The organism is Buttiauxella agrestis (assembly GCF_900446255.1).
Classification (GTDB): Bacteria; Pseudomonadota; Gammaproteobacteria; order Enterobacterales; family Enterobacteriaceae; genus Buttiauxella; species Buttiauxella agrestis.
Map to the genome: position 1 here is coordinate 2,013,533 of NZ_UIGI01000001.1, position 53,954 is coordinate 2,067,486.

Sequence of the window (53,954 nt, forward strand, 5' to 3'; positions counted from 1 at the left end):
TCTGGCGCAAGGCACCACACGCTGGCCTTGCTGCTCAAGCTCAACCAGCATATCGGTGGCAATCGCTTCAATTTCGGGAACGATGTAATCAGGCATTTCACTGGCGACCAGCTTTTTAAGCTCTGCACCATCCAGCATATTAATGACATGGCTGCGGTGCGCGACATGCATCGCAGGCGCATCGGCGTAGCGGTCTACGGCTATCACTTCCAGCCCCAGACGCTGACACTCAATCGCCACTTCTTTTCCTAATTCACCTGATCCTAACAACATCACACGAGTAGCTGAAGGACGAAGCGCTGTTCCCAACATTGACATAATCTGTATACCCGAACGGAGAAAAATAGACCGGCGGATTATAAACGAAAACGTTTGCGTACGCAGTTTTTTTCCCCGCTTGCGATACAGGGTTAATATCATTACACTGTTTAAATAAACAGTTAAACGGAGCTGCAAAATGGCGGTTGAAATCAAATACGTTGTGGTACGAGAGGGGCAAGAAAAAATGTCTTTTGCCAGTAAAAAAGATGCAGACGCCTATGACAAAATGCTCGATCTTGCTGAAGTTCTGGGTGAATGGCTCACACATAGCCCGGTTGCGCTTGAAGAAGGGCAAGGTGATGTGCTGGCGATGTGGATGGCAGAAAATAAAGATGTGCTCTCTACAGTGCTGAGAAGCGGCAAATTGCCAGAGCTTGAAACGACCGATGCGGCTGACGAAACATCTGACGACGAAGCAATTTCTGAGGAAGCTGCTCCTGACGATAAGGTGGCTGAACATCCTCGCAAGCGCACCAGGGCAGCCTGAGTTGGCACGCGTCGGGCTACCGGCGCGGTTCTTTTCTCATCTTTAGCCTTATCAGACACTTCTTGACAGCCTTTCGCTTAACCTCAGATGTTAAGTTCCTAATAAAGGGTGTCTCTTATGAGCAACTGGTTACAGCAGCTTCAGTCAATGCTGGGGCAAGCTACACAATCCGTACAAAATCATACAGGCCAGAATCAATCCTCTGGTCATCCTCAGGGAAATGGCTCGCAGGGGCTAAGTAAATTACTGGTACCGGGCGCTCTGGGTGGTTTGGCGGGTTTATTACTGGCAAGCAAATCATCGCGTAAATTACTGACTAAATACGGCACCAGCGCCTTACTGGCAGGTGGTGGTGCGGTTGCCGGAAGCGTGTTGTGGAATAAATACAAAGACCGCGTTCGTGAAGCCCATCAGGGTGAACCACAATTCGGGCAGCAACAATCTCCGGTTGATGTGCGCACGCAGCGCCTGGTCATGGCGCTGGTTTTTGCCGCTAAAAGTGACGGGCACATAGACGATAAAGAACGTCAGATTATCGATCAGCAACTGCGTGATGCAGGCATTGAAGGCCAGGGCCGCAACCTGATTCAACAGGCTATCGATCAACCGCTTGATCCTCAGCGGCTGGTGCAAGGCGTTAATAACGAAGAAGAAGCATTAGAACTTTACTTCCTTAGCTGCGCGGCAATCGACATCGACCACTTTATGGAGCGCAGTTATCTGAATGCTTTAGGCGATGCGTTAAAAATCCCGCAAGATGTACGCGAAGGTATCGAACAAGATATTAAGCAACAGAAACTCAACCTGCCGGGATAATCCCGGCATTTTCCGCAAAATCCCACGTTACGCTTGCAAGGCTGTCTGAATTTGCCACCCTTACAGGGTGTTAACTCAAAAAGAAAAATGACATGCCACCAAAAGCAAAAAAAATTCCGCACACCCTGTCCATGCATGGTGATACCCGCATCGATAACTATTACTGGTTGCGCGACGACGAGCGCGCTGATGCGCAGGTACTTGATTATCTTCATCAGGAAAATGATTACGGTCATCAGGTGATGAGCACCCAACAGGCATTACAGGAACGCCTGCTCAAAGAGATGATTGACCGTATCCCGCAGCGAGATGTCTCCGCACCCTATACGCAAAATGGCTATCGCTATCGTCAGATTTTTGAAACCGGCAATGAATACGCCATTTATCAGCGCCAGTCTGCGGTTTCTGCCGAGTGGGATGAGTGGAGTACGCTGGTTGATGGCAATCGCCGCGCCGCCCACAGTGAATTTTACACCATGGGTGGAATGAGCATTACACCTGACAATACGGTGATGGCGCTGGCGGAAGATTTCCTGTCCCGCCGCCAGTACGGATTGCGTTTCCGCAATCTTGAAACCGGGAACTGGTACCCGGAGGTGCTGGAAAACGTCTCCAGCAGCTTTGTCTGGGCTAATGACTCCGCAACGCTTTACTACGTGCGCAAACATCCCAAAACGCTGTTGCCGTATCAGGTCTGGCGGCACACCGTTGGGCATCCGTCTTCTGAGGATCAATTGGTCTACGAAGAAAAAGACGAGATGTTTTATGTCAGCGTTCACAAAACCACCTCGAAGCATTTCATCCTCATTTACCTGGGAAGCGCCACGACCAGTGAAGTGCTGCTGTTGGATGCCGAACTGGTGGATGCACTGCCTCTAAGTTTTGCCCCGCGCCGTAAAGATCATGAGTACACGCTTGATCACTTCCAACATAACTTCTATTTGCGCTCCAATCGTGAGGGTAAAAACTTTGGTTTGTATCGCAGTAAAGTGCGTGATGAAAGCCAGTGGGAAGTTCTGATCCCCCCGCGTGAAAACGTCATGCTGGAAGGGTTCACATTATTTACCGACTGGCTGGTGGTTGAGGAGCGCCAACAAGGGCTGACCAGCCTGCGGCAAATCAATCGCAAAACGCGTGAAGTAACCGGTATTGCTTTTGACGATCCAGCTTACGTGACCTGGCTTGGGCATAATCCCGAGCCGGAATCTTCACGGCTACGCTACGGTTATTCGTCGATGACAACGCCTGATACCCTGTTTGAACTCGATATGGATACGGGCGAACGGCGGGTAATAAAACAGACCGACGTCGCCGGGTTTGAGTCCAGCCGTTACAAAAGCGAACATTTGTGGGTAACGGTGCGTGATGGCGTGCAGGTGCCGGTCTCCCTGGTTTACCATCGCGAACATTTCCAGCGCGGTAAAAACCCGTTGCTGGTTTACGGCTATGGTTCATACGGCAGCAGTATGGACGCTGATTTCAGTAGCAGTCGTCTGAGCCTGTTAGATCGCGGCTTTGTGTTTGCGATCGCCCATGTGCGTGGTGGCGGTGAACTGGGTCAACAGTGGTACGAAGATGGCAAGTACCTGAAAAAAATGAACACCTTTAACGATTATCTCGACGTCTGCGATGCGTTATTGAAGTTGGGATATGGCGATGAAAACTTGCTCTATTCGATGGGAGGAAGCGCAGGTGGCCTGTTAGTCGGCGCGGCAATCAATATGCGCCCTGAGTTGTTCCATGGCGTTGTGGCGCAGGTGCCATTTGTTGATGTGCTCACCACCATGTTGGACGAGTCGATTCCTTTGACTACCGGGGAGTTTGAAGAGTGGGGGAATCCTCAGGATGCGGAATATTATCACTACATCAAACAATACAGCCCATACGATCAAATCACCGCTCAAGCCTATCCGCATATGTTAGTCACCACCGGCCTGCATGATTCGCAAGTGCAATATTGGGAGCCTGCAAAGTGGGTGGCAAAGCTGCGCGAAATGCGCACCGATGATAATTTGCTGTTGTTATGTACCGATATGGACTCGGGGCATGGCGGGAAATCGGGGCGATTTAAATCTTATGAAGGTGTTGCGTTGGAGTATGCGTTCCTGATTGCCCTGGCGCAGGGGACGCTGCCAGGGTAACGGTGTTTAGTTTTCGAGATAATGTTTGAGCGTCATTCTGAGGTCCGGGGCTAATTCCTTGATGTTATTTAACATCCAGCGTAAATAGCCCGGGTCTTGCTCGGCGATTTCTGAAATCGGCTTGCCACGATACTTGCCAAACGCCATGGTGGAAACCAATGCCGGGCGGCCCGTAATCGTCACCATTTGCTCAGGCTCCCAGCCGGATTCATCCATAATCCGCAGCAGCAACGCGGCGGTTATATAGCAATCAAACAGTGCCCGGTGATGATAAAGTCCGGCCGGGGTTTCCACTTCAAGTTTGAGTGATTTGTATAAACCCATGTTGCTGTATTTAATTCCCGGCCATAAACGGCGCGCGAGTTTCACAGTACAAATCCACTCGCTATTGGGCAATTCAGGCAACATTCGCTGGTCGAAACTGGCGTTATGCGCAACGTAATAGGGGCTGCCGTAGTAACGGGGGATCACATCTTCAATCCACGGTTTATCCGCCACCATTTCTTCAGTAATTCTATGGATTGCCATGGCCTGATGGCTGATCGGGCGATCCGGACGCACCAGATCGCTCATCGGATTCACTATCTCGCCGTTGACGATATCGACGGATGCTACTTCTACCACGCCGCCCTGCAAGCCACAGGTTTCCGTATCAATAATGCGCAGCATACTGACTCCATCACATCTTTGCTGATTTCATTAATACGCTAGCGTAATGGAATGATTTCTCCATGCCAACCTTTTGCGTCACGACGACCGACAGCTAACAATTCACCATGGTCGGCACGAACCACTAATTCGCCGCGATCGTCCCAACATGCGCTACGCCCGGCTGAACGATATTTCCCATCCGACCAGGCATGATTGGCTAGTAATACCGGCAAATTGTACTTATGCGCCCAACGCTGCAAATACATTTCGTCTTGTTGGTAGCTGATTTCGTTAATGAATTTCCCGGTGGCATAAAGACTCGCCCCCATTTCAGCCGCACTGCGCGGCCAGGTTTCTTCATCACTGCCGGTGCTAAAGCCCATCGCCACACTACGGTTATGTAAGCCGACTAAGGGTGTGTGTTGTCCGGGAAGGTCCATATCGTTGCTGGTAGGTTTACAACATGCAACGCGGGAACCATCGGGCAAAAAGCCAACCGAACCAGGCGTAACGCCATTTTCGCACCGCAAAGGTAAACCCACCACGATGGTCATTTGGTGTTCTACGGCTGCATTTTGCAAGGGGTTGAGGCGCTCGTCAGTAAAGGGAAGGGAGCAAGCGTGGTGATTTTCTATATTGAATCCGGTGAGAGAAAGCTCGGGGAAAATCAGAAGGTCAATTTGTTCGCGTACAGCACACCGGATAAATTCTAAATGATGTGAAATATTCGAGTCGAGGTCATCGAGGGTGGCGCCATACTGCGCCGCTGCAACATTCCAGACAGGCATACGTTCTTCCTTAATCAATCTACCCAACGGCCATCATCCTATGGCCTAAACAGGTAATTCCTGTGTTTCTCAGTCTTTTACCGAGAAAAATCTTAACACCATTTTTGTCAGGAAGTTTAAGGCAGCGGATTTTTATTTCACTTTAGGTTCGTATGGAAGTCGTGACAGATTAACGGACGCCAGACGGTGCGCAATCAAACGTTCCCGGAACCAATCTCGCAAATGTGCAGGCTGTTCGCGCTCAACAACTTCGGCAATAACTGGCATGTTATAGCGCTCTTTAAATGCAACGCCTGCAGCAGCAAGATCAACATTGATCTTATCCATTTCGTCCTGGGGTAATTCAGCAAGATTGTGGTTCATATCGGCCTCCTGTTTTGTGCCGCAAAGGTACTGGTTGCTGCCGTGGATGACAACCCTTTACGGCAATATTCAATCATTGATAGCTGTTCTCATCTCGACTTAGCCAGCACTCAAGGTTATCCTTTTGCCGTCTCGAATAATAAAAAGGAATAGTTGATATGGCTTTCACTCGAACTCGTCTCTTAACCATCGCTACATTGTTTACCGCACTCACCGCTTCCGGCTCTGCCTTGGCGCACGCGCATTTAAAACATCAATATCCTGCGGCAGATGCTGTGGTAACGGCTTCGCCACAGGCGATTACCCTCAATTTCTCTGAAGGTGTTGAGGCGAATTTTAGCGGACTCACGTTGACCGGGCCACAGCAAGCTGCGGTAAAAACGGGCACTGCGAAGCGCAATGAAAAAGATGAGAAGCAACTGATTGTTCCTGTTGAAGAAGCGCTGAAGCCGGGTGACTATCAGGTCGACTGGCATGTCGTATCGGTCGATGGACATAAGACAAAAGGGAATTACCACTTCTCGGTGAAATAAACCGGATGTTGCCCTCTCTTTATATCGCGCTGCGATTCATTCATTTCACCGCCTTAATGGTACTGCTGGGCAGTACCATCTCATGCTCATTACTGGCCCCTCAGGCATTCAAGCCGGTTCTCATCCGCAGGCTGAAATGGCTGTGGCAATCCGCTGTATGGATGACAATGCTGAGTGCAATGATGCTGCTATGTGCGCAGGCGGGGATGATGGGAAGCGGTTGGCGAGATGCGATTAATCCGCAAGTCTGGCTGGCGGTTTTGGGCACGCGCTTTGGCTCTGTCTGGCTATGGCAAATCCTGCTCGGCGTGGTGGCGGTTGCTGTGCTGTTAATTAAACCGCGCACCTTGCAGGCCATGTTACTTATTCTGGCGGCAGCGCAACTTATTTTACTGGCGGGCGTCGGCCATGCGGCGATGCGTGAAGGTTTCCTCGGTGGCCTGCAACGCCTGAATCATGCTGTGCATTTACTGAGCGCGGGCTGGTGGGCTGGTGGTTTACTGCCGCTGCTGATGTGTATGCGTATGGCGAAAAAACCGCGCTGGCGAGGTGCGGCGATCACCGCAATGATGCGTTTTTCTCGTTACGGGCATTTAGCGGTCGCAGCGGTATTGCTCAGTGGCGTCGTCAACAGTCTGATGATTTTAGGTTGGTCGTTGCCACTGGATAGCGACTACGTGCGCTTCTTGCTGATGAAAGTTGTCTTTGTTGCCGTGATGGTTATCATCGCGCTATATAACCGCTATTTTTTGGTGCCGCGCTTTAATCGCGCTCATGCGGCAACAAAACAGTTTATTCAATTAACCTGGCTGGAAGTCATTTTATCCGTGGCGGTGATCCTTGCGGTTAGTATTTTCGCAACCTGGGAACCGTACTGATGGCGTTATTAGCTCAAGAGAGAATCATGAAAAAAAGTATTTTGACGATGCTGCTGCTGGCTTGCACCAGCAGTGCTTTTGCAGCACCACAAATTATAACCGTTAGCCGTTTTGAAATGGGTAAAGATAACTGGGCGTTTAACCGTGAAGAGGTGATGCTCAGTTGCCGTCCGGGGCATGCCTTGTTTGCAATCAACCCAAGCACATTAATGCAATACCCGCTAAATGACATTGCACAACAGCAAGTTACCAGTGGTAAAACCACCGGGCAGCCGATTTCAGTGATTCAAATTGACGACCCTAAACAACCAGGGCAAAAAAAGAGTCTTGCACCATTTATTGAACGCGCCGAAAAATTGTGTAACTAAGCCTGCCTAACATCTTCATCTATAATAAAAAACCGCAATATCCGGAACCCGGTTATTGCGGTTTTAATCTAAAACGTCACCTGTAACACAGTTTTTTTCCGAACACTTTTGCGCCGGACTGGAAAAGCTGCGCCGGTAATCTATTCTTAGAAGGCAAGGCGAAGTCTGCCTGCATTAATGCCAACTTTTAGCGCACGGCTCTCTCCCAAGAGCCATTTCCCTGGACCGAATATAGGAATCGTATTCGGTCTTTTTTTATCTATATGATTTATAAAGGTTTTTTGTGGTCAGTCCCGAAATATCCCGAAATTTTCCCGAAAACTCAATATTCAGTCTAAACCATAACATACTCAGCCCCGCGCGAATCAAGGTATTTTTTAGTCATTGTTAAATTTTTGTGTCCTAACAATCGCTGTGCAAAATCCTCGCTATATTCCTTTTCATACTCACGACTCGCCAGGCTTCGCATTTCATGGAACGCCGGAGGGTTTGCCCCGAAACTTATTCCACTGGCATTACGAACTTCTGCAAATGCTTGTGTTAATCCATCAGGTGTCAGCGGACCAGGTTTCCTACCGCCTCGACGAACAGCTGAATAAAGCATAAAGTCAGAAGGGTTATTCTTCCTGCAATTATCTATAACATCCCCCAGAACTAGCCCGGCAGAATTAAGTTTCAAATCCAGTGGTAGGGCTAATTTGTGTCCTGTCTTTTGCTGCTCGATAAAGAGGCGATCATCGCGCACATCACTGAAACGAAACAGGGAGATGTCTTCGCGCCGCTGACCCGTTACAAGTGCAAGCTCAAATGCGCGCTGCACCCATTCTCCAAAATTTTCTGCAGTAGAATGCAGCAATTGGTACTGTTCAAGGATCAGACGCTCGCGTTTAACTTTTGGCGTCGGTGCCCTGGTCGGTTCCACTGGGTTTAAACTAATATGCCCCTCTACTATTGCCTCTCTGAAGATATCAGATAGAACCGAGCGCAACGCAACGGCCATGCTTTTCTTATCACACTCGATATATCCTTCCAGGAAGGTCGCAATATCGCGAGTAGTGATCGCATTCAGTGGCATGTTTCCAAATTCATCTTCAAGGGTTGCCAACTGGTTTCGACGAACCTTCATAGTGTTCGGTTTTAGTTCCCTTCGCTCCAGGATAACAGAGTACCGCTCCAGCCATTTTGAGACTGTAAAATCAGGTGTTTCCATAATTCGTTCTAAAAGACTGGATGGCAGGTAGTTCTGGTCGAGATAGTTATTTGCTTCTATGGCCTGGGCTACAGCATCCTTGCGCGCAATCTTACCAAGAGAAATTTCTTGTCCAGTGATCGGATTGCGCCAGGAGTAGATTTGCTTTGTTTTGCGAAAGGTCAGATTACGCGGCAGATTAGCGTCGTAACGTACTGGCCTTTTCGTCATGTCTCAGTCTCTCAAGTAGTGTTCCGGTCGCAGGTATTTTCCGATGCTTAGGTTTTAAGCGAAGGTTCTTTTTGCGCGGGTCAACGTAAATTGAGTCCGGCATTAATTTGTACTCTTTACCGTGGAGTTCAGGTGCAGGATAAATGCGACCCTCACGAACCCAGCGGCGCAAGGTTGAAAGCGACGGGGGAGTGGAGTAAATCGTATTGGCCCATTCCTGCAAATTGAGAAGTTTTGGCATGATTGCTCTCCAACGGTCTGCCCTACTCATTATATGAAAGCAGACCGTGATTAATTGATATATCGAAATCAAACGGTTTTCGGCTGTACCTGATCGAGTTATTGGCGCATCTTCTCGCGCAACTCTTCAGCGCCCTTGCAGCTCGCGCAGAGCTGGCAGCCCGGAATTGCTTTGCGGCGTGCTTCTGGAAGCTCATCACCGCATGTCTGGCAATGAGTCGCTGATATGGCATGCACATTCAATCTGGCACGGCTCAGTGCCGCGGTACGATGCAGTTCTTCTAGTTCGCTCGCGTTATCAATGATGTCCATTACTTACTCCTTGAGCGGGAGGGATAACCTCCCGGCAATGGTCAACTCTAAAAGGGAATGTCATCGTCGAACTGTGGAGCCTGGGTTTGTACGTTATGCTGGTGGGCGGCTTGCTGTAGACGTGACTGTTGCACTCCACCGTTCTGAGCATATGGATTAGCTCCGTGCGTACCACTGCGGTTCCCAGAGAATTGCTGACCGCCATTGTTCGTGCGCTCATCCTTGTCTTTCATAGATGCTTCAAGTGCGGCAATAGCTTCTGCTGGAGCGTTTTCGCTGTGCTCGGCATAAGTCTTGCGCGTACCGACCTGGAATACATGACGCAGCTCGAAGCGGTAGGTATCAGAGCCATCATCTTTGGTGCGCAGAACCTTTTGCAGGAACAGGCCAACTTTCGTGCCTACCAACGCAGGGCATTGCCACTCGGTTCCCTCTAGCGTTTGAACCTGCTGAGGTTGTGCCTGCTTAATTTTTGCAGCCCACATAATCGCGGAGACCAATCCCATCCCGAAGGTTTGCTGGCCTTCCTTGCCCTGATAGTTAATGCGGATGTAATTGGCTTTTGCGCCATTACTTTCGAAGTTAAGTTCCAGCGCTTGTGACTGGCTGCCATCTTTGCCGAACGTGTAGACCGCTGAAGTAATCACGCCTTCATAAGCGCCTGTTTCATTAATGCCATTCGATGCGCCAGCCTTCTTCGCAAGCTCAGCTGATTCTGCGTTCCAGTTAAAAGTCATTGGTGAGTTCATCTTAAAATCCTTAAAAGTTATAAATCTGTCATGAATTCAGTGATTGCCACGTCGACCGCTTTGAGGTCGTTTTCCATTTCCGTCTGGTCGGGAAACAGGTCTGGCGGCGCTTTGGCGGTGTCGTTGTCATCGCCTTTAATCAGGAATACGTGCTTCCCATCCTTCTTGATGGCGCGCAGAACGATTGAGAAATACCCTTCCGGCGTAAGCTTTTCGTTCAGCATTTTCCCGGTGGTTTTCATCCGGATCTTTCCTTCGGCTTCTTCGGTGTGAGCCAGAAAGTAAATCCGGAAGTCGTCAGGCAAATGAGTGGCCGCCATGATGATTTGCCAGATGTGGTCCGCCATTTCGGTGAACTTGCCGTAACCGGTCTGGTATGCGCGCTTCATGTTTTCGTGCTGCATCACCACCTGAAAATCATCGATAATCAGCACGCGCCGGGTTTTGGAAAGGACCATGCGGTTAATGGTATCCAGCACTGTTTCCCAGTCGTCCGAGCGCAGGACGTTGCCGCGCTGGATACTGCCGTCTGGCAGCTCCTTGCCGTTAAGCTTCCAGCCGGTTGATTTAAACGGCAGCATTTTCGGAATGCATTGCAGAAGCACTACATCTTCTGGCTTGAAGTTACGAAGGCCGTATGACTTGCCCGCGCCAGAATCACCGAGGATCAGTACTGGAGTTCCCATCAGATACCCCCGTTCAGCCAGTGCCTGGCAGTAAACAGAATGTCTTCATCTTCATTGTTACCGACTAACCAGCGCAGGTATCCGGGGTCGATCTTTGCAATTTCTGCGAACGTCAGACCTTTATGCTTGCCGAAGCGAATCGCATTAATCAGCGACGGGTTACTGGAAATCTCGCGCATCTCGCGAATGGTCCACTTAGCCAGGCGGCCCATGTAAATCAGCAGCTCAGCCGTGACGTAGCAGTCATACAGCGCGCGGTGAGCATACAAACCTTCAGGTAACTCAGGTTTCAGGCCCAGGCTATAACGCAGGTACTGATTGCTGTGACTCTTGTGTTCAGGGAGAAGGGCGCGGGCCAGTTTCGCTGTGCAAATCCATGGCGCATCGATTTGCGGGAGCTTTGAGCGGTCAAACTTCGCGTTATGTGCAACGTAGACCTCTGCACCCAGGTAACGGCCAATCACTTCACCGAGAAGCGGGGCACCTTCCACCATATCTTCGGTAATGTGGTGAATGGCCATTGCTTCAAAGCCAATCGGCTCCAGTGGCTTAACGAAGTCGCTCATCGGATTGCAGATCACACCGTCGACAATATCGACGCTGGCTATTTCAACTACGGTTTCTGGCCCACCTTCTAGTCCAGTGGTTTCGGTATCAATGATTCGCAACATTATTTACTCCCTGAGTTCTGTAATCACATACAGCATCAAAGTGCGCGAGCTGGTGGGCGATTTCTTCGAGGTCAGCTGGCGTTAAGTGGTAAGTCAGGCACAACATCGCGATGAGCGTCATAGCCTGCTGGCGACGGATATCCTGGTTCATGCCATCCTCCGGCGGCTATGTGAGCGCTGCGGATGCGATGCGAAATAGCTGTCTGCGCATTTCTTGTCGGAACAAAACACCAGGTTACGGATGCCTGTATAAAAGCGGACTGGGCGTTTAACCAGGTCTTCATCTTCACGCAGTACCAGGCATTGCGAGCAGTAACGGCTCATCAGGCCACCTCCGCAGTAGTGAATACAGAACCCAGTGCTGCAAGTGCTGATTCAAGGCGTTCAATGCGCTGCGTGAGGTTCTGGATTTGCTGAGCTGAACTTTCTTCTTCTGCTTCAGTTAATTCCGGTACTTCTACGGCAGCTGCTTGCGGATCATTTGCATCAGTACCTTCGCCTGCTGAAACCTCAGCACTACCCGCGATTTCGTTACTGTCAGTCGCTTCCATCTGCTCATCGCTGGTGTTCTCCGCTGGCTGAATTGCTTCTTTTTCAACTTCGTTTGAGGTGGATTTGCTAAGGTCTTCGTGTACCCACTGCGGATCACTCGGGTCACTGATTCCCTCTACAAACTCACCTCGCGCTGCCGCCAGTTGTTTGTTTACTTCTTCGACGGATGGTTGATTTGTTTCTACAGCCATCGGCATTGGTAAAGAGGAACGTCCGCATGCGATGTCGACAAGCAGCTGATCAGGGTGAGCATGATCCGTTTCGGTCATGACCCGATTCAGATACTCAAGGTGTTTAGCCGGTGTTTTCCACAGGTCTAATGGTGTGGTTTTAACCGTTGCGACATTGCAGGCGCGTGAGAAATCAAAACCGCCAGGCATGGAAATGAAAATATCGCGAGTCGCAAGAAACTCTTCGTTCTCATATTTATTCATTATGCTGTTAGCCATAATGTCGGTTTCCAGCGGGGGGTTATAAATATCAAACTCCCTGGCACGAGCTAAGATTCCCAGTGCAATTTCATACTCCAGTCCGAGGGCGGTTTGAGGTGTCAGTCGGTCGGTATTATTCAAACCGCCAGCAATCGCACCTGATGGCGTCCGGGGAACTGAAGTTATGTAATTACCGGCGGCCCACTCACGCACCAGAATTCCGCGATCAATGTGTTCTGTGGTCAGCCATAAATTAGTGAATTGAATGACGCGGGCCAGTTCGTGACGCTTTTCCATTGGGAAAACAGTCTTGATGGCATGAGTGTATTTCCACAGTTGCGCGGTGCTGAGGTCTTCAATTCCAGGCGCGTGTCTGGCTGCCAGTAAAAGGTTCTGGACGTAACTGTTATCGGTATCTAGCGACATCTCCATAATTTGAACGCGCTGTGCGTGCTTAATATGATGAGCGGTAACGGTACTGATAAGCTGAGAAAGCAGTCTTCTGCCGAATGCCATTTCCGCCACTGGGTATTCTGTGAGGTCATTGTCATTAGCATCAACAACCAGGTCTTTATCCATTTGAGTGCTGTCAGATGTAGCAGCTGATTCCGTCGAAGTTTCCTCGGGTGCTGGATTCTCCGGAACAACAGCATTTGTAACGACTGGAGCTTCTGGTACTTCATCAACTACAGCGGCAACCTTCTGCCAGGTCTTACCATCTTCAGACAGTTCATAGCGGTCGCACCATGCCTCATCCAGCTGGCATTCTTCTGGTAAATCATCGAACACTGGCACGTTAGTGCGAACCGGCAGCATGTAATCAGCGCCGCGGCCTGTCTCGATATCGTTATCTTCCAGGATGTTCATGATTTCACGATCGGCACGAGAGTCAGATTTGCAATCGAACCAGGTGAACAAATTAGGCTTGCCCGCTTTAGGCCGCGCCTTAATCAGATATGCGTACATCATTGCGTTTACGCTCCTTTGGGTTATAGAATCCCCGAGCCATTGATAGCGCCCATTGGGTTGTTACTTTGGATAGTTAGTTTTCCAGCGCACTTTGCCGGTACCGCTGGACGTAGAGCCCGCCTTGCGCGGGTTTTTGCGTTACTGCGACTTCGTTTTTGTAGGGTCGCCTTTCTGGGCGAGCACATAACAAACCTTGCGAACTATCACCATCACTACTGGCAGCCTGACTGCCTGCTGCTTCACTGGCTTACGCATTAAATCGAACATCTCAATCCCCTTTGCCCTTATCGCCAGGCTGGCGGAACGTTTCTTTAACCTGACAACGCTGCGCTTGTTGTCGATGAAGTAACATTACAAGCAAATATTGTATTATGCAAGTTCAATTTAAAGCAATACTTGTAATTAATGATGCGACAATGCGCAGCAATGTTGCCGCGCTTGTTTAAGAAGGGATTTTACTTATTTTCTAATGTTCTTGATGATGCTACTCACGTCATCCTTCAGCAGATCTAACTCTTTAAGCGTAGTTTTAGCATGAACGATAAGGCGATTTTTCTCAGCTTCCGGCATTTGATTGAAGAGAGCGAGCAAAGCTATCTCTTTATCATCCAGTTTATCTTTTGAAACTGTATACGTCGTGGAAGGCTCGACTTCATTTGGAGCCATAAAGAACCAGTGCTCAGGTTTCCCCGCAGCAGATGCAAGTCGTTTAAGCCTCTCACCACTAGGAGCAGTATCACCTTTTGCCCACTGCTGCACCGCCTGTGGCGACACCATTGCGCGCCTGGCAATCTCTGACAAATTCCAACCTGTCTCATCACGAAGCAGTTGGATTCTGTATGACAAATTCTGATGTTGTCCTGTTTTCATGACTTCCATTCTACAAGGCCTCCTTGTAGAAGGCATTGCAAGAGATATACAAGAATTGCTTGTAATATTTTATTTTGTCTTGTAATGTTTGCTTGTATCTCATAAGGGGAATCCATGGACACGAATTTAAAAGAAAAAGTTTGCTCAATTATGAGTCAGACCGAGATCGCGAAGAAAATGGGGATAGCTCCTCAGGCTGTAAGTCTTTGGCTGAACGGTGAGGTACCAGCCCATCGAGTTATTCCATTTTGCGAAGCATTGTGTTGGCAGATAACTCCGCATGAAATTCGCAACGACATCTACCCAAACCCAACCGATGGTTTACCGCAGCAGGAGGCATAACCATGCAAACACTAACGTTTCAAGATGATAGCAAGCTGAACCTCGTGCCAATGATAAATCGCTATCAGCCAAAGCAGCATGATGAGCATGAAGTGATCCGCGACGCTGTCCGTTCCTGGGCAGCTGCAATCGACAATCAGGACGTTGTTTCAGCACTGATTATTGAGCAATGGAATGCCAGCGGCGGCGAGGGAATTGATTTTCCCGATGATATTAGCCGTGGGCGCCAGAAGCTGTTTCGGTACCTGGACAACAAATTCAACTCTGAGAAATACCGGGAGAACATCCAGAAGCTCACACCATCAATTCTTGCAGTTCTGCCGCTGGAGTTTCGCGGCCGGTTAGTTCCTGCGGACAACATCATGATGCGCCTGGCACGCCTGGAGAAAGAAACCAGCGAAGCCAAGGTGGCAGTTGCGCTTGATGCGCCAACTCATCAGAAGCTGAAAGAGCTGAGCGAGGGAATTGTGGAGATGTTTCGGGTAGACCCGGCACTGACAGGCCCATTGATGGAGATCGTGACGAGCATGTTGGGAGTTATATGACAGGTTCAAAAATGGCGAAAGCCGCGGTGCGCGAACACCAACGGCTTTCAGTTGCACATACGTCAGTAAATGCAGGAGGAATAATGGCAAAAAAACCGCGCCATTACCAGACAGCTGTACATAAAAACAATACTCGCGCCCGTCTTGAGCATTTTGTTCATCCAACGGTGGCAGAGAAGCTACGTGCCATTCTGGAAGAACTGAAGCGCAAGGAGCAGGGGCATGAGTAACCTCGCAACAGTAACACCAATCAGACCGACACTGGCGGTCGTGGAGCGTCAGGTGGCAGATCTGGATGATGGTTTCATCATGATTGCTATGCGGCTTTACGAGGAGCTTATCGGTGCCAATCTGACACGCAATCAGGCCAAAGTCGCGCATGCAGTTTGCCGTAAAACTTACGGCTTCAAGAAGAAAATGGACCGCATTGCAGACAGCCAGTTAGCTGAGATAGCCCGTATCAGCCGCTCAAAAGCAAACATAGCGAAGAACGAATTGATTTCTATGAAGGTTCTCATCTCTGAAGCCGGGAAGATTGGACCAAATAAGAACATCGATGAGTGGGTAATTCCTGAGTGTTCCCAAATAGGTAACTTTGTATCCAAGTCGGGAACAAAAAATGTATCCAAACCGGATACACAAGATGTTCCCGCTTTGGGAGCACACAAAAGAAATACTTTAAATATAAAAGATAATACCCCCTTACCCCCACAGGGGGAGGGCGCTGTACCGGAAATTAAACCGGTTCAGAAAAAATCCCCAGTACTGGACTACCAGGCGGTGATGTCGGCATACAACTCCACCCTGGGAGACCGCCTTCCTCAGGCAGAGGCTCTGAACGAAAAGCGTCGCCGGTCTATCAAGCGCCTGTTGAGCGAACTCAAAGAGCCAACAATCGACGCAGTGACAAACTACTTTGCCACCTTTGGTGAAAGGGCTAAGCCGTTTTACTTCGGTGACAACGGCACTGGTTGGCGCGCTAACTTCGATTACCTGTTGCGCAGCGACACGCTGATGAAAACGCGGGAGGGTTCACTGTGAATGATTTCAACCTGATCCCACAGAACCTTGAAGCTGAGCAAAGCGTGTTAGGCGGCCTGATGCTTGAAGCTGGCAGTGAGCGCAGTCAGATGGCGATGTCGATGCTCAAACCTGAATCATTCTTCAGCCGCGCCCACCAGGTGATTTTTAGCGAAATGCGTGAACTGGTAGCCAGCCAGAAACCAATCGACCTGATAACTCTGACAGAGTCACTTGAAGCAAAATCGGTGGCTAATCAGGCTGGTGGGTTTGCTTATCTGGCTGAACTCTCTAAGAACACGCCAAGTTCCGCGAACATAGTGCATTACGCGTTAGTCGTTCGTGAAAAGGCGATGGAGCGTTATGGCATCGAAAAACTGGTAAGCGCCACCGAGCTTCTGTACTCACGCAACGGGATGACCACGACCCAAAAGTTTGAAGCCATTCAGATCATGTTTACAGATATCACTGACCATGCAAAGACCGGCAGCCGCCGCGGACTGCGCCCACTGATTGAGGTGACTGAAAGCTGGACGGATGGGTTAGAAGGGCGGATGAACGGCGAGAAGGTGCGCGGCCTGACTACAGGCATTGGTTCTCTTGATGACTTACTGGGAGTCAAACGCCTGGTTCGGGGATCACTTTTTGTTGTTGGTGCCCGTCCGAAGATGGGGAAAACCACTCTCTACTCGAGCATGGCTATCAACTGCGCAACCGTTGAAGACGAACCGGCGTTGATGTTCAGCCTGGAAATGCCAGACGAGCAAATTCTGGAAAAGATTATTGCCCAGAAGGCGCGCATAAACCCAAACGTATTCTATCCCGACATGACGAAATCCGATTTTGGTTATCCGGGCGACTGGCAGGGTGACTTTAACAAGGTCCAGGGTGTTCTTGGTGCGCTCATCAGTACGAATAATCTCTACATCGATGATACGGCAGGGCCAACCCTTTCGCACATTGTGGCGGAGGCCCGGCGCATAAAGCGATTACGCGGGAAGGTGGGCATGGTGCTGGTGGATTACCTGACGCTTATGACTGCCGAAAAAGCTGAGCGTAACGACCTGGCGTTTGGCGCCATCACCAAGGGTTTAAAGAACCTCGCTAAAGAGCTGGATTGTGTGGTGGTGCTGTTGACTCAGTTAAACCGTGACCTGGAAAAACGAACCAACAAGCGTCCGTTACCAAGTGACTCACGTGATACGGGGCAAATCGAGCAGGATTGCGATTACTGGATCGGTATTTACCGGGAAGGTGCCTATGACGAGATGGCTAACCAGGCGGGCACCGAATTGCTGCTACGTCTAAACCGTCACGGCAATAGTGGCGTTGTTTTCTGCGAGCAGCGCTGCGGGGTTATTTACGATTGCGACCAGGAGGCTGAAGCACAAAAGCGTGAGACAGCAGCTCCGACTCAAAAGAGGATGTTCTGATGAAAACAACAAACGCCGTGCAGGCAGCAATTCGTTTTCTTGAGGGGAGGGAGTCCACGCTTCCGGAGATTTCGGCAGCCATAAACATGGAGCCGCGCAAATGTTCCAATCTGCTTGGTGGCCTGCTACGCACTGGAACACTGACCCGCACAGGACGCATGCGACTTTATGTTTATTCGCTGTCACCAAACTGCGTTACCCCTGAGCAGCTTTACAGTGAACGCATTCGGGTAGTGCACAAAATACTGGCAAACCAGAGCCGCATTACATTCAAAGATGTTAATGAGCTGCTTAATGAAACGCGCTGGGCGGTGAGACACTTCCTCGATGAGGCTTGCATGAGGAAAGACCTGGTAAAACAGGGCAAGCAAGGTTTCTTCCTGAGTTTTAGCCATTACGAAAGTTACGTTGAGAACATGCACAAGGAGCGCATGGCAAAACGACGAGTGATTTGTGCTGCTTACCGGGCGGCGCGTCGTGTATCAAAACCAAAAATCTGCGCTCAGCAGCCAGAAGTTCAAACGGCAGAAATCAATATCGTCTGCGAAGAATGCCGCCAGAACTGGCAGGGCTATCAGGTACATAAAATTTTCGGCAGTGGAGCACGCGCATGAAGACCAAAACTCAGGAATTAGTCACGGCTGGCTATGCGCTGGCGAAAGAGCTTGATGCTGAATCTGCAAAGCTGGTGAAAGAGCTGGCTGACGAACTGGCAGTTCAGCGTGTGCGTGCCGACGAGCTAAACAAGCAGGTGGTTAACCTGGCGGTTGAGAGCTCGACCATTAAAACGATGAATGATTGCCTCGCAGAAGAGTTGCGCGGCTATGAATCCGATGGCGCATTTGATGGGCCTGACATGCATAAGCTTTGGCATTCGCATGCAGGGGCGTTACCAGCCACAGGCACCATGCTCGCAAACATTCAGGCGCAGGTATGGCTTGAAGCAAAAGACCTCGCTAAATCCATGTTGGCAGCAGATTCGGTAGACCATATTGATTTCCTGTTTGATGGGAAGGCGCAGCAGTTGCGCGAGGAGGCTGGCAAATGATCATAAAATTTGAAGCTGTACCAGTTGAACGCGACCAATACGGCTACTGGACTCACCCAGAATACGAAAAATTCTGCGACGGCCGCGAGTCTATTTCTTCCGAGGAATTTAACTCTTGGATGGTACGGAACGGCCTGGAATGGCGCACGGAATATCGTGACGAAGACGATATTGATCCGAGCGTTGATGGATATGACATTTCCGCGTGGCAACCATCAGGAATAAAAGGCGATGGCTGGTTCGTTGGCTCTATTCATGACACCGAAGATGGCGCTGTGTGCATCTGGCTGCGCAAGGAAGCTGGAAAATGAAAAATCGCTTTTATCTGGCCTGCACCCGCGAAACTGTTGGCACCAACATGTCTTTTCATTGTGTGAATGGTAACGGCTATAGCGCCAATGTTGGCCTTGCCCATACGTACACACGTGAAGAAGCACAAGCGGCATGGGACAGTGGCCGGGAGATTGAGTTGCCGGTTTCTGCTGATGATGTTGATGCGCTCACCGTTCTCCACGTCGACCATCAGTACGTACCAGGTAAAACTACTATCGAACCTGGTTGTGTGAAATATGTCGGCTTCGTTAAAGGTCAATGGGATGGCAACGACCTTTACTGGTTGTGTAATGGCTCGTTACCAACTACCGATTTCAGCAAGGCATCAACTTTTGAATCGCCTACTGATAGCGCTGAAATTGTATGGCTTCCGTTCCATCTCGCTGATGCGGTTAAGCGTCGTACCTTCAACATCAACCTTCTCGATCGACGTCGCATGATTCAGGGCGCAGGGCTGAAAACCCCTGATCATATTAAGCGCTATAAACGCCGTAAGGGTTCATCCGGGAAAGTTCGCTGGAATTGCCCGTGCTGTGGAAAAATCAGCTGGCAACTGAACCCATACGATTTCGACGGCTGCCGAAATATTAGCTGTGAAGAATGGAGACCACGCTATGAGCAATAAAATCGAAGCGTTGGCCACGCCTTCAATCCTCGATATGTGCTGCGGCTCCCGTATGTTCTGGCTCGATAAGGAGGATGAGCGCGCTGTGTTCACCGACATTCGCAGCGAAGAACACACACTATGTGACGGTCGCCGCCTAGTTATTCGCCCTGATCTGATTGCCGACTTCCGCTCGCTGCCGTTCGCCAATGATTCTTTCCCGGTCGTTGTGTTCGACCCGCCACACCTTGAGCGTGTTGGCGATAGCGCCTGGATGGGTAAGAAGTACGGGAAATTGAACAAAGAAACGTGGCGCGATGATTTGCGTGCCGGGTTCGCTGAAGCGTTCAGGGTATTGCGGCCACACGGCGTGCTCATCTTCAAATGGAACGAAACCCAAATACCGGTTAGCCAGATTCTGGCGCTTACGCCAGAGAAACCGATCATCGGGCAGCGCACTGGCAAAGAAGATAAAACGCACTGGATTATTTTCGTCAAAGGCCACGCCATGGATAACGGATTGGAAACTCTCGTGCGGTACGCGACTAAGCGCATCGTCGAACTTGAGTCTTTGCTGCTGATGGACGCTCAGGAAACAGTATGGCCTGCCGAAGTAGGTATGGTTTATTCCCAGATTGAAAGTGCCGGTGTATTACCGGCGCATCACCAGTGCCGCCTGAAGCATCACATCAATCGCATGTGGCTGGAGCAAATGCCGGTACCGTCAATTATCACAGCCGCTCGTTCGCTGGCCAACGCCATGGAGAAATACGCGTGAGAGAAATTATCGTTGATAACTTTGCTGGTGGCGGTGGCGCGAGTACCGGTATAGAGATGGCAATCGGTCGCAGTGTGGATATTGCGATTAACCACGATGTGAACGCGGTGGCGATGCACACCACCAATCACCCTGACACGCTGCACTATTGCGAATCAGTGTTCGATATCGACCCGAAGCAAGCGACCGCAGGTAATGCAGTTGGCCTGGCGTGGTTCTCGCCTGACTGCCGCCACTTCAGCAAAGCGAAAGGCTCGAAGCCGGTAGCGCGGGAGATTCGAGGGCTGGCCTGGATTGTGCTTCGCTGGGCGTTGGCGGTTCGCCCTCGAGTGATGATGCTGGAGAATGTGGAAGAGTTCAAAACGTGGGGGCCGTTGCTGGTGGATGAAAATGGCGATCAGCGACCAGATCCGAAACGTGCCGGTGAAACCTTTGCTGCGTTCGTTGGCATGCTGGGCGCTGGTATTGATGCAGGGCATCCAGCACTGACTGAAGCTTGTGACTTCCTCGGTATTGAGCCAAACAGCAGTGACGCACTTCGCCTGGTTAACGGGCTTGGCTATGACGTTGATTCTCGCGAGCTGCGAGCATGCGACTACGGCGCGCCAACAATCCGCAAACGCTTCTTCATGGTGATGCGTTGCGACGGGCAGCCGGTTACATGGCCTGCGCCATCACACGGTGACCCGAAGTCGCTGGGAGTGCTAAACGGCACGCTCAAACCGTGGCGCACAGCTGCGGAATGTATCGACTGGACGCTTAATTGCCCGAGCATCTTTGAGCGCAAGCGTCCACTGGCCGCCAATACGCTTAAACGCATTGCCCGGGGCATTCAGCGCTTCGTTATCGATAATCCATCGCCGTTTATCGTGAAGTGCAACCACACCAGCACGCGGACGAAGTACGACTGTTTCCGTGGGCAGTCGCTGGATGAGCCATTGCAGACCATCACCAAAACGCATGGCTATGCGATTGCGGTACCGCACATCACTAAGTTCAGAACTGGCGCGACCGGACAGGATTGCCGAGAGCCGGTACCCACAGTAACCGCTGGAACATCAAAGCGTCCTGGTGGGAATGGTCATGCGCTGGGCATGGTGGAAACTATTCTTTCACCATTCCTGGCTGGAAATGGCGGTGGAGAGTATCAAGCAAAACCTCGTCCGTTAGATAAGCCAGCTCACACCATCTTGAAAGAGTCCCATGCTTGTGTCGTCGCGCCTGTTATTGCTCGACAGTTCGGCAACAGCATCGGTCATCAGATTGATGAACCCAGCGCCACTATCACCGCTGGTGGCGGGGGCAAATCCCAGCTTGTTACCGCAAATCTCGTTAAGCATTTTGGAGGCAACTACTCGGGGCCAGGTGTCTCGATGGATGAGCCGGTGCATTCGGTGACAACAGTGGACCATCACGCGCTCGTTACATCCCACCTCGTCATGCTGCGGGGAACATGCAAAGACGGTCGGGTAGTAGATGCGCCAGCACCTGGCTTGACGGCTGGCGGCCTGCACGTTGGCAACGTCGAGACTTATCTGGCAGTTGATGAGTATGACGAACAGCGCGCAGAGCAGGTATCAGCCTTTCTGCGTGAATATTGCGGTGACGATTATCGGGAGTTTGTGACCGTGGAAGGCGTGACTTACCGGATTGTCGATATTGGTATGCGCATGCTTCAGCCGCATGAGCTTTATCGCGCCCAGGGTTTCCCTGAATGGTACATCATCGACCAGGACTACCGCGGCGTGAAGTATGCCAAGGATAAGCAAGTAGCGAGATGTGGCAATGCGGTGCCGCCGCCATTCGCTGAGGCGCTGGTACGCGCCAACTTGCCTGAACTCTGCGGGGTGAAAGAACAGGCTGCGTGACTTAAGCGAACACACAGGCCACCTAAGCAGTGGCCTTATTACTGCCTTCTATGATCGATTTAACCGATCGATAGCATCGCATTGATCAATGAAAGTGATTAATTAGCGAGCACGGAACAGCAACAAATTTTCAACCTGCCTTCAGCGCTGGCGGTCGTTTAGGTTTCGTTTAGTTCGACACTTGCCTGTGTCATTGCGTGACATGAAGTGACGAAACGCAGTCATTCAATCAGTTAACCTCGACATATTTGCCGCTCGGCATTCGTTAACACTAACGATCAAATTTTGATCTAATGTAGCGAAAAAGATTATTAAAATCATCCAGATAAATAACCTTGCATAGATACATAGTTTTTGTGCATACTTGGAAAAAGAAAATAATACTGTGTTTATGTACAGTTAATATATTCTGTATGTTTACTCGATGGTAGCAAAAACTACTGAATGCATTTTTAGGGATTTTTATTTCCGCGCAGGTTATTAGGAAAAAAGTCGACTTTGCTAAAGTGGTTACGCATAGCCGAGATGGCTTTGCAAAGTGGGATTCTGGGTCCCGAAAATTAATCAGTACGGAAGGGGGTTGATGTGTCTCAAGCAAGTTCTGAGGGTAGTGATTCTTACGATCTAGTGAGACGCTCCGATGGTGCAATAAAGTGCTCCTTCAAGCTCAAGGCGGGAGAGCGATTGTTGTTAAACAATGGTGGTGTAGAAATAGGCCACAAGCTCCTGCAGAAAGACGAGCGCATTATCTCTCGAGCGACACTGGTTGAGATGGTCAAAGAGATATCTTCCAGCAATTGACCTTTGCAAGACATGGCTTGCATAATACAACTATCGGTCTGAACACCCGATAACCTGACTACGATGCGCCACGGAGAACACCATGGCGCAAAAATACTACCAATCTGAACTCTCTCGCCTGACGTTATCCGACGCCAGCGTTTCTTTGCATTCAGCGTTCGCCCTTGGGGGTGACGCGTGAACTTTCCAAAAGAGGGCGTTCGCCTTCACCAGACAAACTTCGGCGCCATAGGCCAACAACTCCAGCCGCTTTTAGCTGGTGGTGATTGCTATCGCCTGATAATCAAACCTTGGCGTGATAAGCGCAGCCTACCGCAGAACGCGTTAAGCCATATGTGGTACGGAGAAATCAGTGAATATCTGATTCGTTCGGGCCGTACTGAAGCTACTCCCGAGTGGGTGAAGCGCAACCTCAAAAAAACCTATCTCGGTAGCGTGGAAATAACCTACACCGATTTCATCACTGGCGAGAAAGCCACAACGTGGGAACCGCGACACACTTCTGATCTGGATGCAGGGGAAATGCATCACTTCCTGGGCCAGGTCGAGATGTGGTGCGCTCAGTTCGGCCTGTTCCTCACTATCCCGCACGGCTGCGAGTATCAGCAGCTGCGCGACCAGCAGAATCAGTGAGGTGAGCATGGCTAAGCAACCTCGCCGCAAGTGCAAAGTCTGTCGTGAGTGGTTCCATCCGGTGTATTCAAACGTCTGGTGGTGCAGCCCTGAGCATGGTGCGCAGTACGCGCTTGCGCTGCGCAGTAACGAAAAAAAGAAAGCAGAAGAAGAGCGCCAGGCAAAGCGCCGTCAGGCAGTCAAACCGATGAGTTACTTTATTGGTCAGGCGCAACAGGCCTTTAATGACTTCATCCGGTACCGCGACAGATTTAAGCCGTGCATCAGCTGCGGTCGCCACCATGACGGCCAATACCATGCAGGCCACTACCGCACGACTGGCGCGAGCCCGGAGCTACGCTTCCACGAAGACAACTGCCATAAGCAATGCGCGCCCTGCAATAACCATCTATCCGGGAACCTTGCCGCGTACAGGCCAAAGCTCATTCTCAAAATCGGTCAGGCTCGATTCGATGCACTGATGGGGCCGCACGAACTACCGAAGTGGCGACGTGATGACTACATCGAAATTCGCAATACCTACCGGGCAAAGCTCAAAGAACTCAAACAGCAGGAGGCAGCGTGAATCAGCAATATCTTCAGTACGTCCGCGAAGAACTCATGGTGGCCACTGCCGATTTAAGCGGAGCAACGAAAGGGCAACTGGTAGCGTTCGCCGAGAATGCGCAGTTCGATACCGGCCGATATAAGCGCAAGCGTCGTCGAATCCTCGATGAGGCAACGGGCAAAATGATTACGCTTCCGGGCGACCCGGTGCCGGGCCAACAATCGAGAGCGAAAGGCTCATCCATAGCACTCGTTCAGCCGGTTGAGTTTCGCACCGCATCATGGCGCCGCGCTTTGGCTACGCTCGATACGCACGAACACGCCTGGCTTTCATGGTGCTATGCGGGGGATTTGTCTTTTGCTCATCAGGTTGCGATAACTGAATGGGCATGGGCTGAATTTAAAGCGGCGCTAGGAAGCAAGAAGATAGCGGGCAAAACGGTGAAGCGATTGCAGGCTCTCGTATGGCTAGCAGCGCAGGATGTTAACCAACAGATTAAAGGGCAGGACCCATATCAGTATGGAGACCTTGCTCATTTGATTGGTGTGGCACCTGATAATTGGAGCAAGAATTACAGGCAGTACTGGGATGCCTTGGAAGCCACGTTTAAGCAACTTGATAGAAGTTCACTCCTGGCAGTGTCGCGAACACGATCACAACATAAATCGACTTTTTCGCAGCAGGTTGTTGCAAAAGTCAATTAAATGCGCCATATTTAAGCCTAATTTGATATTGTGCCATCAGTGCATTTGGTGGCAGTAAGCAAGTTACCAATGAACCCGCCGAGTGCGGGTTTTTGCGTAAAGAAACTATTAACAACTGCTTTAAAAGTGGTGAAATCTCCACATCATCCTTCATTCTTGAAAGATTTATTTTTTCTCTTTCAATATTTTTTCGCCAATGCTGTTTTTTGGGAATTCAGGGTATTCATATTTGTAATTTAACAGGCCTGGTTTGCTTTCTATATTTAAATACCTTGTTGTCATCGTTTTTACTTCACTACTAGGTATGAAGATATGCTCAGTGTGGGATAATTTCTCTTTATCAACTCCAATTCCTATTATATTTCCATTGTAAACTCTTATAATGGCATATTCTCGGTCGTTGTATTTGAATACAGAGAAAGATGTTTCCATTGAGGCTCTTGAAATCCCAACGACAGTCGACATTGATATTATAAAAAGACAAGCTGCACCATATATTATCGGCAGTGACATTTCATCTTTGTTAGCAAGGTCATAGTAAATAAAAGCAAAAACACCAGTTCCAATACAGATTAAAAATGTGGTTATTATATTTGTGAATATTATCTTGGGTATTAAAGGCGATGAAAGCACACCTATCAATACTAAATACACCACGACTTGAATAGCCTTTTGCGCATCACTTGTTCTTTTCTGCTTAAATACGGTGAAAAACACCAATGATACTAAAAAGAATGCTGAAACATTAATTATGCCATTATAAATCGCTTTAATATCAATCTGTATAAACTCAGTGTCCAATGAAAAATATATTGCATACCCAAGTTCATATGATAAAGCAACTCCATACCCTATAAGGGTAAAGCACAGTAATATTAATCCTTCTTTCTTTAAAAAAAACGACATTAATTGGCTCATTTTGCATCCAGGTTGATGTTGTCTATATGCAAATTATTTTATCTCATTTCCTTATATAACACCCGCATTCGGCGAGGTGAGAGACATGCGCATGCCTGGAAACAACCCCGACTTGTTCGCATTATTACTGGCATTCCTCATGACATTGCTCGGGGCGATGGCTGGATATGCCTACCGTGTCATTAATGGTGCCCGCTTCAGTTGGGTGATGCTGGCATTACAACTCATCGTTTCTTTGTTTGCTGGTGCATTGATGATGCTTACCGCGATGCACTACCTGTGGCCTGTAGAAATTACCGGGGCAATTTGCGGAATGGCTGGCTGGTCAGGTTCTACCCTAATCAAAGCGCTCGAAGCGCGGTTTTTGAATAAAGCAGGAGGCAGTAATGCAGGAACCCAAGTGGATAGTTGAAGCAAGGAAGTATTTAGGTCAGTTAGAAATCAAAGGTCCTCGTCATAATCCCCTAATTATCCAGTTCTGGAAAGACATCAAACGCAGTGGAATCAAAGATGATGAAACGCCGTGGTGTGCTGCCTTTGTTGGCTCAATGTTCGAACGTGTCGGAATCAAATCAACCCGCTTTGAGTCTGCGAAGTCCTACCTTAACTGGGGCGCAGAACTACGCGAACCAGCCTTCGGCTGTGTTGTGGTATTCAGTCGCGACGGCGGCGGCCATGTGGGATTTGTCGTTGGACAGCGTGAAAACGGTGATTTGATGGTGCTGGGCGGTAATCAGTCTGATGCCATCAATATCCGCGCCTTCCAGCGCTCACGAGTTTCTGGTTATCGCTGGCCGGTGAATGAGGCGAAAGATATGCGACCACTGCCAGTAATGAACGGGAGCCGTTCGGAGAGCGAGGCATGATTACTTACTTCCTGCTTTCACTGAAAACGCACTGGCGCTGGTGGCTATCCATCGCCGCGATGGTGGTGATTGGGTGGCTGTGGAATGAAAACACCCGCGTTAATTCGAGTTTGGCGACAATGCAGGATGACGCAACCAGCGCCAGGACCATCACCTCTAACGTTCTGCGCGTCGTCGCAATCACAAACATGGTCATGGAGACAAACCAGCATGCTAAACAGCAAATCGCACTGGAGTCACAGAGAGCCGCGAGCGACATCAAAGCTGCTGTTGCGAGTGATGATTGTGCTGCTCGGCCTGTTCCTGCTGTTGCAGCTAACCGGCTGCGCCAATACGCGGACAGTTTACGTACTAGTGCCACAGCAACCAACCCCAGCCAGCCTGACCGCTGAAACACCACAGCCGTTTATTCCTGATCCGCTGACTTATGGGGCCAGTCTGGATTTAAACGTCAGTCTTCTGGGGGCACTGGGGCAATGCAATCGGGATAAGGCTGACATCCGAGCCATTGAGCAATCACGAGCTTCGCAGTAGCCACTGCAAAGCTCATCTGCGGTTGGGCTTGATAATGCTATATGCATGACTAAATAGGGTTTATTATTTTCACTCCAATGAAAGGAGGTCTTATGAGTGAAGATGCAGAACTTGAACAAGTATTGGCTCTGAAAGTGCGTGACGAAGATTTAATGTTTCTTAATAACATTGTTAACCAAACCGACTGTGGCATCGGTATTACCTTGTTTGTTCACGGTGGCGTAATTTCTGGTACGTTAATTTCTGGTAAAAAATACTATAAATTTGTCGCTGATAACCTGAAGGCAGCCGGTCCATCAGGAGAAGCTTTGTCTCAGTTCTTCGAAAGAAAAGGCTCTACTGGTTATACAAGTGAAGACCCCAGTTTTGAATATCCAAATAATTTCCTGCATCTTGAAAATGTTCAGATTCGAAACGGTGAGGGGAAAATGGGGCTACTGAACAACGCGATGCTCAGATTGAAAATCGAAGAGATTGAAGGCCATATTTTAGGAAATATCAGCTAAGCGACTCTCATGCAAACATGACCGCTTACGGGAAATTTTTATTGCCATCACAAAGGCCACTTTCGAGTGGCTTTTTTAATGGCATTAACCAATCGGAGTACTCATGGCATCGAAAAAGCTCACGGCAGAGCAGCAGCTTCTTTTCGATGCGCTGACTCCGCTGCAGAAGAAGTTCGCCCTGGCACTCGTCAAGGGCAAGAATCAGACCGATGCGTACAAGGCTGCGAAGGGCAAAGCAAAGGGCGACGCAATGCGCGCCGCCGCCTCCCGAATGTATGCAAATGTTAACGTCCAGGCGTTCCTCGCATCAGTTCAGGTATCCGCGGTAGACGATGCCATCATGACCCGCGAGGAAGCTCTCAAGCGCCTGACGTCAATGGGCCGCGCCCGCATCACTGATCTCGTTGATTTTGGCGAGCATCAAGTTGGCGAAGACGAAGATGGCAGGCCTGTTACTCAAGCGGTGTGGAGCTTTAAAGACTCGGTCAAACAATCCCCCGAGCTACTGGACGCCATCGCCGAACTGACCGCAGGCAAAGACGGCATCAAGCTGAAGCTGCACGACGCTCGCGGCGCTATCAAGCAAATGGCTGAGATGGAAGGCTGGCAGGCTCCTGAGAAGGTCGAGCATTCCAATCCGGATGGCTCGCTTAATCCCGCCAATATGGCAGCCGCTGTTATTGAGGCGCTGAAAAGAAAGCATGCTGACAATTAATCAGGTTGTTGAGTGCCGTACTGATTTACTTGCTTTTACCCGTTCCATGTTTAGCGCCAGAAAAGGTATGGAGTTCGTCACCAACTGGCACCATGAGAAGCTCTGTAATGCACTTGAGCGAGTGGTGATTGGGAAGTGCAAGCGGCTGATCATCAACATACCTCCGCGTTACTCGAAGACGGAGCTGGCGGTCGTTAACTTTATCGCATGGTGTATGGGTAACTTTCCCGACAGCGAATTTATTCACGCCAGTTACTCGAAGCGCCTGGCCGCCAATAACACCTGGGGCGCGCGAGCGCTGATGGAGCACGAACTCTACAGCGAGATATTTGGCGCTCCGCGATTCCGTAAAGACTCCAACGCAAAAGATGAATATCGAACCGAGCAAGGTGGATGCGTATACGCCGCTGGCTCAGACGGGACAATTACCGGCTACGGCGCCGGGAAGCTTCGCGACTACTTTGGCGGGGCAATCATTATCGATGACCCTCACAAAGCAGGCGAGGCCACGTCCGATGTGATGCGTCAAAACGTTATCGACTGGTTCTCGACCACCATCGAAAGCCGCACCAACTCACCAGAAACGCCGATCATCGTCATCATGCAGCGATTGCACGAGAGCGATTTATCCGGGTGGCTGCTGGGAGGCGGGAACGGCGAGAAGTGGGAGCATGTTTGCATTCCTGTACTTGATGACGCTGACGAGCCGCTGTGGGCGTTTAAGCATTCACGGCAAGAGCTGCAACGCATGGATACCGCCAACCCTTATGTGTTCGCAGGACAATATATGCAGCGTCCTGCGCCAATTGGCGGCGGCATATTCAAGGACCACTGGTGGAAGTTCTACCGTACCCCGCCGATTACCAAGACGCGCAGCATCTACGCCGACACAGCGCAGAAGACGAAGACGCACAACGACTTCACTGTATTTCAATGCTGGGGCCAGACCGAAGCGGGTCAACCAGTATTGCTCGACCAGTTGCGCGGGAAATGGGAAGCGCCTGAGCTGCTCATTCAGGCAAGAGCGTTCTGGAAAAAGCACAAGGCCGTCACAGGTATGGGAAATCTTCGCGCGCTCAAATGCGAAGACAAAGTGTCCGGAACCGGACTTATTCAGACCTTGCGCCGAGAAGGGATCCCAATCCTTCCCATCCAGCGCAACGTCGACAAACTTACCCGCGCGATGGATGTCGCCCCGATGGTTGAATCTGGCAACGTTCTTTTGCCTGAGGACGCGCCGTGGCTTTCCGATTATCTGGCAGAGTTCAGCCAGTTCCCTAATGGCGCTCATGACGACCAGGTTGACCCAACCATGGACGCAATCGACGACATGATTAATAAAAAGAGCAGGGGCGTTTACTCATGAAATGGCTGAATTGGTTGAAATGGTTCCGACCAAAACCATCTGATCCCGTTGAGGAACCGAAGCCCGAGCCAACGAAGAAACCACCCGGGGCTTTCTCAACTCACAAGCAGCATCAGCCGGTAACGCTGGAGCAAATCGAAGCTGCTGCCTTCCCTGTGCGTAATGCCAGAACCATCGACCAGGCTGGCAAGGCTATGGATGACGCCTCGTGTACACAGTCGCCGTCCGGTGCCTATCGTTTCGCGACGGTGGGCGGCGTTCCGGATAACGTGATCGGCTGGTTCCTGTCGCAAGGTTTTATCGGTCATCAACTTTGCGCAGTGATGGCTCAGCAGTGGCTGGTTAACCGCGCTTGCAAAATCCCACCAGAAGACGCCACGCGCAACGGCTGGAAAATTACCGGGTTGTCGGCAGATAAAATCCAGCGCCTTGAAAAGCTCGACCGCAAGCGGGGCATTAAGCGGCAAGTCCAGGAGTACGCTCGCTTTAACCGAGTATTTGGAATACGCATTGCTATCTTCTGCGTTGATAGTGACGACCCGAAATATTACGAAAATCCGTTCAATATCGACGGCGTTCGCGAGGGGAGTTATCGCGGCATTAGCCAGGTTGATCCGTACTGGTGTGCGCCAGAGCTTGAGGGGGTCGATGTAAGTGACCCGTCATCTGAGAACTTTTACGAGCCAACATACTGGCGAATTTCCGGGAAGCGTTACCACCGGTCGCACCTTGTCATCATCCGTTACTCAGATGTGCCTGACGTTCTCAAGCCAACCTATCAATTCGGTGGCCTGCCATTACCCCAGCTCATATGGGAGCGTGTGTATGGTGCCGAGCGGTCAGCTAATGAAGGGCCGCAACTGCTCATGTCTAAGCGCTTGAACGTCGTGAAGACTGACCTTGAGCAGGCTATGGCTGATCCGGATAAGTACATCGAAAAGCAGCAAAGTTTCGCTGAGTCGCGAGACAACTTTGGGTTGTTGAATATCGGCATGGAAGATGATTACAGCCAGCATGAAACCTCCCTTGGCGACGTCGACGCGGTAATTATGACTGAATATCAGCTGGTGGCCGCAGTCGCGGAAATGCCCGCAACAAAGCTTCTTGGCACTTCGCCAAAGGGATTCAACCCAACAGGCGAGTTCGAGACAGGGGCTTACCGCGAGACGCTCGCGGGAATCCAGGAGCATAGCTGCACGCCGTTACTTGATCGCCATTACCAGCTGCAAACCAAATCGCTGTTTGGTGAGGTCATCGATATCGAGGTGGTCTGGAATCCACTGGATGAGCCAACCGAAACCGAACAGGCGCAAACAGGGCTTGCCCGCGCGCAGACCGCTCAGATTTATCAAGAACTGGGCGTCGTCAGCCAGGAGCAGAACCAGCGCAAGCTCAAGGATGATGAGTCGAGCGGATATGAGTTTGACGAGGTAGAAGATGGCGAAGAAAACGGAGAGTCTGAAACCGACCGACTCCAAACCGTTCTACAGTCCCTTGCATCTGGAGCAAGCGTACCAGCGCAAGCTACGGGGATTAGTCCGGTGGATGAAGTCCAATCTCGCTGACGACATCCTGAACACCAACGGACGCTCGCTTGATGAGCGCCTTAATACTCTCTCTGCGAAGTACAGCAACCTTTTCCGCGACTATGCCCCCTCGATGTTTAACCCGGTACTTGCTGGAGTTGATACTTCCACGCAGCGCCAGTTCACCGCATTGAAACTCAGCGATGCGGTGAATGCTGATGTTGTTCAGGGTTATTTTCGTGACGCTGCAAAGGCCAATGCCCAGCTAATTTCGACGCTACCTACCGAACATATCGAACGCATCAGAAAGGCTGCTGCTGATTCGCCTGGCGACATGTCTGCAATGAAGGACATTCTTGCCGACGCGAACGGCAAGCTGGACCGGCGCGCCACCAATCTTGCGATGGACCAGACCCGCAAAGCGTTTACTCAGACGGCCACGCTCAAAGCGCAGTCGACTGGAGCAACGAAGGGAATATGGATCCACTCACATCGCGGGCCTAAGCACTCGCGCCCCAAGCATGTGAAGGCCAATGGCGAAGAGTTTGATTTGGCTGTTGGGCTTCCAGTTGGCGATAAAGGGCAAAACGTTGTGCCTGGCGAGGAAATTAACTGCCATTGCACGTTCAAACTGGTCATTGATTTTGGAGTGAAGTGATGGCGACCAGCGCAAAAGCACAGGATAAATCAGCGCGCGTCGTTGATGACAATGGTTGGATAAACGTCGAAGGCAACCCAATTAGTAAGGTAGGCGTGTTCGATTATCTCGGCAGCGAGATACCCGGCGCGCCAGACCCCGACAAAATTTACCAGGTGTATCGCTCCGCGGCAGAACTCAGCAGGCCTGAGACGCTGGAATCATTCAAATTGATACCGTTCATCAATAATCACACCTGGCTTGGGGCCGAAGGCGCTAACCCTGGTGATGTTGGCGTGGACGGGATTGTAGGCGAGAAGGTCTATTTCGATTACCCCTACCTGCGTGCAAACCTTCGCGTCTTCTCTGATGAGATGAAGCAAGAACTCGAGTCAGGGAAAGCACAGCTCTCCCCGGCTTACAAATACGACGTCGTCCCATCGATAGGTTCATTCGAGGGGCAGTCATACCAGTACGAGCAACGCAATCTGCGTTGCGGAAACCATCTCGCCCGCGTTGATGAGGGCAGAACAGGCGCTGACGTCGCAGTGATGGACCAGGCCATTAACCTAAACTCCGACGGAGATAAAACAATGACTTTAGAGGAACTGATCGCCGCGCTCGGCAAGCTGGACGCGACGTCACTTGCCGCTGTCATGGCTGCGCTTCAGCAGATGAAGCAACCAGAGCCAACTGCAGAACCTGTTGCAGACGAAGACCCTACTAATCCAGCGCCAGCAGAAGATGCCGACCCTGAAGCTGATCCGGCACCAGCGCAAGACGAAGACCCGGATGCGCCAAAAGCTGAAGACGAAGACCCGTCCGATGCTACCAAGGCGCAGGACGCAAAGTTTGCGGCGATGAGCAAGGAGCTGAAGGATCTGAAAAAGCAGGTCAAAGCGCAGGATACCGGCGCGCTGTTAAAAGAACTCGGCAAGCGTAATGAACTGGCGCAACGCCTGACACCATTCGTAGGCGCATTTGCGTGTGACTCCATGGATACCGTGGCGGTAGCGAAGTATGGCTTGGCGAAGCTCGGCATCAAAGACGTTGCCGCCGGGCATGAAGTTTCCGCGCTGAATGCTGCGCTGGCGGTGAAGTCAACGCAGCCACAAACCATCGTTGCATTTGGTCAGGACTCAGCGCCTACCAAATCTAACGCCGTTTCTTCCGCAATTGACAGCCTTTAAGGGGTAATCATGTCCTTTCAAAAAACTGTAGATGACGATCTGGCATGGGGCATTCCTGGCGAGCAGGCTCTGGCCGGTGATGTTCGCGCCGAGCCGGTTCAACTAAAAACCGTATTTAACGGCACCGCAGGCAAGCGCGCGCCATTTGGTGCTGTCGCGCTGACGCAAGCCGCTGGCGAGAACGGGATTGTTTCGGTAGGCGGGGCGGGGACCTTTATCGGCATCTTGTCTTCACCTAAGCAATGGGTGGCTTATTCGGCGCTCGGTGGCAATGCCCCTGGCATTGAAGCGGGTGCATGGCTGGAAGCGACATCGCAAACGCCGGGTATGTGGATGGAGCTAACCACGGCCGCGGCGGTCGGCGATGCCATTGCATATAAATCTGATGGCACGCTAGTGGCGGCGCCAGCTTCAACTGCTCCAGCAAGCTCCACGCTGATCCCCGGCTCTCGTGTCGTGCGTTACAACGTGACTACCGGCATTGCGATGGTAGCTCTACAACAGCTCCCGGTTCCTGCCGTAGCACCTTAATTCAAGGAAAATTAAATGCGCAAAATCTCTACGGTGCATAAGCGCCTTTCTCCTGCTGCGGCTGCGTTGCTGAAAAGCAAGCTGCGCGGTGTTGCGATGGACTCCGCTGATACTGTCCGTTCCCTGGCAAAGGTCGGCATTCATGTATCGGACTTTGCAGCACAGTCCTACGCTCAGGCGTATGGCATGGATGCAGCGGTATCTATTCCAGGCCTGACCGTTAACGCATCCCAGGGCAACAGCCCTTATATGCAATTCCTGCAAAGCTGGCTTCCTGGACAGGTGCAGGTCATCACTGCAGCGCGCAAGGCCGATGAGCTTATGGGCGTGGTAACTGCCGGAGCGTGGGAAGACGAAGAAGTTATCCAGGAAATTCTGGAACTGGTCGGTGTCGCTCAGCCTTATACGGACTACGGCAACATTCCACTTTCAAGCTGGAACCTTACCTATGAGAAGCGCGGCGTGATTCGCTTTGAAGAGGGTATTCAGGTTGGCGAGTTGGAAGGTCTGCGCTCCGGGCGTATCGGTGTAAATGCATCAGATACCAAGCGTAATGCCGCATCTCTGGCGCTGGAAATCTCGCGTAACCGCGTGGCGTTCTATGGCTACAACGGTGCGACGTCGTATCCAATTTATGGCTACCTGAATGACCCGAACCTCCCGGCGTATATCACTGTTCCGGCAGGAGCTGCTGGCACTACGTGGGATAAGAAAACTTATGCAGAGATCGTAAAAGATTTGCTGACTGGCCTGTCTGCTCTGCGCACCAAGTCGAAGGAAGTCATCGACCCAACTGCAACGCCTATCATCCTGTCTGTTGCGTCGGAGAAAGTGGATTACCTCTCAACGCCTAACGACCTGGGTGAAACGCCTTACGACTGGCTGAAAGCGAACTATCCGAACGTGACCACGAAGTCAGCGGTTGAACTGGATGATGCCAACGGTGGAGCGGATGTGTTCTATCTCTACGCTGAAACCGTTGGTGATTCCGGTACCGATGGCGGCGGCGTTATCGACCAGATCGTACCGTCACGTTTCCGTGCACTGGGTGTGGATACATCCTGCAAGATGGTCACCGAAGACTTCACTAACGCCACCTCCGGCGCTCTGGTGAAACGACCTTTCGCTGTGTATCGCGCAAGCGGTATCTGATTTCCGGGCTGCCATGCGGCCCTGTCATTTCTCTGGAGAACAACATGCCAGTAATTTATTCGTCCTGTACCGCTGATAACTTCTTCCCCGTCTGGAAGGGCCACGCCCGCAAAGACTCCTACGATAAAGGCGTCCTTATCAAAGGCGGCGCTAATGCTCAGGATAAGCGAACCATGATGACCCCGCGTGGCGCGGCCACGGTAGTCACCACCGAAGAACTGGAGCTTCTTAGAGCTGACCAGGCTTTCCTCGGCTTCGTTGAGCGCGGCTATATGAGCATCGACGAAAAGGGTAAAAATACCTATGACGCCGATGAAAAAGGTGCGGATATGGACAAGGACAAGTCTGCCCAGGATACGCCAGAAGACTACGCGACGATGGGCAAGAAGGCTCCGAAAGAGGAAAAGTAAGTCATGATCGACGTCGATGAATTCCGCCTTAAGTTCCCGGCTTTTGCTAATCCCATGCTGTACCCAACTGACAGTATTTTGCTGATGTCCGAAATGGTGGATTGCTACATTGACGTTGGTAATCGTTGGTTCCGCTGCGTGAAATGCCAGGAGTTAATGACTGAACTGCTTGCCGCGCACCTGCTGATAATCAATGGAACGCCAACGGCTCCAGCCAGCGGCGCAACTGGCATTATCAGCAATGCCACGGTTGGCTCAGTCAGTGTTGGGTTCGCTAATGCAGCGGCAAGCAAAGGCGCGTTCATGGCCTGGCTCGGCAAGACACCTTACGGTGAACAGCTTGCTGCGCTACTAGCGAGATTGTCTATCGGGCTTGGTTATGTTGGCGGTATTCCTGAGCGCCGCGCATTCCGTAAGGCTGGCGGGAGGTTCTGATGGGTTGGGAGGATTTGGTAAAGCGGGTTGAGGCTCTTGGAAAACTCAAAACAGAGGTTGGCTGGCAGGATACCGCAAAATATCCGGATGGAACGCCTGTTGCTCTGGTTGCGCAGACACAGGAATACGGATCACCCGCGCGCCATATCCCACCACGCACGATGGTCAGGCCTACCATCCTTGCAGAAAAACGCGCCTGGTCTGACTCCATGGGGCAGGGAGTAAAAGCAGTAGCACAAGGCAAGCGCTCCCCACTTCAAGTTATGCAGGCCATAGGCGAACTGGCTGCTGGCGATGTTCGGCAGGCGATTACCCAGATTAATAGCCCTGTACTGGCTGACAGCACGAAAGCATCACGTAAGCGTCGTGGGCTTGAACCAAACAAGCCACTCCAGGCAACTGGCTTAATGCTGACCACCTGCACTTCAATCGTTAAGGAGAAATGATGTTCGTACCAGGCGCAAACATTTTAGGCATGACCCTGACTGCTATAGCTCCCACGGCAGGCGTGCAGATTAAGCGTTTTCAGGGCCAGCAGGACAATGACTTCGGGAAACCGGTCAACACCTATAGTCAGCCAGAACTGTTATATGGGGCAGCTGCCCAGCCCCTTTCATTTCATGATATTCAGCAGCTAGGCCTGACTACCGGTCGGCAATACATTACAGCCTGGATACAAACTGGCGCGCATTCTGCCTATCGTGGTGGCGCGGCTGATTTGATTGTCTGGGATAGCTCTGACTGGGAAGTGCTTGAGCCAACTTCATGGAAGGTGCAGGACGGCTGGACCCAACTGGTGGCGGTAAGGCAATGAATGCAATATTCAAACTTCTTCGGGACGTGTTGATAGCCGGGTTTGCTGAGCAGGGTATGCAAGTTCGTGTGATGCAGAGCTACACAGGCGTCTCAACAGGTCCGCCAGCCGTTCCTGCAATCATAATGCATCACATCGCTACTGAACGAGTTGGGTGGCAATCACACCAGTTAAGAGCTGATGCTGGCAATCCTGTTCTGATTGAGAAACAGAATGTTGCCGAAACCATCCAGTTTAATGCCGTGCTTCCGGAGGTTAATCCGGAGGACGAAACTATCGACACGCTGTCGGCTCAAGGCGTGCTGACCATGGCGTCAATGATATTGCAAAGCCATCGAATGATTCTTGCTGTTAAAGCAGAAGGCATGGGCGTGCAGGTCGTTAGATCCATCACTTCAAATTATATACAGAACGAAAGCGAACAGTGGGAAAACGTCCCGAGCTTCGATCTGGTTATTTGTCACAAACTCACACTTACCCATGACGTGGGCGTTGTTGAGGAAATCACCAGCGGGATATACCGCGTTTAACGAGGATTGCTGATGAGCATCTCTATCAAGAAATACGTGGACATTACGTCCGGCGTAGGGGGCAGCGCAGCCGTTAAAGAGCGCGAGCTTATTCTTCGCCTGTTCACGAAGGACACGAAGGTTCCTGCTGGCGTCGTGATGGAATTTACTGACCTGAATGACGTGGCCACAACCTTTGGCACAACCTCTGAAGAATACAAGCGTGCTGCGCTCTACTTTGGCTTTGTGTCGAAGATGATCACCAAAGCGAAGAAACTTTCATTCGCACACTACAACGATGCATCTGCACCGGCATCACCGGCTATTGTTGGCGGAACTGCGCTGACCACAATTGCCACCTGGAAAGCCATTACTGATGGCTCTGTGCGAATTGAAGTCGGTCCATCTGATTATTTGCTGGATGATTTGGACTTCTCTTCAGCCGCAGCCCTTGCTGATGTTGCTGGCACCATTCAGACCAAGCTACAAACTATCCTCATTGGAGCGACGGTTACCTATGATGGTACCGGTCAGAAATTTAATGCCTCATTCGTTGGGCATGATGCACCGGCTGCCGTCAGCGTTATTGCTTCAGGTTCGGGTGCAGATATTGCTGATAACCTTGGCTGGACCACAGCGAAAGGCATGGTGACGTCGCCAGGCTCAAATGCAATGACCGCACTGGATTACATCATTGAAGCTGACGAAATTAGTGATAACTACGGCTCGTTCGCATGCTGTGGGGCCGCACTTGATCATGATGTTGTGCAGTCCATTGCAGCCTGGAACAACGCGCAAAACGTGAAGTACCAGTATCTGGTTCCGGTCACCAAAGCTAATTATGTTGCGTGGTACGGAACCCTTATGAGTTATAGCGGCTGCGCGCTGACCATCGTCAATGATGGCAATACCGAATTCGATGAGATGATTCCCGGTATCATTCTTGGCTCCACGGATTACAACCAGCGCAATGCCAGCCAGAACTTCATGTTCCAGCAGGTAGCTGGTTTCACGCCGAAAGTGGACAGCAACACAGAGGCTAATGATATCGATACCAATACCCGAGTGAACTACTACGGGCGTACTAAAAATGCTGGTCAGCCAATCGACTTGTACCAGAATGGTTATCTCTGCGGCACTTCAACTTCACCGCTGCAGATGAACGTATACGCGAATGAACAATGGTTCAAATCAGCAGCGGTCGCTGTATTGATGACCGGACTTCTTTCTTTGCCAATCATTCCGGCTACGGAAGAAGGTCGAGCCATCGTTATCAGCTTGCTGAATGGTGGTGACGATGCACCAATCCCGCGCGCGCTGTTCAACGGAACCATCAAGGCGGAGAAAGACCTGACTGTCACGCAAAAGGCTTATGTCACGCAAGTGACAGGTGATCCGCTGGCATGGCACCAGGTGCAGTCGATTGGATGGTGGCTTGATGCTCAGGTTCTTCAGGAAGCTCAGACCAACGGCACGATTAAGTACGTCATTGATTACACGCTAGTGTATTCCAAAGCCGACGCGGTGAATAAAATCACCGGGCGCGACATCCTGATTTAATTCAGCCCTGGATAAGCCGCCATGCGCGGCTTTTTTGTTGGAGATAAAAGATGCAAGACGTTGCAGGCTTCGGCCTACAGGTTCGCCTCATCGCGAGCAAAACATACCCATCAGGTTTTACCATTACAGCCTTCGCTGACGATGCCGACCCGTTTGATTTGCCGGCGCTTCAAATTAACGACGCTGCAATGGGGCTAAATGGCGACATGGTGGTCTGGTCGAAGGCCAACCCAATTTCTTTCTCCCTGGCTGTCATTCCAAAGTCAGAGGACGATAAGAATCTGGCAGTGGTATTTGAGGCTAATCGTGCAGCCCGCGGAAAGCGCCCGGCAAAAGATGTGATTACTGTCGTGGGAATCTACCCTGACGGCTCCACCATCACGCTGACGCCGGGGATTATGTACGATGGTCTACCTGGTAATTCTGTGGCGTCGGCCGGTCGCTACAAATCGAAAGTCTACAACTTCCGCTTTGAAGGTATGAGCCGGGTAGAGGTGTAACGTGGCTGAGCTTCTGAATCCAAAGGCAGTAACGGTTGATGACCGGAACGGCGTTAAGCATAGCTTCGTGATCGGCCAGTTTCCTGCAATCGCAGGTCGAGAGATTGCGGCTAAATATCCGACATCAATTGCGGCACTGGCTAAGCAGTGGGAAGAGAACCAATATGGCGAGAATGAAAAAATCATGCTCAAGGCCATGTCGTTCGTCGACCGTGTTCTGGTAGATGGCACAACCATTCGACTGACCACTTCGGCCCTGGTCGATAACCACGTTCCGGATGCCGAAGCTCTCCTTCGACTGGAACGCGCATTGCTGGAACATAACTTCTCATTCTTCGAAAAGTTCAACCGCTCCATTTCCTCAGGCGGTATCATGCAGAATATGATCAAGTTGATTACGTCAACGCTGACCAGTTCATTGCAACGATCCTCTCAGCAGGACAAGCAACCCTAACAGAACTGAAGACCTCCGTTACGCTCGAGGAGGCCTATCAGCTGTGGGAGATTGTCGTGACCACTCGGTTCAATGAGTGGTGGGCAATGGAGCAGATCAAGAACAAGTCAAATTGATATCGATTATTCAAGTCAATCTCTGTTGATGTGTTATTTTTCTTAAGGAGATTAATTAAGCTTGTGATGGGGTTATGAAATATTCAGATTTTAAAAAGATGCCGTACAGGCAGCGCAGAGATTTCATTAAAAATGGTGGTGAAGTTGAACGAACCATTACGCAAAAAGTGGTTTATTACGGTTCAACGCTATTCATAATTGTGGTCGCTATATTTTTCATTAGGTCATGCTCTAACCAGCCGCGAGATAAGCAGGATATTTCAGACATGCTTATCTCCATGTGCTCGGTAGAGGTCGAGGAAAACCTAAAAGATCCTGACAGCTTTAAAGTTGACCGCAGCCGAACGCTGGCTACTCAAAATAGTAATGGCTACAGTGTTGAAATGGTTTTCAGAGCTAATAATAGCTTTGGCGCAACGGTTCCTGGAACCGCTATTTGTGCTTTCGGGAGTAACGGAAAAGATAATAAACCGTTGCTTGAATCGAAGGAGAAGGCCTTTCTTAAATCGGTATCGATAAATGGCAAGCGCATTTAGTCATCACCTACACAATCAATATTAATGAAACCCGCTCAGGCGGGTTTTTTTATGGAGTTATTATGGGCGTTCTCGACTCATTTGTTTTCCTGCTTGAAACCGATAATAAGAACGCCCTGAAAGGAATTCACGAGGCTGGAACAGCACTTGATGATGTTGAGGATGGTTCAAAAGACGCTAAAAAAGCGATGTTAGATATGTTTACTGGCGTTGGAGAAAAAGCCGGTATAACTGCTGCAAGCTTTAAAGAGGTCGCGATCGGTGCTTTAGGGATTGCAGGGGCCGGGCTATCACTGAATGCTGTTCTTGAACACACCGAAGACATGCTTAATCGAGTGCGCGATGCCGAGACCGTCGGTGTTGATATTGGGCAATACGATGCACTGTCTCGTACCTTCCAGAACCTTGGCGTTGACGCTGATGGATTCCGGGATTCAATGATTGACTTGAACGAAGCGCTAGGGGAAGCAGCGGCTGACGCAAAATCAGGTAAAGCCGAATCATTTAAAACCTTTGGCATTAGCTTGAAGGATACAGAAGGTAATATTAAATCTGCTGACCAGGCTCTTTTAGAGCTTTCCGGCAGTATGGAAAAGATGGATAAGCAGCAGGCCACTTTCCAAATAAAGCAACTTGGCATTACTGATAATGCCGTGATATCAGCGATGTTGAAAGGTCAGAAAGAGCTTGAGCGTCAAATAGAATTGCAAAAAGCCCTAGGCGTTCTCAACGAAAAAGATGTTGAGCAGTTAAAGCGATTTAAGTTAGCTCAGAATGAACTATCAACAATTTTTTCTCGCTTTGCCGATGTGCTTTCTATGGCTGCGGTTCCTGCGCTTGAACTCATAATTGATGTGACAAAAGATGTAATTAAATGGGGACGCGAGCATAAAGGTTTCCTTATTGGTTTTTTTGGTGCGCTTGCAACGGTGGCGATCCCAATGCTCACCACCTCCTTGTGGAGCATGGCTACGGCTGCATGGGCTGCAATGGCGCCATTCATTCCTTTTATTGCTGCTGCTGTGGCGCTAGGACTGGTTGTCGATGATTTATGGAATTACTTCAACGGTGGCGAATCTGTCATCGGTGATCTGGTGCAGCGGTTCCCAGCGCTTGGCGCTGTTTTAGAAGATGCTAAAGCAAGTATCCTGGCACTTTGGGAAGCGCTAAAGGTTCTCTTTACTGACCCATCTCAATTCATGGACAACCTGGTTGCTGAGTTAAAGCAGAACTGGGACACGTTGGTAAGCGATGGTGAATCAGCCGCAAACGCGTTACTTGATGCGATAACCAAAGTTTGGGACAAGCTCTCTACTGATACGAAAGCAATATTCAGTGAGTTGCTGGCGTGGATAAAGGGTCTTTTTTCTCAATTTGGTAGTTATATTTCCAACTCAGTTTCTGATGCCGCCAATGCAGCTTATGACTCATTACCTGACTTCGTGAAGAAGGGGATTAATCTCGTCAAAGGCAGCGACAAAGAAGAACCAACGAGCAAGCCAGCTGGACAGGCCAGCGTGGGAAGCGAAGACGTTGAAAATTCTCCAGGTGGAAAAAATATGATGGTGCCGGGTGACAATCCCTTGGTTTCCGGTTCTGCAAGCGCCAGTGCAGCTAATCATGTTTTAAATAACGCAGCGGCCACACCATCAATTCCAAACAATCCAGCGGCTATATCAAACAGCAGGCAAACAAGCGTACAGAACACTCAGAAAATAGAAAACGTGAATATCACAACCGGTTCTGGTGATCCGCAACAGATTCGTACTGCTGTAAGCGATGGCATGAGTGATAGCGTTCAGCAGATGACTAATCAGTATGACAACGGAGTGAGTCACTAATGTCTTCCTTCTCCGACTTGATGAACACGGCATCAGGAGCTGTGTCGTCATATGGCCTGTACGCATCTTCCTTGGCCGTCGATGTGGTTCGTATTACAGATGAGAATGGCGCGCAGCTGTTTAGCCTGGCTCGCTCGATGCGCGCCGCTATGAATCGCTCATCAGATTTATGTGAGCATCCCCTGGAGACAGGTAACAAAATTGCTGACTTCAAAATCATCAAACCCAACGTTGCTCAGCTCACAATGTTTATTCCCGGCGACGCTTACGGAACTGTCTATAAAGATATCGAACAGGCATATGTCAGTAGTGCGTCGCTTATTGTTCAAACCAGGGCCTCATCATTCGCGAATATGGTTATCACTGACATGCCGCACGATGAAGCTCCGGATCTTGGTGATGTAGTCGCGGTAACGCTAACGCTAAAAGAGGTTAAGTGGTTCACCTCTTCAGTAGAGACAATGCCTGCTAAAGAGGTTTCGGTTTCGAGCAAATCAGCCAAAACGGGAGGAACTGCGAAACCCGATGCTGATACCGTTAAGCAGGGCCAAAAGCGGACATCTGAGGCAACAGAGTCAACGAAGAGTAAGTCGACATCAATATTGAAAGATATTAAAGGGTGGTTCTGATGAAGGTTATCCCGCTCAAACAGTTCCCTCGCCAGTCGTTTTCCGTTGTGCTTGAAAATTCACTCTATGAGCTATCACTGAAAGAGTGCAATGGCATCATGGCTGTAACTGTTGTTCGTGACGGCGAAACTATTGTGAGTAATCGGCGGGCAGTGGCTGGCGCTCCAGTTATTCCGTCGCGATATCTCAATAGTGGTAATTTTTTTATTCTCACTAACAATGACGCGCTCCCGTATTACACGGAGTTTGAGGGTTCAAATGTGTTCGTCTGGATGACGAATGAGGAGATCGATAATGCTTGATGACCGGGTATTGAATATTGGCATTGAGATTAACGGGCAGATGCAATTTTATAACGGTGCCGCGGGAACGGTAAAAATTGTGAAGTCTTCAGACAGCAAACAAAACTCCTGTCAGATAACAATCGATAACCTGCTCCTTGAAACCATTGATTACCTTGTCACTGAAACATCCCCATGGAATCCGAGCCAGAAGCCAAAGCTGATTACTGTGATGGCGGGCCGCGAGTCTACCGGGGTAGAGAATATTTATACTGGTGATGTGACACTTGCCGAGCCAAGCATGCCACCAGATCGCCGTCTGACAATGAAGGCATTGACGCAGAACGGAGCTAAGTACAAGTGGTCGTCTCGTTCCTCTCCTAAAACCACGCAGCTATCTGAACTCTGCAAGCATGTTGCCTCAGATTATGAACTTAATCTGAGGTTTGAGGCTAAGGACAAGACGATAGCCAACTATGTCTACAACGGCTCAACTGCTCAACAGATTAAGAAACTTGAGCAGGTTGGTGATGTCGATTGCTTTATTGATGATGATTTCCTGATCGTGAAAGACTTTGGGAAAGGTACTCGCGGCGAGGTGCGCGTCATATCTGTTTCCACTGGCATGATTGGACCGCCAATACTGGATGACAAAGGCATTAAGGTGCGCGTGTTGTTCGACCCAACTATCAAGCTTGGTCAGCAAATTGAAATCCAGTCTGAAGTGAACAAGGCGGCTAACGGTCAGTACGTTATCTATAACTGGGCAGCCAGTCTGGCCACTCATGAAAATGACTGGTACCTCGACCTTTCCTGCAACAACGACAACATCAAATCCATTTCAGAACAGCGAGAGGCACAGAAGAAAACAGATGCCAAATCAGCCAAGCCCAAGTCGTAAGCCGGGGCAGGGTGAAGACCTTACCGGAGCAATGGATCTGGTGCTTCGCAAATTCCTGCTGAATGTCGACGATATGCTACCAGCGCGCATTGTGTCCTATGACAGGGCGGCAAATCGGGCGCAAATAGAAATTCTCTATAAAGTTACCATGACCAATGGATCGTTAAACCCTCTCATGGCCCCGGCTGAGGTTCCAGCTTTAACTATCGGGGGCGGTGGCATGTGCCTTACATTCCCGATTAGTCCTGGAGACCTTGGGTGGATAAAAGCCAGTGACAGGGACATGTCGCTATTTCTTCAAAGCTACGAAGCGGAGCCGGGCAATACAGCCCGGCTTCATTGTTTTGAAGATGGAGTATTCATTCCAGACGTGATGAAAGGCTTTGTTGTAAAGGATGGTGATGCAGCCACGCTCCAGACGTTGGATGGCACAACATCAGTAGCAATTAAGCCTGGGAGTATCAAGCTGACGGTAGGTAGCGCAGTCGTATCTATCACTGAGAGCAGCGTGGTATCAAACAAAGTAATTGAAGCCCCTGATTTTAAAGCCGGTGATATCACACTGAAGACTCACCGACAGTCAGGAGTACAGAGCGGTTCGGATACATCAGGGGGGCCGGTTGTATGAAGACGTTAGCGACCAATGACAAAAATGACATCTACCTCGGGCCAGATGGAAATCTGGAGTTATTCACTGGACTGATGGCGACATTACAAACCTGCGAGCATGTTGCAAGAACCCGGCTAACGGAACTCCCTTACGCACAATCACGCGGCATACCATTCTTTGATATTGCTCTGGGTTCCTCACCAGATATGAGCCTGTACGACATGTATCTTCGGAAAGTCTATCTCACAGCGCCTGGCGTGACTGCGGTTGGAAATATCAGTTTCCGGCTTGTTGGAGATGAACTCAAATACACGGCAGAAATAAAAACTATTTACGGGACGGAGAGCGCGAGTGGCAGCCTATAACTATCTTTCACCGCAGGGTCTTATTGTCCCTGATACATCGCAAATACTCACCGATACAGAAAATGAATGGAAATCTGCGTTTGGAGATGATCTTGACGTAACACCTGATACGCCTCAAGGGATGATAATTGCCAGTGACGTTGCTGTGCGCTCCGAGATGGCCGCAAACAATGCAGCGGTGGCAAATCAAATAAACCCCAACTATTCGGGTGGTGTCTTCCTTGATGATATCTGGGCTTTAACCGGAGGAAAGCGCCGCGAGGCGGCTTACACGCTTGTTGATGGAGTTTTGTTGACTGGTATTCCAGGTGTGGTTATTCCATCTGGCTCACGCCGATCCTCGAATGGAAATCTTTTCGAACTGCTATCTACCGTTACCCTGAGTAACACAGGTAGCGGGACCGGTATTTTCCAGGCGCTTGAATCTGGCCCTGTCCCATGCCCCGCCCACTCCCTGACAGCACCAGTGTCTGGTTATACCTCGGTAGGGTGGGAAACGTCAGATAACCCGGTTGCAGGAACGCTCGGTGCTGAAGAACAATCCGACCTCTCTGCCCGAAAGGAGCGCACCCAGACACTGGCGATACAAGGGCGGTCAATCTCTGAAGCTGTATTTTCAAATGTACGCGCAGTGAATGGCGTTAAGTCTCTGTCATTCAGGGAGAATGTAGAAGCTACAACCAAGACAATAGACAAAATAAGTTTAATTGGGCACTCAGTGTGGGCATGTGTAGATGGAGGCGAGGATTCGATCGTTGCCGAAGCGTTATATCGCTCTAAAACTGGCGGAACAAACTGGAATGGTGCTGTAGAAGTTACGATTACAGATCGCTGGTCTGGTCAAAGTAGTAAAGTCAAATTCGACAGGCCGACTGCGAAACCAGTGATGGTGAAATTTACTGTAGTAGCCAAGGGGATCGGCACAGGCGATCCAGCATCGTTGATAAAAGACACCATTATAAAGTACGCCTCTGGCCAACTTGAGAATGGAGAGGAGGGGTTTGTTCTTGGCGTCGATGTTTCACCGTTTGAATTGTCAGCGGCTGCGAATACTGCATCACCACAAATATTCATCAAGAGTGTAGAGATTTCGCTAAAAGCTGTCGCCCCAACATGGTCAAAAGATGATATTGAAATCGGATTGAATGAAAAGGCAACCATTCAGGTTGATGATATTCTTGTGGTGACAACATGAATATTCAAAAGTTTGATTTCAGTATGGATATTCTCAAGGTGGTTAAATGGGAATATGACTCAGCACCAAATCTTAAAAATATTCTTACACTAAAACAAAACTGGTATTCGAATAACCATGAAAGATTCTGGGCGGATTGGGAAAGGAATGTATTTAATTTATTTACTGCCAATGACTTTGGTTTGAATATATGGGCAATCATCCTTGACCTTCCTTTATACACAGAATCATTAGCAAGCCCTGATAATTACCCTGCATTTGGGTTTGGCGGCTTTGGACTCAATTTCGGGCGCAGCAATTTTGCCACAGATACCGACACCGTTAACCGTCTTTCGATAGAGCAGAAACGGCAGTTACTAAGAATGCGATGGTGGCAAATCACATCAGATGGCTCAATGCCGTCTATTAATCATGCACTTCATGACGTATTCGGTAAGGATGTGTACGCTCTTGATGGTCATGATATGACGATCACCATCGTCTATCAGGTCATCTTGCCAGATATCATGATGCGTTTACTTCAAGATTTCGATTTAATCCCACGCCCGTCAGGGGTGAAATTTACTCACTTAGTCAAGCCAAGGGATGCATTTGGATTCGCTGAGTATAGCTTAAACTTCGACCAACCTAATTCACAATTTGGGAGTTAATAATGACCTCACTGATAAAAGTCCCCTTCGCCGATTCAGGGGATAAAACAGCTGTTCCCGAAACAGATTCGGGCGGCGGCGTTAATATGACGCAAGGATATGGTCAGGCATATTCTCTTGACCCCGCTACAGACCCCTCCGCGAAAAGAATTGAACGCGATAAAATGAATTGGCTATTTAATATAATTACGAAAGCCATTCATGAAATTCAAATTTCAGGGGTGGCGCCATTTATAACTAGTGCAGATAATGGCGGCTCTCCATTTTCTTACGGCAAAGGTGCATTGATTTCACTGGATGGTGTAAATTACCAGTCCCTTGAAGATGCCAACACGACCACTCCTCCGGGTGCGAAATGGTCAGCGGTTCCCGCAAATATCCAGCCCCTGGATGCCACGCTAACTGCGCTGGCCGCGCTTGTGGGGGGGGCTAATAAGCTCCCGTACTTCAACGGAGCGGATACAGCGGCGTTAACCGATTTAACGCAGGTTGGCCGGGACATTATCGGGAAGACCGATATTGCTGCTGTTCTCACATACCTTGGTTTACTTGGTGGCAATTTCGCTAGCGGTCCAGGATATTCGCTGAATTATCTTAAAATTCCAGTGAGTACACCCTCCGGACTGGTCACTAAAATCATTCAATATGGCGTAGCGAGCATGATGGCGGGGCAGGATAACGTCTTAGGGTTGCCAATCACTTTTCCCAACGCTGTGCGCACATGGTATGCAACAGGTAACTACACGGCAAACTCAGGAACGCTCGTTGATGTTAACTGCGTAGCTGGATTGAGCAGCATTACATTAAGAGCAAGCGCAGCAGTATCTGCCATGTGGCTGGTTATCGGAGAATAATAATGAACAAATATTTATATTCAAAAGGTGCATTTTATCCCTACATCGAAAGAGCATTGTATGAACAAGCCGGTAGTTGGCCCGACGCAGGGGTGGAGGTAGATGAATCCGTCCGTAACCAGTTTTATGTTTATCCAGAAGGTAAAACATTAGGTACTGATGCTGAAGGGTTCCCGATTTGGGTGGATGCTCCACCACCAACACACGAAGAAGCACTTGCTCAATCAGAATCGAAAAAGCAGCAACTCATTGGTGAGGCAAATGACTTCATGAACAGGAAGCAGTGGCCTGGTAAAGCAGCGATTGGACGCCTGAAAGGAGATGAATTGGCACAGTATGGTCTTTGCCTGGATTATCTTGATGCGCTGGAGGCGGTCGACACTTCCACGGCTCCGGTGATTGATTGGCCGGAAAAGCCATCGGCATAGGAACCTTTGATAGAAACCTCATTTCTGAAAATTTACACAACCCGTAATCCCTTCATCAATAAAGACCTTTCCCGACTCTCGAAATTTTAGCGTCGATCAGATTGCCTGGCACGCTTGACCTCCTTTTCAATAAATTTATACTGGTTGCATATACAGTATTTAAGGGAGGGTAAAACGATGCCTCGTAAATCTGATATCGAATCGGCATTTCGCAAAGCAATAAAGTTAGAACAAAATGGTCGGCGGACGGTGATGACCACCGACTTTGTTCGAGAGCTGGGGAAGGTGAATTGGTACTGGAGTCAGAGAGAAGCCAATCAGTGGATCGAATTCTATGTTACGACATTTAAGGATGTATCTACCCAGGAAGGGGAATCTCGCACCTTTATGCTTTACAACCCAAATGGAGGGCTTTAATCATGGGCTTCCCATCCCCAGCGGCCGATTACGTCAGTAAGCCATTAGACCTCAACGATATGCTCGGCGTCACGCCAGGTGATACTGTTCTGGTTACGAATGATGAAGGGTTCATTCTTCTCAGTAAATCCTCTAAACCAAAGCAGGGCGATACAATGCTGATACAGTTCTGTGGAAGCACGCAATTCGCGAAATTGTACGGCTCCGCATTCATTACGGCAGATGGCGAAGCAATAGAGGGTGAAGCACTCGATGATGCAGTTGTTATCGGAAAGGTAGTAAATATCATTTTATCAACAAGGATGGATGATATCCCAACCATCTGAAAAATAGTTTCGTATGAAGGGTGTCTAGGGTGGGGCATGCAACAATGTTAACATTTAACAAATTGCGGCAAAGATCATTATTTGTCCCGAAGAAATCCCGTCGAGCATCCGAAAAAGTTAGCAAGTGTTTGATCATCAAAGAACACAATAGTAAGTATTGATGAGTGGAAAGGCGGGTGAATTTGCGGGTAACTTACTGATATTAAACTTAAAAAACAGAAAGGAAAGAAAACAGGAATCGTATTCGGTCTTTTTTTATTCGCTGATTAAAATCAGAGACTTATAATAAATTCAGTAACTTACCGCACATCCTGTTGCACTCCATTACACCCAATATGATGCTCTGTAGTCACTTTGTGGACGCCCCGCCAAGCTTACTGAGCGGGTTTAATATAAGTGCATCCTCAAGATGATCAGGTGCAAAATGGGCATAACGCATCGTAACTCGAATATCAGAATGCCCCAAAATTCTTTGCAGGACAATAATATTCCCACCTCCCATCATAAAATGACTTGCAAATGTATGCCTAAGTACATGACTCATTTGGCCTTCTGGTAATTGAAGTTCGGCAATTTTTATTACGCGATAAAACTGGCGATAGCATTGCTCAAAAGGCTTACCGTCACGGTTGATGAGTTCTTTATATAACTCATCAGATATTGGAACTGTTCGGTTCTTTTTGCCCTTCGTGTTTACGAAAGTAATCTTATTAGGTGAGAGTTGAGATTTCTTAAGATTTGCCGCTTCACTCCAGCGTGCTCCGGTGGAAAGGCAGATTTTTACAATCAGGGTTAATTCAGGATTTCCATGCCCACGACACGCACCCATCAATCTTTTCACTTCATCGTCAGTAAGCCAGGACATTTCTTTTTCAGGCTCATCAAACTCACGAATATTCTTGAGTGGGTTAGGGTAGTTAACCTCACCAAGTCGGGTTAATTCATTAAACACTGCACGAAGAAAAGCATGTTCACAGTTCACCGTTCCGATGGAAACCTTGAGTGATTTTTCACTGGTTTTATAACCGTTAGCAATCTGGCCGGTGAGTCGCCTATCCCGGTAATGTGCCCAATCTTTAGCTGTAATTTGTGAGGCGACGGGATCGCCCAGGCCATTACAGATGATATGCAGTTTACCCAGGCGACCTTTCTTATCACTAAGAGAGCAACCATGTAACTTGTACCATAGCTCGATTAGCTCACTTAGATGTCGACGGTCATCCTTCTCTGCCATCCAGGGCTTTTGCTTCGCCTGTTCTAGTTGATAACTTTCATAGGCAAGCGCCTCACCTTTAGTGGCGAATTTCTTGCGAACACGCTTACTGCCGCGCCCATCGATATAAACATCGCAAAGCCATTGTCCATCGGCTTGCTTTCGTACGGTCATGTGAGAATCCTGCTAAATCAAATGATTGAAAAATACTGTATATTTAAACAGTATTCAATGTTTGATTTTGCAAACTCATACATTCAATTGCTTACTTAAAAGAGTATCTTTGTTATCTCAGATGAAGCGCAGGCATAAAAAAACCTGCTTTCGCAGGCTTTTTCTACATCCAGAGCTGTTGCTGTTTATAGCGATTAGGGTGGGGCGGTGCTGGTTCAACTTCGCCAGGCTTAACGATGTATCGAGCAAGCGATTCATGGGTGACAAAAGTGCATCCACAGTTGATATTCTGGCACTGGTGATAACGTTCTTTGGTTTCTATGCTCAAATATCTGCTGGATCGCGCGTGGGCCGCGTCCTGGCATAACGGGCAATGCATCATGATTTATTTCCCCTCTCGCTCATCATTGAGGGAATGATAAACTCACAGATCGCATTTGCAAGTTATTGTTTGCAAATTTAACTTATTCAGATTCGTAACTCACATCGTTTAATCTCACCTCCAGCTCAAGCGAAGTCGTGAAGCCGCTATTACTGAGCGAGTGCATCACCTTTGTAATTGTCCACGCCTGCTCGTCTATGACGCGCTTAAAGCCTGACACTCTGACCGGTGTTTCCGGGTAGAGATCTGCGCGTCCCATAGCAAGGCTGATGGAAAACTCCGCCACACCGCGTTGTAACTTGTCCCATTTCGCCTGAGCCGCACGCATCGCCTGCGCTTTGCTGGCGTAAATGGTGGTCAGGGCAAACACATTATCTTCCTCACCGACCATGTACTCACCCTCGCGTGCTTCCTTTTCCTTTGGTGCTTTCTTTGCTTTTACCGGCTTTGCCTTCGGATGTTGCAGCGCGCGCAGGTGCTGCGGCTTTGCCTTACGCTTGAGTTTGACCTGCTGCTTTTGCTCTTTTGGCTCCTTCGTGTGCAGCCATTTCACCGTCACGCCGGTATAAGCACCCCGGTCGGCAATCGCAAACTGATGACGGTCGCCATCTTTACGCTCGATGGTCATCTGTGGAATAGGTTTGCCACTGGCCGTGACACCGGCACCGGCTTTGATGAACAGCAGTTTCCCTGCCTTAACCGAGACCTCTGCCCCGTTGCGTTCTGCCAGGCGGGTGAGGAATTTCGCGTCGGACTCCTGCGTCTGGTCGATATGCGGGATGGCAATTGTCGCAAATTGCGGAGCAACACTGACGGTCAGCTTGTTGCGGCTGGCAATGGTGTTCAGCACTTCCCCAAGTGTGGTGTGATGATATGACGCCTCGCGGCGGGAGTTGAGCGTACCGCGAAAATCCGCACTGCGCGCCCGGATGGTCAGCGTGTCCGGTGCGCCCCGGTGCTCAATTTCATCGACCGTAAACTGCCCTTTGCCGAGTAATGCCGAACCCTGCCAGCCTAGGAAAAGTGAGAGCACCGCGCCGCGCACCGGCAGCTCAATCAGGCCGTCGCTGTCATCGAGTTCGATATCGAGCTGGTCAGCCTCAAAGCCCCGGTTATCCGACAGACTGAGGCTAATCAGCCGGTCGCTGATATTGCGGGTGATGTCCTGATTATTCAGGGTGAGCATAAACGCCGGTGCCATGGTCGCGCCCGCATCGAGTGTCATTCCGGTCAGCATCAGAATAACCCTCCGATTTTGCCCGGCAAGCTCCCGACCAGGCTGTCGGCCTGTTTCTGGATGTCGCCAAACATCGCCGTCAGCGACTCATCCACGCGTGTGAGGTTGACGGTAAAATCAATTTTGCGCGCCGAGCCATCGGCAAAAAACTCGGTGTAGGTCTCGCTCACCGAATTAATCACAAACATGCCGTAAATGGTGCCGCTGCCATCGAGCAACGGCCAGGCGCGCCCCTCATCCGCCATCAGATTGAGTGCCAGCAGTGACAATCTGCCGCCGGTGATTTCCGGTAACAGGCTTCCACTCAGGGCAATCTTTTCCTCATTGACGCCGAGAAACTGCATCGCCGGTCGCTGACCGACGCGACTGTTTGACGGCCAGCGGTAATCCACATCGCGTTGCAGGCTCTGATAAGGCAGTGTCTGCAACTGAAAAACAAACATGCCGAGTACAAGCATCATGGTTATGCCTCCTTAGTCGTGCATCATGCTGGCGCGTTGTTTAGCTCGCTTTTCACGCTCGTATTTTTCCAGGCTGTCACGGAGCTGGCGGTCAAGTTCGGTGCCGTTCTGCACCCCGCCACCGATGGCAATGTGATACTCGTTGCGGCTCTGGTCGGTGTAGCTTTTTCCCGCGTTTGCCGTCACCGGCTGATAACTGCCATAACCGCCGCTCAGAACGTCACCGGACGGGGAATAACTCCCACCGGCACCGTTAGCGTACGCATTGACCTTCTCCGCCTTTTCACCCAGTTGCCCGGATTCCTTGTTGATGATGCCGAGCTTGTCGAGTACCCACTCGATACCGTCACGCAGGGCGGTAAACGGTGTCATGGCCAGCCGGAAAGCACCGGCCAGTGCCTGACCAAACGCCACGCCAGATTCTTTGCAGCTGTCGAGTGTGTCCTTGCTGGCTTTCACCGGGGCGATAAGCTCTTTAAACCACTGCCAGACCCGTTGCACCTTCTGCCCAATCACCTCAAAGAGCGGAGCCAGTGGCGCGAACATCTCAGTCACCGGCGCAAAGGCGGCTTTCAGTCCCTCGACCACACCGGAGAAAAATGCGCCCAGCGGCTCCCAGTATTTGCGGATGAGTATCACACCCGCGACAACCGCCGCCCCGACCGCAACTATCGGCCAGGAGAGCGCCCCGAGCACCGTGATGATGGCACTGCCTGCCACGGTAAATGCCGTCCAGAGCAGACCGGCGGCGGCAATAATGCCATTGATACCGGCAATCACCGGCCACGCCACCAGACCTATTGCGCCGACCATACCAATCACCGCCAGTGCGACACCGCCGACCTTGAGCAGCGTTTGTGCGAGTCCTTTGTTCTGCACAATCCAGTGGTCGAGTTTCAGCACATATTTGATGGTGGTCTGCGTCAACTTACGGAGTGATGATTCCTGCTGGTCAAACAGGTCGGTGCCGACCGCCTCATACGCCGACTGAAATTCTTTAAAGTCGCCGCCGAGGTTGTCCTGCATCACCTTCACCAGTTCGGCGGTTTTCCCGTCCGAGGCTTTGAAGGTGGCGGTGAGTTTGTCGAGTTTGCCGGTCATGGCATCGGTCATCAGCACGGCGGCTGCGGAGCTGGCTTCCTCACCAAAGATGACTTTCATGTACTCGGCCTGCTGCGCGGTGCCGAGTTTGTTGCGGGTAAAGCTGGTCTGCATTTCTTTAAGGAGGGTAAACAGCGGACGCATGTTGCCTTTGGCATCCGTATTTTTTACCCCCAGTTCACCCAATGCGGTTTTGGCCTGACCGACCGGTGCCTGCAACCGGCTGATAACCGCGCGACTGCCGGTACCAGCCATCGAGCCGGTGATTTTGGCGTCATGCAGGGCACCGGCCATGGCGGCGGTTTCCTCGATACTGATACCGGCATTTTTTGCCACGGGCGCAACATAGGTCAGTGCGTCGCTCAGCCCGTTAAAGTCGGCGGCGGTTTTGTTCATCGTGCTTGAGAGTACATCGCCGATGTGCGCGACCTTATCGTTGGAGAGCTGGAAGGCCGAGCGCATCCCCATCAACAGCGCGGCGTTTTCTTCCATGGTGCGTTGGTTGGCAAGCGCCATATTCAGCGTGACCGGCGTTGCGGCCTGAATAGCGGCAGCGTCCCCGCCTGATTTGGCAATAATAATCTGCGCCCCGGCAGCGTCATCGGCTGAGGCGGCGGTGTTGTCCCCGAGCTGGCGTGCCTGTTTGCGCAGGGCTTCCATTTCCGGTGAGGTTTTTTCCACCCCGAGTACCGCCTGCAACTCCGAATTTTTC

Annotated in this window: 72 protein-coding genes and 2 pseudogenes (2 of these 74 running past the window's edge); 53 read left to right on the top strand and 21 right to left on the bottom strand. The window is 50.2% G+C overall.

Features of this window, described 5'->3' with window-relative positions; all coding sequences use genetic code 11:
- Nucleotides 1-318: the beginning of a formate-dependent phosphoribosylglycinamide formyltransferase gene (gene purT / locus DY231_RS09625; RefSeq protein ID WP_115628157.1), read on the bottom strand. The gene continues 861 nt to the left of window position 1, outside the view; the window shows 318 of its 1,179 coding nt (coding positions 1-318); the start codon lies at nt 316-318; its stop codon lies off the left edge, out of view.
- Nucleotides 319-457: 139 nt separating this feature from the next.
- Here purT and DY231_RS09630 point away from each other — a divergent pair, with 139 nt between their 5' ends.
- The 3 genes from DY231_RS09630 (at nt 458) to ptrB (ending at nt 3,765) form a co-directional block, all read left to right on the top strand.
- Nucleotides 458-808 carry a YebG family protein gene (locus DY231_RS09630; RefSeq protein WP_115628158.1) on the top strand — a complete coding sequence of 117 codons (351 nt, stop codon included), beginning with the start codon at nt 458-460 and terminating at the stop codon, nt 806-808.
- A gap of 117 nt (nt 809-925) precedes the next feature.
- Nucleotides 926-1,624, top strand: a complete 699-nt coding sequence (locus tag DY231_RS09635) for a tellurite resistance TerB family protein (RefSeq protein ID WP_034495989.1) — start codon at nt 926-928, stop codon at nt 1,622-1,624.
- Nucleotides 1,625-1,716: 92 nt separating this feature from the next.
- Nucleotides 1,717-3,765 carry an oligopeptidase B gene (gene ptrB / locus DY231_RS09640; RefSeq protein ID WP_115628159.1) on the top strand — a complete coding sequence of 683 codons (2,049 nt, stop codon included), beginning with the start codon at nt 1,717-1,719 and terminating at the stop codon, nt 3,763-3,765.
- 6 nt (nt 3,766-3,771) lie between these two features.
- Here the strand turns inward: ptrB and exoX (DY231_RS09645) are convergent, their stop codons facing one another.
- From exoX (DY231_RS09645) to DY231_RS09655, 3 genes are all read right to left on the bottom strand, one after another.
- Nucleotides 3,772-4,434 carry an exodeoxyribonuclease X gene (gene exoX, locus DY231_RS09645; protein WP_115628160.1) on the bottom strand — a complete coding sequence of 221 codons (663 nt, stop codon included), beginning with the start codon at nt 4,432-4,434 and terminating at the stop codon, nt 3,772-3,774.
- Between the two features lie 38 nt (nt 4,435-4,472).
- The gene (locus tag DY231_RS09650; RefSeq protein ID WP_115628161.1) at nt 4,473-5,204 is read right to left on the bottom strand and encodes a carbon-nitrogen hydrolase family protein; all 732 of its coding nucleotides are present in this window, start codon (nt 5,202-5,204) and stop codon (nt 4,473-4,475) included.
- 132 nt (nt 5,205-5,336) lie between these two features.
- Entirely contained in the window at nt 5,337-5,567 is a 231-nt protein-coding gene (locus tag DY231_RS09655; RefSeq protein WP_034495983.1) for a DNA polymerase III subunit theta, read from the bottom strand.
- A 158-nt stretch (nt 5,568-5,725) separates the two neighbouring features.
- Between DY231_RS09655 and yobA the strand changes: the two genes are divergently transcribed.
- From yobA to DY231_RS09670, 3 genes are read left to right on the top strand one after another with little or no spacing between them, the layout of a single operon-like run.
- Nucleotides 5,726-6,100, top strand: coding sequence for a CopC domain-containing protein YobA (yobA, locus tag DY231_RS09660; protein ID WP_115628162.1), 375 nt, complete (start codon nt 5,726-5,728; stop codon nt 6,098-6,100).
- A 5-nt stretch (nt 6,101-6,105) separates the two neighbouring features.
- Nucleotides 6,106-6,978: a copper homeostasis membrane protein CopD gene (copD, locus tag DY231_RS09665; protein ID WP_115628163.1), complete on the top strand. Its 873-nt coding sequence runs from the start codon at nt 6,106-6,108 to the stop codon at nt 6,976-6,978.
- Between the two features lie 26 nt (nt 6,979-7,004).
- On the top strand, nt 7,005-7,346 hold the full coding sequence (locus DY231_RS09670; RefSeq protein WP_115631814.1) for a YebY family protein: 342 nt from the start codon (nt 7,005-7,007) through the stop codon (nt 7,344-7,346).
- 334 nt (nt 7,347-7,680) lie between these two features.
- Here DY231_RS09670 and DY231_RS09675 read toward each other — a convergent pair whose 3' ends face one another.
- From DY231_RS09675 to DY231_RS09710, 11 genes are all read right to left on the bottom strand, one after another.
- Nucleotides 7,681-8,766 (bottom strand): tyrosine-type recombinase/integrase, encoded by a 1,086-nt coding sequence (locus tag DY231_RS09675; RefSeq protein WP_115628164.1) that lies wholly within the window; start codon nt 8,764-8,766, stop codon nt 7,681-7,683.
- Nucleotides 8,735-9,037, bottom strand: a complete 303-nt coding sequence (locus DY231_RS09680) for an excisionase (RefSeq protein ID WP_305954889.1) — start codon at nt 9,035-9,037, stop codon at nt 8,735-8,737. Before DY231_RS09680 ends, DY231_RS09675 begins: the two co-directional genes overlap by 32 nt.
- A gap of 68 nt (nt 9,038-9,105) precedes the next feature.
- Nucleotides 9,106-9,318, bottom strand: coding sequence for a TraR/DksA family transcriptional regulator (locus DY231_RS09685; RefSeq protein WP_115628166.1), 213 nt, complete (start codon nt 9,316-9,318; stop codon nt 9,106-9,108).
- A 47-nt stretch (nt 9,319-9,365) separates the two neighbouring features.
- Nucleotides 9,366-10,067, bottom strand: coding sequence for a hypothetical protein (locus DY231_RS09690; protein ID WP_115628167.1), 702 nt, complete (start codon nt 10,065-10,067; stop codon nt 9,366-9,368).
- A gap of 17 nt (nt 10,068-10,084) precedes the next feature.
- Nucleotides 10,085-10,753 carry a DEAD/DEAH box helicase family protein gene (locus tag DY231_RS09695; protein ID WP_172588667.1) on the bottom strand — a complete coding sequence of 223 codons (669 nt, stop codon included), beginning with the start codon at nt 10,751-10,753 and terminating at the stop codon, nt 10,085-10,087.
- Nucleotides 10,753-11,424 (bottom strand): exodeoxyribonuclease X, encoded by a 672-nt coding sequence (gene exoX / locus DY231_RS09700; RefSeq protein ID WP_115628169.1) that lies wholly within the window; start codon nt 11,422-11,424, stop codon nt 10,753-10,755. The genes DY231_RS09695 and exoX (DY231_RS09700) overlap by 1 nt, the downstream gene beginning before the upstream one ends.
- Entirely contained in the window at nt 11,408-11,575 is a 168-nt protein-coding gene (locus tag DY231_RS25195) for a hypothetical protein (RefSeq protein WP_172588668.1), read from the bottom strand. The genes exoX (DY231_RS09700) and DY231_RS25195 overlap by 17 nt, the downstream gene beginning before the upstream one ends.
- Complete coding sequence (locus DY231_RS25200; protein WP_172588669.1) at nt 11,572-11,748, bottom strand: hypothetical protein; 177 nt, start codon at nt 11,746-11,748, stop codon at nt 11,572-11,574. Before DY231_RS25200 ends, DY231_RS25195 begins: the two co-directional genes overlap by 4 nt.
- On the bottom strand, nt 11,748-13,376 hold the full coding sequence (locus DY231_RS09705; protein WP_115628170.1) for a RecE family exodeoxyribonuclease: 1,629 nt from the start codon (nt 13,374-13,376) through the stop codon (nt 11,748-11,750). The genes DY231_RS25200 and DY231_RS09705 overlap by 1 nt, the downstream gene beginning before the upstream one ends.
- Before the next feature lie 138 nt (nt 13,377-13,514).
- Nucleotides 13,515-13,643: a hypothetical protein gene (locus DY231_RS25380; RefSeq protein ID WP_256682655.1), complete on the bottom strand. Its 129-nt coding sequence runs from the start codon at nt 13,641-13,643 to the stop codon at nt 13,515-13,517.
- Between the two features lie 192 nt (nt 13,644-13,835).
- Complete coding sequence (locus DY231_RS09710) at nt 13,836-14,255, bottom strand: helix-turn-helix domain-containing protein (RefSeq protein ID WP_115628171.1); 420 nt, start codon at nt 14,253-14,255, stop codon at nt 13,836-13,838.
- A gap of 105 nt (nt 14,256-14,360) precedes the next feature.
- Between DY231_RS09710 and DY231_RS09715 the strand changes: the two genes are divergently transcribed.
- The 14 genes and pseudogenes from DY231_RS09715 to DY231_RS09785 all read left to right on the top strand — a co-directional run bounded on the left by DY231_RS09715 (nt 14,361) and on the right by DY231_RS09785 (nt 24,902).
- A complete protein-coding gene (locus DY231_RS09715; protein ID WP_115628172.1) occupies nt 14,361-14,588 on the top strand; it encodes a transcriptional regulator in 228 nt (75 codons plus the stop codon).
- Between the two features lie 2 nt (nt 14,589-14,590).
- Nucleotides 14,591-15,133, top strand: a complete 543-nt coding sequence (locus DY231_RS09720) for a toxin YdaT domain-containing protein (RefSeq protein ID WP_115628173.1) — start codon at nt 14,591-14,593, stop codon at nt 15,131-15,133.
- A gap of 83 nt (nt 15,134-15,216) precedes the next feature.
- Nucleotides 15,217-15,363 carry a hypothetical protein gene (locus DY231_RS25205; RefSeq protein WP_172588670.1) on the top strand — a complete coding sequence of 49 codons (147 nt, stop codon included), beginning with the start codon at nt 15,217-15,219 and terminating at the stop codon, nt 15,361-15,363.
- Nucleotides 15,356-16,174, top strand: a complete 819-nt coding sequence (locus tag DY231_RS09730; RefSeq protein ID WP_115628175.1) for a replication protein — start codon at nt 15,356-15,358, stop codon at nt 16,172-16,174. The genes DY231_RS25205 and DY231_RS09730 overlap by 8 nt, the downstream gene beginning before the upstream one ends.
- Nucleotides 16,171-17,586, top strand: coding sequence for a DnaB-like helicase C-terminal domain-containing protein (locus DY231_RS09735; protein ID WP_115628176.1), 1,416 nt, complete (start codon nt 16,171-16,173; stop codon nt 17,584-17,586). The genes DY231_RS09730 and DY231_RS09735 overlap by 4 nt, the downstream gene beginning before the upstream one ends.
- Nucleotides 17,586-18,200 (top strand): hypothetical protein, encoded by a 615-nt coding sequence (locus DY231_RS09740; protein ID WP_115628177.1) that lies wholly within the window; start codon nt 17,586-17,588, stop codon nt 18,198-18,200. Before DY231_RS09735 ends, DY231_RS09740 begins: the two co-directional genes overlap by 1 nt.
- Complete coding sequence (locus DY231_RS09745; protein ID WP_115628178.1) at nt 18,197-18,634, top strand: hypothetical protein; 438 nt, start codon at nt 18,197-18,199, stop codon at nt 18,632-18,634. Before DY231_RS09740 ends, DY231_RS09745 begins: the two co-directional genes overlap by 4 nt.
- Entirely contained in the window at nt 18,631-18,945 is a 315-nt protein-coding gene (locus tag DY231_RS09750) for a hypothetical protein (protein ID WP_370511293.1), read from the top strand. Before DY231_RS09745 ends, DY231_RS09750 begins: the two co-directional genes overlap by 4 nt.
- The gene (locus DY231_RS09755) at nt 18,942-19,592 is read left to right on the top strand and encodes a hypothetical protein (RefSeq protein ID WP_115628179.1); all 651 of its coding nucleotides are present in this window, start codon (nt 18,942-18,944) and stop codon (nt 19,590-19,592) included. Before DY231_RS09750 ends, DY231_RS09755 begins: the two co-directional genes overlap by 4 nt.
- Nucleotides 19,582-20,073, top strand: a pseudogene (locus DY231_RS25385) (class I SAM-dependent methyltransferase); the annotation flags it as partial. The gene DY231_RS09755 and the pseudogene DY231_RS25385, both read left to right, overlap by 11 nt.
- A gap of 272 nt (nt 20,074-20,345) precedes the next feature.
- Nucleotides 20,346-22,217, top strand: a complete 1,872-nt coding sequence (locus tag DY231_RS09765; protein ID WP_115628180.1) for a DNA cytosine methyltransferase — start codon at nt 20,346-20,348, stop codon at nt 22,215-22,217.
- Between the two features lie 978 nt (nt 22,218-23,195).
- Complete coding sequence (locus tag DY231_RS09775; RefSeq protein WP_115628182.1) at nt 23,196-23,651, top strand: YbcN family protein; 456 nt, start codon at nt 23,196-23,198, stop codon at nt 23,649-23,651.
- Between the two features lie 7 nt (nt 23,652-23,658).
- A complete protein-coding gene (locus DY231_RS09780; RefSeq protein WP_115631817.1) occupies nt 23,659-24,216 on the top strand; it encodes a recombination protein NinG in 558 nt (185 codons plus the stop codon).
- Nucleotides 24,213-24,902 (top strand): bacteriophage antitermination protein Q, encoded by a 690-nt coding sequence (locus DY231_RS09785; RefSeq protein WP_115628183.1) that lies wholly within the window; start codon nt 24,213-24,215, stop codon nt 24,900-24,902. Before DY231_RS09780 ends, DY231_RS09785 begins: the two co-directional genes overlap by 4 nt.
- A gap of 165 nt (nt 24,903-25,067) precedes the next feature.
- Here the strand turns inward: DY231_RS09785 and DY231_RS09790 are convergent, their stop codons facing one another.
- Nucleotides 25,068-25,820: a hypothetical protein gene (locus tag DY231_RS09790; protein ID WP_115628184.1), complete on the bottom strand. Its 753-nt coding sequence runs from the start codon at nt 25,818-25,820 to the stop codon at nt 25,068-25,070.
- Between the two features lie 85 nt (nt 25,821-25,905).
- Here DY231_RS09790 and DY231_RS09795 point away from each other — a divergent pair, with 85 nt between their 5' ends.
- The 33 genes and pseudogenes from DY231_RS09795 (at nt 25,906) to DY231_RS09955 (ending at nt 48,674) form a co-directional block, all read left to right on the top strand.
- Complete coding sequence (locus DY231_RS09795) at nt 25,906-26,232, top strand: phage holin family protein (RefSeq protein ID WP_115628185.1); 327 nt, start codon at nt 25,906-25,908, stop codon at nt 26,230-26,232.
- Nucleotides 26,207-26,686, top strand: coding sequence for a TIGR02594 family protein (locus DY231_RS09800; RefSeq protein WP_115628186.1), 480 nt, complete (start codon nt 26,207-26,209; stop codon nt 26,684-26,686). Before DY231_RS09795 ends, DY231_RS09800 begins: the two co-directional genes overlap by 26 nt.
- Before the next feature lie 119 nt (nt 26,687-26,805).
- Nucleotides 26,806-26,958: pseudogene (locus DY231_RS25725) on the top strand (DUF2570 domain-containing protein); the annotation flags it as partial.
- The gene (gene lysC / locus DY231_RS09810; protein WP_115628188.1) at nt 26,897-27,220 is read left to right on the top strand and encodes an Rz1-like lysis system protein LysC; all 324 of its coding nucleotides are present in this window, start codon (nt 26,897-26,899) and stop codon (nt 27,218-27,220) included. The pseudogene DY231_RS25725 and the gene lysC, both read left to right, overlap by 62 nt.
- Nucleotides 27,221-27,312: 92 nt before the next feature.
- The gene (locus tag DY231_RS09815; RefSeq protein ID WP_115628189.1) at nt 27,313-27,726 is read left to right on the top strand and encodes a GvpU-like protein; all 414 of its coding nucleotides are present in this window, start codon (nt 27,313-27,315) and stop codon (nt 27,724-27,726) included.
- 103 nt (nt 27,727-27,829) lie between these two features.
- Entirely contained in the window at nt 27,830-28,441 is a 612-nt protein-coding gene (locus tag DY231_RS09820; RefSeq protein ID WP_115628190.1) for a terminase small subunit, read from the top strand.
- On the top strand, nt 28,428-29,807 hold the full coding sequence (gene terL, locus DY231_RS09825; RefSeq protein ID WP_115628191.1) for a phage terminase large subunit: 1,380 nt from the start codon (nt 28,428-28,430) through the stop codon (nt 29,805-29,807). The genes DY231_RS09820 and terL overlap by 14 nt, the downstream gene beginning before the upstream one ends.
- 14 nt (nt 29,808-29,821) lie before the next feature.
- Nucleotides 29,822-31,372: a phage portal protein gene (locus DY231_RS09830; protein WP_172588671.1), complete on the top strand. Its 1,551-nt coding sequence runs from the start codon at nt 29,822-29,824 to the stop codon at nt 31,370-31,372.
- Nucleotides 31,353-31,991 carry a putative phage head morphogenesis protein gene (locus tag DY231_RS09835; protein WP_172588672.1) on the top strand — a complete coding sequence of 213 codons (639 nt, stop codon included), beginning with the start codon at nt 31,353-31,355 and terminating at the stop codon, nt 31,989-31,991. The genes DY231_RS09830 and DY231_RS09835 overlap by 20 nt, the downstream gene beginning before the upstream one ends.
- Nucleotides 31,991-33,160: a DUF2213 domain-containing protein gene (locus DY231_RS09840; RefSeq protein ID WP_115628194.1), complete on the top strand. Its 1,170-nt coding sequence runs from the start codon at nt 31,991-31,993 to the stop codon at nt 33,158-33,160. The genes DY231_RS09835 and DY231_RS09840 overlap by 1 nt, the downstream gene beginning before the upstream one ends.
- A 9-nt stretch (nt 33,161-33,169) precedes the next feature.
- Nucleotides 33,170-33,691, top strand: a complete 522-nt coding sequence (locus tag DY231_RS09845) for a structural cement protein Gp24 (protein ID WP_115628195.1) — start codon at nt 33,170-33,172, stop codon at nt 33,689-33,691.
- A gap of 15 nt (nt 33,692-33,706) precedes the next feature.
- Entirely contained in the window at nt 33,707-34,843 is a 1,137-nt protein-coding gene (locus tag DY231_RS09850; RefSeq protein ID WP_115628196.1) for a major capsid family protein, read from the top strand.
- A 44-nt stretch (nt 34,844-34,887) separates the two neighbouring features.
- A complete protein-coding gene (locus DY231_RS09855; RefSeq protein ID WP_115628197.1) occupies nt 34,888-35,253 on the top strand; it encodes a hypothetical protein in 366 nt (121 codons plus the stop codon).
- A 3-nt stretch (nt 35,254-35,256) separates the two neighbouring features.
- Nucleotides 35,257-35,688 carry a DUF4054 domain-containing protein gene (locus DY231_RS09860; protein WP_115628198.1) on the top strand — a complete coding sequence of 144 codons (432 nt, stop codon included), beginning with the start codon at nt 35,257-35,259 and terminating at the stop codon, nt 35,686-35,688.
- Complete coding sequence (locus tag DY231_RS09865; RefSeq protein WP_115628199.1) at nt 35,688-36,134, top strand: hypothetical protein; 447 nt, start codon at nt 35,688-35,690, stop codon at nt 36,132-36,134. The genes DY231_RS09860 and DY231_RS09865 overlap by 1 nt, the downstream gene beginning before the upstream one ends.
- Nucleotides 36,134-36,502, top strand: coding sequence for a phage collar protein (locus tag DY231_RS09870; protein WP_115628200.1), 369 nt, complete (start codon nt 36,134-36,136; stop codon nt 36,500-36,502). The genes DY231_RS09865 and DY231_RS09870 overlap by 1 nt, the downstream gene beginning before the upstream one ends.
- Complete coding sequence (locus tag DY231_RS09875; protein WP_147295638.1) at nt 36,454-37,032, top strand: phage gateway protein; 579 nt, start codon at nt 36,454-36,456, stop codon at nt 37,030-37,032. The genes DY231_RS09870 and DY231_RS09875 overlap by 49 nt, the downstream gene beginning before the upstream one ends.
- A gap of 12 nt (nt 37,033-37,044) precedes the next feature.
- Entirely contained in the window at nt 37,045-38,571 is a 1,527-nt protein-coding gene (locus DY231_RS09880) for a DUF3383 domain-containing protein (protein ID WP_115628202.1), read from the top strand.
- 50 nt (nt 38,572-38,621) lie between these two features.
- Nucleotides 38,622-39,071 carry a phage tail fiber protein gene (locus DY231_RS09885; RefSeq protein WP_115628203.1) on the top strand — a complete coding sequence of 150 codons (450 nt, stop codon included), beginning with the start codon at nt 38,622-38,624 and terminating at the stop codon, nt 39,069-39,071.
- A gap of 1 nt (nt 39,072) precedes the next feature.
- Nucleotides 39,073-39,525, top strand: coding sequence for a hypothetical protein (locus DY231_RS09890; RefSeq protein WP_115628204.1), 453 nt, complete (start codon nt 39,073-39,075; stop codon nt 39,523-39,525).
- A 190-nt stretch (nt 39,526-39,715) separates the two neighbouring features.
- Nucleotides 39,716-40,177, top strand: a complete 462-nt coding sequence (locus DY231_RS09895) for a hypothetical protein (RefSeq protein ID WP_115628205.1) — start codon at nt 39,716-39,718, stop codon at nt 40,175-40,177.
- A 62-nt stretch (nt 40,178-40,239) separates the two neighbouring features.
- Nucleotides 40,240-42,018, top strand: a complete 1,779-nt coding sequence (locus DY231_RS09900; RefSeq protein WP_115628206.1) for a phage tail tape measure protein — start codon at nt 40,240-40,242, stop codon at nt 42,016-42,018.
- Nucleotides 42,018-42,647: a phage baseplate protein gene (locus tag DY231_RS09905; protein ID WP_115628207.1), complete on the top strand. Its 630-nt coding sequence runs from the start codon at nt 42,018-42,020 to the stop codon at nt 42,645-42,647. The genes DY231_RS09900 and DY231_RS09905 overlap by 1 nt, the downstream gene beginning before the upstream one ends.
- Nucleotides 42,647-42,949 carry a phage baseplate plug family protein gene (locus tag DY231_RS09910; protein WP_115628208.1) on the top strand — a complete coding sequence of 101 codons (303 nt, stop codon included), beginning with the start codon at nt 42,647-42,649 and terminating at the stop codon, nt 42,947-42,949. Before DY231_RS09905 ends, DY231_RS09910 begins: the two co-directional genes overlap by 1 nt.
- Nucleotides 42,942-43,829 carry a baseplate hub protein gene (locus tag DY231_RS09915; protein WP_115628209.1) on the top strand — a complete coding sequence of 296 codons (888 nt, stop codon included), beginning with the start codon at nt 42,942-42,944 and terminating at the stop codon, nt 43,827-43,829. Before DY231_RS09910 ends, DY231_RS09915 begins: the two co-directional genes overlap by 8 nt.
- Nucleotides 43,801-44,457: a Gp138 family membrane-puncturing spike protein gene (locus DY231_RS09920; RefSeq protein ID WP_115628210.1), complete on the top strand. Its 657-nt coding sequence runs from the start codon at nt 43,801-43,803 to the stop codon at nt 44,455-44,457. Before DY231_RS09915 ends, DY231_RS09920 begins: the two co-directional genes overlap by 29 nt.
- A complete protein-coding gene (locus DY231_RS09925; RefSeq protein WP_115628211.1) occupies nt 44,454-44,804 on the top strand; it encodes a contractile injection system sheath initiator in 351 nt (116 codons plus the stop codon). Before DY231_RS09920 ends, DY231_RS09925 begins: the two co-directional genes overlap by 4 nt.
- Entirely contained in the window at nt 44,791-45,999 is a 1,209-nt protein-coding gene (locus tag DY231_RS09930) for a baseplate J/gp47 family protein (RefSeq protein ID WP_115628212.1), read from the top strand. Before DY231_RS09925 ends, DY231_RS09930 begins: the two co-directional genes overlap by 14 nt.
- Entirely contained in the window at nt 45,996-46,649 is a 654-nt protein-coding gene (locus DY231_RS09935; protein WP_115628213.1) for a baseplate wedge 1 family protein, read from the top strand. Before DY231_RS09930 ends, DY231_RS09935 begins: the two co-directional genes overlap by 4 nt.
- Before the next feature lie 2 nt (nt 46,650-46,651).
- On the top strand, nt 46,652-47,503 hold the full coding sequence (locus DY231_RS25390; RefSeq protein ID WP_256682656.1) for a gp53-like domain-containing protein: 852 nt from the start codon (nt 46,652-46,654) through the stop codon (nt 47,501-47,503).
- Between the two features lie 2 nt (nt 47,504-47,505).
- Nucleotides 47,506-47,931 (top strand): tail fiber assembly protein, encoded by a 426-nt coding sequence (locus DY231_RS09945; protein ID WP_115628214.1) that lies wholly within the window; start codon nt 47,506-47,508, stop codon nt 47,929-47,931.
- A 177-nt stretch (nt 47,932-48,108) separates the two neighbouring features.
- A complete protein-coding gene (locus tag DY231_RS09950) occupies nt 48,109-48,348 on the top strand; it encodes a DNA polymerase V (RefSeq protein WP_115628215.1) in 240 nt (79 codons plus the stop codon).
- Between the two features lie 2 nt (nt 48,349-48,350).
- Nucleotides 48,351-48,674, top strand: coding sequence for a S24/S26 family peptidase (locus tag DY231_RS09955; protein ID WP_115628216.1), 324 nt, complete (start codon nt 48,351-48,353; stop codon nt 48,672-48,674).
- A gap of 349 nt (nt 48,675-49,023) precedes the next feature.
- Here DY231_RS09955 and DY231_RS09960 read toward each other — a convergent pair whose 3' ends face one another.
- The 5 genes from DY231_RS09960 to DY231_RS09980 form a co-directional block, all read right to left on the bottom strand.
- Nucleotides 49,024-50,061: a phage integrase gene (locus DY231_RS09960; protein WP_115628217.1), complete on the bottom strand. Its 1,038-nt coding sequence runs from the start codon at nt 50,059-50,061 to the stop codon at nt 49,024-49,026.
- 163 nt (nt 50,062-50,224) lie between these two features.
- Nucleotides 50,225-50,443, bottom strand: a complete 219-nt coding sequence (locus DY231_RS09965; RefSeq protein ID WP_074388636.1) for a DNA-binding transcriptional regulator — start codon at nt 50,441-50,443, stop codon at nt 50,225-50,227.
- 82 nt (nt 50,444-50,525) lie between these two features.
- Nucleotides 50,526-51,680 carry a phage late control D family protein gene (locus tag DY231_RS09970; RefSeq protein WP_115628218.1) on the bottom strand — a complete coding sequence of 385 codons (1,155 nt, stop codon included), beginning with the start codon at nt 51,678-51,680 and terminating at the stop codon, nt 50,526-50,528.
- Entirely contained in the window at nt 51,680-52,141 is a 462-nt protein-coding gene (locus DY231_RS09975; RefSeq protein ID WP_115628219.1) for a phage tail protein, read from the bottom strand. The genes DY231_RS09970 and DY231_RS09975 overlap by 1 nt, the downstream gene beginning before the upstream one ends.
- A gap of 12 nt (nt 52,142-52,153) precedes the next feature.
- Nucleotides 52,154-53,954: the 3' portion of a phage tail tape measure protein gene (locus tag DY231_RS09980; protein WP_115628220.1), read on the bottom strand. 650 nt of this gene lie beyond the right edge of the window; the window shows 1,801 of its 2,451 coding nt (coding positions 651-2,451); its start codon lies beyond the right edge, outside the window — the gene reads right to left on this strand; the stop codon is at nt 52,154-52,156.

Excerpts from the sequence above, each read along its gene's own strand:
- DY231_RS09955 (WP_115628216.1), top strand. The coding sequence starts at position 48,351 with ATGGGCTTCCCATCCCCAGCGGCCGATTACGTCAGTAAGCCATTAGAC.
- terL (WP_115628191.1), top strand. The coding sequence starts at position 28,428 with ATGCTGACAATTAATCAGGTTGTTGAGTGCCGTACTGATTTACTTGCT.
- DY231_RS09800 (WP_115628186.1), top strand. The coding sequence starts at position 26,207 with ATGCAGGAACCCAAGTGGATAGTTGAAGCAAGGAAGTATTTAGGTCAG.
- DY231_RS09950 (WP_115628215.1), top strand. The coding sequence starts at position 48,109 with ATGCCTCGTAAATCTGATATCGAATCGGCATTTCGCAAAGCAATAAAG.
- DY231_RS09790 (WP_115628184.1), bottom strand. The coding sequence starts at position 25,820 with ATGAGCCAATTAATGTCGTTTTTTTTAAAGAAAGAAGGATTAATATTA.
- DY231_RS09875 (WP_147295638.1), top strand. The coding sequence starts at position 36,454 with ATGGAAGGTGCAGGACGGCTGGACCCAACTGGTGGCGGTAAGGCAATG.
- DY231_RS09865 (WP_115628199.1), top strand. The coding sequence starts at position 35,688 with ATGGGTTGGGAGGATTTGGTAAAGCGGGTTGAGGCTCTTGGAAAACTC.
- DY231_RS09795 (WP_115628185.1), top strand. The coding sequence starts at position 25,906 with ATGCGCATGCCTGGAAACAACCCCGACTTGTTCGCATTATTACTGGCA.
- DY231_RS09915 (WP_115628209.1), top strand. The coding sequence starts at position 42,942 with ATGCTTGATGACCGGGTATTGAATATTGGCATTGAGATTAACGGGCAG.
- DY231_RS09885 (WP_115628203.1), top strand. The coding sequence starts at position 38,622 with ATGCAAGACGTTGCAGGCTTCGGCCTACAGGTTCGCCTCATCGCGAGC.
- DY231_RS09845 (WP_115628195.1), top strand. The coding sequence starts at position 33,170 with ATGTCCTTTCAAAAAACTGTAGATGACGATCTGGCATGGGGCATTCCT.
- DY231_RS09925 (WP_115628211.1), top strand. The coding sequence starts at position 44,454 with ATGAAGACGTTAGCGACCAATGACAAAAATGACATCTACCTCGGGCCA.
- DY231_RS09815 (WP_115628189.1), top strand. The coding sequence starts at position 27,313 with ATGAGTGAAGATGCAGAACTTGAACAAGTATTGGCTCTGAAAGTGCGT.
- DY231_RS09655 (WP_034495983.1), bottom strand. The coding sequence starts at position 5,567 with ATGAACCACAATCTTGCTGAATTACCCCAGGACGAAATGGATAAGATC.
- DY231_RS09945 (WP_115628214.1), top strand. The coding sequence starts at position 47,506 with ATGAACAAATATTTATATTCAAAAGGTGCATTTTATCCCTACATCGAA.
- DY231_RS09820 (WP_115628190.1), top strand. The coding sequence starts at position 27,830 with ATGGCATCGAAAAAGCTCACGGCAGAGCAGCAGCTTCTTTTCGATGCG.
- DY231_RS09730 (WP_115628175.1), top strand. The coding sequence starts at position 15,356 with ATGAGTAACCTCGCAACAGTAACACCAATCAGACCGACACTGGCGGTC.
- DY231_RS09670 (WP_115631814.1), top strand. The coding sequence starts at position 7,005 with ATGAAAAAAAGTATTTTGACGATGCTGCTGCTGGCTTGCACCAGCAGT.
- DY231_RS09780 (WP_115631817.1), top strand. The coding sequence starts at position 23,659 with ATGGCTAAGCAACCTCGCCGCAAGTGCAAAGTCTGTCGTGAGTGGTTC.
- DY231_RS09720 (WP_115628173.1), top strand. The coding sequence starts at position 14,591 with ATGCAAACACTAACGTTTCAAGATGATAGCAAGCTGAACCTCGTGCCA.
- DY231_RS25205 (WP_172588670.1), top strand. The coding sequence starts at position 15,217 with ATGGCAAAAAAACCGCGCCATTACCAGACAGCTGTACATAAAAACAAT.
- DY231_RS09860 (WP_115628198.1), top strand. The coding sequence starts at position 35,257 with ATGATCGACGTCGATGAATTCCGCCTTAAGTTCCCGGCTTTTGCTAAT.
- DY231_RS09870 (WP_115628200.1), top strand. The coding sequence starts at position 36,134 with ATGTTCGTACCAGGCGCAAACATTTTAGGCATGACCCTGACTGCTATA.
- DY231_RS09880 (WP_115628202.1), top strand. The coding sequence starts at position 37,045 with ATGAGCATCTCTATCAAGAAATACGTGGACATTACGTCCGGCGTAGGG.
- DY231_RS09905 (WP_115628207.1), top strand. The coding sequence starts at position 42,018 with ATGTCTTCCTTCTCCGACTTGATGAACACGGCATCAGGAGCTGTGTCG.
- DY231_RS09710 (WP_115628171.1), bottom strand. The coding sequence starts at position 14,255 with ATGGAAGTCATGAAAACAGGACAACATCAGAATTTGTCATACAGAATC.
- DY231_RS09695 (WP_172588667.1), bottom strand. The coding sequence starts at position 10,753 with ATGGGAACTCCAGTACTGATCCTCGGTGATTCTGGCGCGGGCAAGTCA.
- DY231_RS09685 (WP_115628166.1), bottom strand. The coding sequence starts at position 9,318 with ATGGACATCATTGATAACGCGAGCGAACTAGAAGAACTGCATCGTACC.
- DY231_RS09900 (WP_115628206.1), top strand. The coding sequence starts at position 40,240 with ATGGGCGTTCTCGACTCATTTGTTTTCCTGCTTGAAACCGATAATAAG.
- DY231_RS09920 (WP_115628210.1), top strand. The coding sequence starts at position 43,801 with ATGCCAAATCAGCCAAGCCCAAGTCGTAAGCCGGGGCAGGGTGAAGAC.
- DY231_RS09855 (WP_115628197.1), top strand. The coding sequence starts at position 34,888 with ATGCCAGTAATTTATTCGTCCTGTACCGCTGATAACTTCTTCCCCGTC.
- yobA (WP_115628162.1), top strand. The coding sequence starts at position 5,726 with ATGGCTTTCACTCGAACTCGTCTCTTAACCATCGCTACATTGTTTACC.
- DY231_RS09750 (WP_370511293.1), top strand. The coding sequence starts at position 18,631 with ATGATCATAAAATTTGAAGCTGTACCAGTTGAACGCGACCAATACGGC.
- DY231_RS09935 (WP_115628213.1), top strand. The coding sequence starts at position 45,996 with ATGAATATTCAAAAGTTTGATTTCAGTATGGATATTCTCAAGGTGGTT.
- DY231_RS09740 (WP_115628177.1), top strand. The coding sequence starts at position 17,586 with ATGAAAACAACAAACGCCGTGCAGGCAGCAATTCGTTTTCTTGAGGGG.
- DY231_RS09690 (WP_115628167.1), bottom strand. The coding sequence starts at position 10,067 with ATGAACTCACCAATGACTTTTAACTGGAACGCAGAATCAGCTGAGCTT.
- DY231_RS09965 (WP_074388636.1), bottom strand. The coding sequence starts at position 50,443 with ATGATGCATTGCCCGTTATGCCAGGACGCGGCCCACGCGCGATCCAGC.
- DY231_RS25195 (WP_172588668.1), bottom strand. The coding sequence starts at position 11,575 with ATGAACCAGGATATCCGTCGCCAGCAGGCTATGACGCTCATCGCGATG.
- DY231_RS09960 (WP_115628217.1), bottom strand. The coding sequence starts at position 50,061 with ATGACCGTACGAAAGCAAGCCGATGGACAATGGCTTTGCGATGTTTAT.
- DY231_RS25380 (WP_256682655.1), bottom strand. The coding sequence starts at position 13,643 with ATGTTCGATTTAATGCGTAAGCCAGTGAAGCAGCAGGCAGTCAGGCTG.
- DY231_RS09835 (WP_172588672.1), top strand. The coding sequence starts at position 31,353 with ATGAAGTCCAATCTCGCTGACGACATCCTGAACACCAACGGACGCTCG.
- DY231_RS09745 (WP_115628178.1), top strand. The coding sequence starts at position 18,197 with ATGAAGACCAAAACTCAGGAATTAGTCACGGCTGGCTATGCGCTGGCG.
- DY231_RS09705 (WP_115628170.1), bottom strand. The coding sequence starts at position 13,376 with ATGATGTACGCATATCTGATTAAGGCGCGGCCTAAAGCGGGCAAGCCT.
- exoX (WP_115628169.1), bottom strand. The coding sequence starts at position 11,424 with ATGTTGCGAATCATTGATACCGAAACCACTGGACTAGAAGGTGGGCCA.
- DY231_RS09630 (WP_115628158.1), top strand. The coding sequence starts at position 458 with ATGGCGGTTGAAATCAAATACGTTGTGGTACGAGAGGGGCAAGAAAAA.
- DY231_RS09895 (WP_115628205.1), top strand. The coding sequence starts at position 39,716 with ATGAAATATTCAGATTTTAAAAAGATGCCGTACAGGCAGCGCAGAGAT.
- DY231_RS25200 (WP_172588669.1), bottom strand. The coding sequence starts at position 11,748 with ATGAGCCGTTACTGCTCGCAATGCCTGGTACTGCGTGAAGATGAAGAC.
- DY231_RS09970 (WP_115628218.1), bottom strand. The coding sequence starts at position 51,680 with ATGCTGACCGGAATGACACTCGATGCGGGCGCGACCATGGCACCGGCG.
- DY231_RS09840 (WP_115628194.1), top strand. The coding sequence starts at position 31,991 with ATGGCGACCAGCGCAAAAGCACAGGATAAATCAGCGCGCGTCGTTGAT.
- DY231_RS09680 (WP_305954889.1), bottom strand. The coding sequence starts at position 9,037 with ATGAGTAGGGCAGACCGTTGGAGAGCAATCATGCCAAAACTTCTCAAT.
- DY231_RS09850 (WP_115628196.1), top strand. The coding sequence starts at position 33,707 with ATGCGCAAAATCTCTACGGTGCATAAGCGCCTTTCTCCTGCTGCGGCT.
- copD (WP_115628163.1), top strand. The coding sequence starts at position 6,106 with ATGTTGCCCTCTCTTTATATCGCGCTGCGATTCATTCATTTCACCGCC.
- DY231_RS09635 (WP_034495989.1), top strand. The coding sequence starts at position 926 with ATGAGCAACTGGTTACAGCAGCTTCAGTCAATGCTGGGGCAAGCTACA.
- DY231_RS09675 (WP_115628164.1), bottom strand. The coding sequence starts at position 8,766 with ATGACGAAAAGGCCAGTACGTTACGACGCTAATCTGCCGCGTAATCTG.
- DY231_RS09910 (WP_115628208.1), top strand. The coding sequence starts at position 42,647 with ATGAAGGTTATCCCGCTCAAACAGTTCCCTCGCCAGTCGTTTTCCGTT.
- DY231_RS09975 (WP_115628219.1), bottom strand. The coding sequence starts at position 52,141 with ATGATGCTTGTACTCGGCATGTTTGTTTTTCAGTTGCAGACACTGCCT.
- exoX (WP_115628160.1), bottom strand. The coding sequence starts at position 4,434 with ATGCTGCGCATTATTGATACGGAAACCTGTGGCTTGCAGGGCGGCGTG.
- lysC (WP_115628188.1), top strand. The coding sequence starts at position 26,897 with ATGCTAAACAGCAAATCGCACTGGAGTCACAGAGAGCCGCGAGCGACA.
- DY231_RS25390 (WP_256682656.1), top strand. The coding sequence starts at position 46,652 with ATGACCTCACTGATAAAAGTCCCCTTCGCCGATTCAGGGGATAAAACA.
- DY231_RS09715 (WP_115628172.1), top strand. The coding sequence starts at position 14,361 with ATGGACACGAATTTAAAAGAAAAAGTTTGCTCAATTATGAGTCAGACC.
- DY231_RS09650 (WP_115628161.1), bottom strand. The coding sequence starts at position 5,204 with ATGCCTGTCTGGAATGTTGCAGCGGCGCAGTATGGCGCCACCCTCGAT.
- DY231_RS09755 (WP_115628179.1), top strand. The coding sequence starts at position 18,942 with ATGAAAAATCGCTTTTATCTGGCCTGCACCCGCGAAACTGTTGGCACC.
- ptrB (WP_115628159.1), top strand. The coding sequence starts at position 1,717 with ATGCCACCAAAAGCAAAAAAAATTCCGCACACCCTGTCCATGCATGGT.